The sequence below is a fragment of the Luteococcus sp. H91 genome (assembly GCF_038433135.1).
GTDB lineage: Bacteria > Actinomycetota > Actinomycetes > Propionibacteriales > Propionibacteriaceae > Luteococcus.
This window is the reverse complement of the sequence record NZ_JBCDMV010000022.1, coordinates 1-56,479: the sequence shown is the minus strand read 5'-3', so window position 1 is coordinate 56,479 and position 56,479 is coordinate 1. Positions and strand designations below refer to the sequence as shown.

Genomic DNA, 56,479 nt, shown 5'->3' with positions numbered 1-56,479 from the left:
CCCATCGAGCGCAAGTACGGGCTGGCGACCGTCACGCTGGAGACCGCGTCGGCCGGCACCGACGCCACCATCCCCGGCCTGCCCGCCGACCGGGCCGACGCGCTGCGCGAACGGCTCAGCGAGCTGGGCGAGCAGCAGGCGGTCGGGCTGTGACGGTGGATCCCGCTCACGCCGAACCCATGATGGAGCGGCCGCACCCGGCCACCCCGATCATCAAGGGCTGGATGGCGCTGGTGGGCATGGTGGTCATCTTCGGCCGGGACTTCCTGGAGAACCTGGGCAAGAGCGAGCACGCGTTTGGCTGGGGCAGCCTGCGCTTCATCGGCATCATGCTGGGCGGCTATGTGCTGGTCACCGGCATCACCGGCTACTTCAGTTGGCGCTTCACGCGCTTCGTGATCGATGATCGTCAGGTACGGATCGAACACAACTTCATCCAGCACAATTCCGACAAGGTGCCCTTCACCAAGATCCAGTCCGTCGACGTGGTGCAACCCTTCGCGGCTCGGCTGATCGGGCTGGCCCAGCTGCGGATCGACGTCGGCTCCGGTTCCGGCAAGACCATCGAATACCTCACCCGGGCCCGCGCCTACCAGATGCGCGACTACCTGGTGGCCCGCGCGCACGGGCAGCAGATCACCGTCGAGCAGTCCGCCGCCAGCCGCGCCGGGGCCGGTGCCCTAACCGACCGGGCGTGCGACGAGCGGGTGCTGCTGCGGGTACCGCCGCAGCGGCTGGTGATCGCGGCGGTGCTGTCGTCGAGTTTCCTGGTCACCCTGGTGCTCAGCGTCCTGACGATCGCCGGCGTCACCTGGAGTGGCGAATTCGGCGCGGCGGTGGGCATCATCCCGCTTCTGACCGGTCTGGCCGGGATCATCGGCAACGCCGTGGTCAAGCAGTGGAACTTCTCCCTGATCCGCTCCGGGCAGGCGCTGAAGGTCAGCCGCGGCATGACCAGCCTGGTCAGCCAGACGCTGCCCACCAACCGGATCCAGGGCCTGCAGATCGTCCAGCACCAGCTGTGGCGGCCCTTCGGCCTCTACCGGGTGAAGATGGACGTGCTGGGCTATGGCGGTGGCGACGAGGATGAGGGCGCCAGTGACGTGTTGCTGCCCGCCGGCAGCTGGCCGGAGGTGGAGCTGGCGATCGACGCGGTCTGGCCCGGCTTCCGGCTGGCCGACATCGAACTGCACGGCGTGGACCGCAGGGTGCGCAAGCTGCACCCCTTCATCTGGAAGAGCTACCGCTGGGGCCGCAATGACGACGTCGTCGTGGCGATGAACGGTGGCTTCGTGCACGAAACCAAGATCGTGCACCACGCCCGGGTGCAGTCGGTGCACCTGATGGCCGGGCCGATCCAGCGTCGGATGAACCTGGCCGACGTGAAGATCGACACCACCGCCGGGCTCCTGAGCACCTGCCACTTGTTCGAGCTGGACGCCGAACTGGCCCGCCGGCTGGTGCTGGAGGAGATGGACCTGTGCCGCCAGGCCAGGCGTCGCGACGCGGAACGCTTCGCGCTGGACGCGCTGCCGACGCCCAGGGCGTCCTGGGTGTCCGATGCCAACACCGGGCACCGGCCGCTGCCGGGCTAGCCTCGACGCTGCTCCACCAGCTGCACCAGCTGCTCCGCCCGCGCCTGCCAGGAGTGCTGGTCGGCGAAGTCTCGACGGCGGCGCTCCAGCCCGGCATCCCGCGGCTCGTCGGCCCGGCGTCGGACCGCCGCGGCGAAGTCCTGCGGGGTGGCGGCCACGTCCACCAGATCGGTCTCCAGCCAGTCCAGCGCCTCCAGCGGGGTGGAGACCACCGGCAGGCCGATCGCCAGGTATTCCAGTGTCTTGAGCGGGAAACTCGCCCGGTTGAAGTCATTGATCGCATAGGGCGTGATGCCCACGGCGGCGCTGGCCAGCAGCCCCACCACCTGATCATGCGGCACCGGGCCGCGCCAGTCCACCTGTGGGCGGGCCAACAGCGCATCCAGCCGTCGCTCCTGCTCCGGCTCGCGGTCGCTGCGCGGGCCCAGGATCCGCAGCGGCACCCCGGCATCGACGATGGCCTCCATCAGGGCGACGTCGAGGCGCTCGTTGAGCTGCCCCACCAGCACCGCGGTGCGCTCGCGCTCCAGTTCCGGGATCACCTGCGCAATGGTGGCTCCATTGGGCACCACCTCCACGGGGTGTCGCGGCTCCAGCCGCTGCAACACCGCCGCGAGGTCAACCGAGACGGCGCTGACGACGTCGGCGGTGCGCACATTGCGGGTCAGGACCCGCTGGAGCCAGTCGCCGTCCAGCCCCATCATCGGCGCCCCGGCGATCCAGTCGTCGGTGACGTGCAGCACCGTCGTCCCCGCCCCGCTGGCGGGCAGCGAGACCCGTGGCGACGCGGAGATGCTGGCCCAGGGACGCTGACCCCGGGCCGTGAACCAGGCCAGCGCGACGCGCTGGTGCCCCTCGGCCAGCTGACGAAGTCCTGAGCGCGAGGCGCCCGGCACGGTGCCCACCCGAAGCACCCGGATGCCCTCCGAGACCGCCTCGATCTGTGGGAGAAGCTTGCGGCTGTGGAGAACCGAAACCGGCGGATCCACCCAGCAGACATCCACCAGTTCCGCGAGCGCCCTGACCAGATGGTGGTCGGTGGCCGGTAGCCCGTCCCACGCATTCCCGGCCCAGAAGACCACCAATTTCCTGTCTGACACGCCAATCCCCCAATTCGCCGTCAGGCACCCCGTGCGGGGCTCGCCCCATTCCCGCCCCACCCTATGCGAGCCCGGGCCAGCCCCTGATCCGGTTAGGGTGGGGCACAGACATTCGGGGGAAGGTCTGCCCGGCTGTCCCCGCACGCGAACGCAGGAGGACGACCGATGAACGATTCGATCGACGCGACGATGGTGGTCACCGCACTGGTGATCACCTACAACTCCGCTGGCGAGATCACCAACCTGCTGGATTCCCTACCCGCCGCAGCCGACGGGTTGGACCTGCGGGTGCTGGTGGTGGACAACTCGTCGAAGGATGACACCGTCGCCCTGGTCGAGGCCCGCGGCGATGCCCGCCTGGTGCACTCCGGCGGCAATGTCGGCTACGCGGCCGGGATCAATGTCGCCCGGGAACACCTTGATCCGGACACCGACGCGATCGCCATCCTCAACCCCGACCTGGTGATGGAACCGGGCAGCCTGCGTCGCCTGGCCGAGCCGCTGGCGCTCGACCCGACGATCGGGGTCACGGTGCCGCACGTCGCGAATTCCGACGGCACCCCCTTCCACTCGCTGCGCCGCGAGCCGAACCTGCTCTCCCAGCTCGGTGAGGCCGCCTTCGGCGCCAGCTGGGCCACCCGTCCGGTGGTCCTCGGCGACACCCTGCGCACCCCGCAGCACTATGCGGCGCCCCGCGATGTCGACTGGGCCAGCGGGGCTGCGCTGATGATCAGCCGGGCCTGTGATGCCGCGGTCGGCGAGTGGCGGGAGGACTTCTTCCTGTACTCGGAGGAGACCGACTTCGCCCGTCGGGCCCGAGCGGCCGGCTTCCGGATCCGGTACCTGCCCGAGGCGCGCTGTGAGCACATCGGCGGTGCGTCGGGCTCGTCCCCGCAGCTCGAGGCCCTGATGGAGGTCAACAAGCTGCGCGACTACGAGGGCCACCATGGCAGGCTCAGCTCGCTGGCCTTCCGCGGCATCCTGACCGCCCAGCACGCGGTGCGGGCGCCCAAGCGCCCCGGTTCCAGGGCTGCGCTGCGCCACCTGCTGCGACGCACATCCTGGAGCCACCTGCCGAAGGGCGACCCGCGGCCGCGCCGCACCTCGACGGAGGACTGAGCGATGCCTTGCATCATCATCCCGGCCCACAACGAGGCGAAGGTGATTGGCCGCACCCTGAGTGCGCTGGCCGACGGGCTGCGGCCCGATGCCCACGTGGTGGTGGCCTGCAATGGCTGCGTCGACGGCACGGAGGAGATCGCCCGCGGCTTCGCAGGACGGCTACGACTGACGGTGCTGGACCTGCCGGCCGCCTCCAAGCAGAGCGCGCTGAACGGGGCGGAGCGCCACCTGGCCGAGGTTGGGGAGGCCGACAACTTCCCCCGGATCTACCTGGATGCCGACATCGCCGCGCCGGCTCCCTCGCTGAACGAGGTCTTCCGGGTGCTGGAGGCCGATCACGTGCTGGCCGCTCGCCCGCCGCTGGTCTATCGCACCGAGGGCGCACAGCCCCCCGTGCGGGCCTACTACGACGCCCGCTCCCGCACTCCGCAGGTCCTCGAGGCGCTGTGGGGTGCCGGGGTCTTCGCGGTCTCCGCCCGTGGCCGCGGCCGGTGGGCCGAGTTCCCGACCGATGCACCCGACGACCTGTTCGTCGACGCGCTCTTCGCGGCCGACGAGAAGTGCGTCGTCGACGCAGCACCGGTGCCGGTGGAGGTGCCGCGGACCACCGTCGCCCTGGTCCGCACCCTGAAGCGCGTCTACCGCCCCTCCGAGAAGGTCCAAGCACTGGGTCAGTCGACGACTGTTTCCTCAGGAAACACGCTGAAAGCCTTGCTCCGGGCCAACTCAGGACACCCGCGCCACCTACTGGATGCCTGCTGTTACCTGGGCCTGGCAGTGGCTGCTCGCGTCGGAATCCGGCTGGATTCACGCGGGAACGATGTTTCCGGGGAAACCTGGGAGCGCGACGACACAACACGTTGAAGCTTCTATGGCCAACCCCATAGCGCTCTGATTCACTGAGTGTGAATAGGCCCCGCTGGCCTGACCCGCCGGCCCCGGCCGTCCGGGTCAGCGCTGACGCAGCCTTTTGGCCTTCTCAGCCGCGCCCCGGGCGGCCTTGCCGCCGTGATACTTCACGGCGTCGAAACGCTCCTTGCCGAGCACCTTGACCAGCGTGGCCCGGGCCTGACCACGGGCCGAATCCCGCAGCCAGCGAGTCGGAGCCTCCACCAGCCTGTCCTTGGCCAGCTCCACCGGTGTCGGGGCCTGCAGCTCGTCCAGCATCCCGGGGAAGCGTTCCCGGTGCGGTGCGGGATCGGTCATGGTGCCCCGCACCCGGTTGCTGACATTCGCGCCGTGGATCACCTGCAACCAGCCTGGCTCGCCGTCGACCTCCACGACATCCATGTGTTGGCCGAGCCGGTTGTGCCAGTCCGCCCAGCAGGTCATCGGATCCGACAGGTCCTCCCGGACCGCGCAGAAGGCATTGGTGCGGTCCTCCCGCAGGAAGCACCGCGTGCCATTGCTGATCAGGCCATGGGACAGGTACAGCGCGGTCCGTTCGGCGGTGACCGGGGCCGCGCGCAGTTGCTGGACGAAGTCGATGGCCAGGCCGTCGTCATTGTCCAGGTTGGAGGTGATCACGGGGCCCTGGTCGCGGCCTACCACGGCGTGGATGTCCGCGGTGCGGTCCTCCTGCGTCACGCTGGTGCGCAGCAGGGGGGTCAGCAGACCCTCGTCGCGCCAGGCGTACATCTTGTCCAGCAGCCACTGGGGGCTCTCCGTGTCCAGGTAGACCAGCCAATGGACGTCATCGCCCAGCTGGGCGCGCACCGAGGGGACGGTGTATCGCTCGAACAGGGCGATCCGCTCCACCAACCAGCCCTCCTTGGCGCGGATCAGGCTCTCGACGCCCTGGCTGGGCAGGTTGAAACGGGTCAGGAAGACGTGGGCGATGCTCATGCGTTCTGCTCCTCACGATCGATGGCGACGGGGGCGGGATGACGACGTCGGGAGGCGACTGCCCGATCGAAGGCCCAGGCTGCCCACAGGCTGAGGGCCAGGCCCCCCAGTCCATAGCCGGCCTGGGCCCGGCTCCGCGGGGTGACGATCTCGTGGATCACCGGGTGCTCCGGATTCATCTGCAGTTCGATGTTCTCCCCATCGGGAACCTTCAGCTGCTTCTCAACGGCGGTCAGCTCCGCCTGCAGATTGGCCACCTGCTCGCCCAGGTTCTTCTCGACCATCGAGCGATCGGGATCCACCACCTGGACGTCGACCACGGGCTCCTCCACCTGACTCAGCCACTGCCCACCGATATTTCGCACCTGGGCATGCGTTCCCCGACGAATACCCAGGGAATAGAGCGTGGCATCGGGATCCGACGCCAAAGGCGTGTGCACACCGTTATTCACCCGCGCCGCAAGCAGATGTGCGATGGCAATTGAGTCAGCGGAATGAAAACCGACAATTCGCACCTTGCCACGGTCCGGAGCCAGCACGTTCACCGTAGTCCGGGTGTAATAGACGGTATTGGGCCCCGTGGCCAACAGGGTCACGGCGGCCGTTATCGCGAGCCCCAGCGCCAGCACATACCAGCGCCGTACGCAGAGCTTCAGAAATTCGACAGAAGTCATCTGGATCCCCAAGTAGCGTGTTCGTTTAGGTCAGTTGTACAGCACCAACCGGGCCACCCCCGCGGCCCCATGAACACTCAACGATTATGGCATGCCCCTCTCATAAGTCATGATTGAAGGACTCGGGGGAGCAGGCTCGGCCGTGCCCCCGTTCTCGGGGAAGAACAACGTGAAAGGCACGTCTCGATGGACCTGCGCGACTTTGGAACGACGCTCGCTCGCTGGTGGTACCTGGCCTTGGCCACACTGCTGCTGGCCATTGCCGCGGGGGTGGGCCTGTACAAGGCCGTTGGGCCCAGCTACACCGCGAATAGCTCCGTATTGCTGCTGCCCCCCAAGGCCGTGCTGCTGGAGGCCCAGCAGGACAAGCGCAACTACGCTCCCAACAATCCACTGCTGTACCTGGCCTCGCTGAGCGATGCCCGCGACGTGCTGGTGCGCCACCTGAGCAGCACCGATGTCACCAAGCAGCTGGAGGCCAAGGCCGCCGGTGCCACCGTCACCGTCGAGGGCGACGCCACCTCCGGCTCGCCGCTGATCCTGGTGGAATCCGAGGGCGCCACCGAGGCCGAGGCCGTGGCCGGCATGAAGGCCATCGACGCCATGGTGCCGGGCACCCTGAAGACCCTGCAGGACGAGATGAAGATCGCCGACCTGCAGCGGATCACCTCCATCAACGTGACGGAGGACACCGAGCCCGAGGTGGACCACAAGAACCAGTTGCTGGCCGCCGCGGTGGGCTTCGCGGGCGTCAGCGCCCTGGGGCTGGCCGCCATTGCCCTGCTCGACCAGCGCCGCACCCGTCGGCAGCGGGCCGGCGCCACCGCCGTTCCTGCGCGCAGCGCCGAGCCGGCCAACGCCAAGGTCAAGCCGGCGACGTCGAAGGCTGGCACGCGGGCGTGAGCAGCGCAGTCGAGCATTCCCGAGCCCGGTCAACGGGCTGGGGTAGCCGCGCCGGCCTCGACGTGACGGCCATCTTCACCGGCTACGTGGTCCTCCTGTTCGCCATTCCGGCGACGATGATCGTCGCGTCACTGGGTACGCTCGGCGCCCCGGCCACCATCCTCTCGCTGTTCGCGCTGGGCTGGTACGCCTGGCACCACCTGCACCGCGCGGACCCCTTGCAGGGTGGCCCCTCGCCCGTCCGTCGGGCCGGGCTGGCGCTGGCGGTGGTGATGCTGGTGGTCTACGGCCACGCGATGACCACCTTCATCCCCGGTTTCGAGCTGACCAATGCGGACTCCTCGCTGTTGCGCATCCTGGGCCTGATCGGTCTGATGCTGGTGCTGAACGACGGCATCAACTCCGTCGATCGCTGGCGCACCATGCTGCACCGGCTGTCGATCGCCGGGGCCGCCGTGGCCCTGCTGGCGATCGCGCAGTTCTTCACGCATGACCTGCTGATCGACCGGATGAGCATTCCCGGCCTCACCCCGCCCGTCGACGCCCAGGTGGGCACCCGAGGGATGTTCACCCGTCCCAGCGCGAGCGCCACCAATGCGATCGAGTTCGGCGCGGTGATCGCCATGTTCCTGCCGATCGCCTTCACCAATGCGCAGACCGCCGTGCGGCATCGACTGTGGCACTGGGTGCCGGTGGCGCTGATGAGCTTCGCCGCCCTGGTCTCGCTGTCCCGCACCGCCATCATCTGCGTCGCCATCGGGATGGCCGTGCTGGTTCCGGCCTGGAGCCGCCGCGCCCAGCTCCAGGTGCTGTTCGCCGCACCCATCGGTCTGGCCGCCGCCGGCGTCGCCGTCCCCGGCCTGCTGGGCACGCTGCGGGGCCTCTTCCTGGGCGCCGGCGAGGATTCCAGCGTCGCCTCCCGCACCCAGAGCTATGGCGTCGCCTGGAGCTACATCGTGCGGCACCCGTGGCTCGGGCGCGGTTACAACACCTTCCTGCCGCGGTACTGGATTCTGGACAATGCCTATCTGCAGATCCTGATCGGCACCGGCATCATCGGCATCGGTGCGCTGTTCTACCTGATCCTCTCCGCGGCCCGCAGCGCCCGGCAGGCCCAATCGCTGTTCCGGGACCCCACCGATGCGCTGGCGGCGCGTTCGCTGCTGGCCGCGGTGGTGGCCGGTTCGGTGTCGCTGTTCTTCTTCGACGCCTTCAGCTTCCCGCAGTCCGCGGGCTGCGTGATGCTGGTCTACGGGCTGGCGGGGGCCTCCCTGCGACTGGCCCGCACGGAGGCCGCATAGTGGTCCCGGGGGTTGATCTGGTGACCGTCGCCGAGGTCGCCGATTCCTTGGATCGCTTCGGCGATCGCTACCTGCGTCGCGTCTACCGCCCCGCCGAGCACAGCGGAAATCCTGCTGAGCTGGCGGGGCGTTTCGCCGCCAAGGAGGCTGTCTTCAAGGCGCTGCGCGCCGACCCGCGACTGCCGATACCGTGGACTGAGATCGAGATCACCACGACGGGGAGCCGTCCGGGCGTCGTGCTGCACGGCCGGGCCCGGAGCTGGGCCGTCGGTCAGGGCATCTCCCGGATCGAGCTGTCCATCTGCCACGACCACCAGCGGGCGATGGCCTTTGCCGTCGCCCTGTGAAGGAGGAGTACATGACCGAACAGACCGTGCGCCAGGTGCTGGGCGAGCACGCCAGGCTGAACCGGGATGCCGGGGCACTGGGCCCGGACGACGACCTCTATGCGTCGGGCATGACCTCCCACGCCAGCGTCAACGTGATGCTGGCGCTGGAGGACGAGCTCGACATCGAATTCCCCGACGAACTGCTCAATCGGGAGACCTTCAGCACCATCGGCCGGATGGTCGCGGCCGTCGCGAGCATCCAGGAGTGAGGCGCGGATGAGCATCGGCAGCGGTGAGCAGGCCCGGATCGAGCTGGCGCGACGGTTGGAGGCTGCGGGGCACCAGAGCCCCAGCGGCAGCCTGGGCATCTACGGCCGGGGGGCCGACTTCGAGGCCGTCGTCGACGGCCTGACCCGTGCCCTGGTGGCGATGGAGGCGCCGGGCGAGACCGTCGAGCGGATCTTCTTCCCCCCGTTGGAACCTCGCGCGGCCTATCTGAGGACGGACTACCTGGCCAGCTTCCCGCAGCTGACCGGCGCCGTGGACACCTTCATGGGCACCGACAAGGATCACAAGGCGCTGCTGAAGGTCTATGAGGAGGGCGGCGACTGGGCGGACAGCCTGGTGCCCTCGGGCCTGATGATGGTGCCGGCCACCTGCCACAATGTCTACCCGCGCCATGCCGGCCGGTTGGAGGGGCCCGTGCGGGTGGATGCCCGCAGCTGGTGCTTCCGGCATGAGCCCGAGGTGGATCCGATGCGGATGGTCTGCTTCCGAATCCACGAGCAGGTCTACATCGGCACCGCCGAGGGTGCGCAGGAGCATCGCGACGTCTGGATGCGCAACTACGTCCAGCTCTTCGGCGACCTGGGCCTGGAGGTGACCACCGACGTCGCCAATGACCCCTTCTTCGGGCGGGCCGGGCGCATCCTGGCCGTCGGCCAGAAGAGCGAGGCGCTGAAGTTCGAGGTGCTGACCAGCATCTATGACGACAAGCAGACCGCCATCGCGTCGGGAAATGCGCACCGCACGCACTTCGGCGAGAACTTCGGCATCACCCTGCCCGATGGCTCTGTCGCGCACTCGGCCTGCGCCGGGGTGGGGATGGAGCGGGCCACGATCGCCCTGCTGGTGCGGCATGGGATGGACGTGGCGTCATGGCCCGCCGAGGTGCGTCAGCGACTGGGCCTGTGAACACCGGGGCTCCTCCCACCATGGCGGTGGAAGGAGCCCCGGCTGCGCGTCACCCCGGAATCACTCCCTGATGGCGTCCTTGTTCTCGCGGTACCACTGGATGGCATTCTCCAGGCCGGAGCGCAGGTCGTAGCGTGGCTCCCAGCCCTCCCCCTTGAGCTTGCTGACGTCGAGCAGCTTCTGCGGGGTGCCGTCGGGCTTGGTGGTGTCCCACTCGACCCGACCGGTGTAGCCGACGATCTCGGCGATGGTCTCGGCCACCTCCTTGATGGTGCAGTCGGTACCGGTGCCCACATTGACCTGCTCCGGGCCGTCGTAGTGCTCCATCAGGTGCAGGCAGGCCGAGGCCATGTCGTCCACATGCAGGAATTCCCGACGGGGAGACCCGGTGCCCCAGTTGGTCACCACCTCCGTGCCATTGGCGGCTGCCTCGTCGTAACGACGAATCAGCGCCGGCAGCACGTGCGAGCCCTTGGGCGAGAAGTTGTCCCCGGGGCCGTAGAGGTTGGTGGGCATCGCACTGATCCAGTGCACTCCGTGCTGGCGACGCGCGGCCTGGGTCTGGATGATGCCCGCGATCTTGGCGATGGCGTAGGCGTCGTTGGTCTCCTCCAGGTACCCGGTGAGCAGGGCGTCCTCACCGATCGGCTGGCTGGCCAACTTCGGGTAGATGCAGGAACTGCCCAGGAAGAGCAGCCTGTCCACCCCGGCCTGGAGCGCCGCATCCATCACATTCACCTGGATCTGCAGGTTCACGCTGATGAAGTCATACGGGTAGGTGTTGTTGGCCAGGATGCCGCCCACCTTGGCCGCGGCCAGGAAGACGTAGACCGGCTTCGTCTCGGCGAAGAAGTCGCTGACGGCCTGGCGGTCGGTCAGGTCCAGCTCGGCATGCGTCCGGGTGACGATGTTGGTGAAGCCCTCGGCCTGCAGCTTGCGCAGGATCGCCCCACCCACCAGGCCCCGGTGGCCCGCCACGTAGACCGTGGCGGACCGGTCCAGCGGACCCGGCGTGAAGTCGGTGTCAACCATCCGGGTCACTTCCAGGTCTTGAAGCCGGGCAGCGGCTCGCCCGCACCGTTCACGGCGGCGTCGATCCAGAGCTTGCCGCCCACCTCGGCCTGCTTCAGGTCGTTCTCCACCATGATCCTGGCCAACTGCGGGGTGAAGACCGTGGCCTCCCAGCCCAGCTTCTCCCGGGCCTTGGACGGGTCGCCGATCAGGGCGTCGACCTCGGTGGGGCGCAGGTAGCGCTCGTCGAACTCGACGTACTTCTCCCACTCCAGGTCGACGGCCTCGAAGGCGAACTGCAGGAAGTCGCGCACGGTGTAGCCCTTGCCGGTGGCCAGCACGAAGTCCTCCGGCTCGTCGGTCTGCAGCATCCGCCACATGCCCTCGACGTACTCGGGCGCGTAGCCCCAGTCACGGATCGAGTCGATGTTGCCCATGTACAGCTTGTCCTGCTTGCCGGCCTTGATCGCGGCCACGGCGCGGGTGATCTTGCGGGTCACGAAGGTCTCGCCACGACGGGGAGACTCGTGGTTGAACAGGATGCCGTTGACCGCGTGCAGGTTGTAGGCCTCACGGTAGTTCTTGGTGATCCAGTAGGAGTACATCTTCGCGGCGCCGTAGGGCGAGCGCGGGTACATCGGGGTGTCCTCGGCCTGCGGGGGCGGGGTGGCGCCGAACAGCTCGGAGGTGGAGGCCTGGTAGAAGCGCGGTTGGATGCCGGCCTGACGCACGGCCTCCAGCAGGCGCACGGTACCGACGCCGGTGGTGTCCGCGGTGTGCTCCGGCTCGTCGAAGGAGACCCGCACATGGCTCTGTGCGGCCAGGTTGTAGACCTCATCGGGACGGATGCTGTCCATCAGGGTCACCAGACGTGCACCGTCGGACAGGTCACCGTAGTGCAGGGTGAGCTTCACGTCCTCCTCGTGCGGATCCTCGTACAGATGGTCGATCCGGTGCGTGTTGAAGGTGGACGCGCGACGGATCAGACCGTGCACCTCGTAGCCCTTGCCCAGCAGCAGCTCCGCCAGGTAGGAACCGTCCTGACCGGTGATACCGGTGATGAAGGCCTTCTTGGCCATGGGTTACTCCGTTTCCTCGATGTTGTCGCCTGCATGCACAAGCGGTGGACGCGCCGGCCGAGCCTGCGCACTGCGGGGGAACTGTGAGAGCCAGCCGGAGACGCGGGCCACGGCCTTGGCGGCCAGGAAGTTCTCCTCGGCAAAGCGCCGCGCATTGGCGCCATAGCGGCTGGCTCGACGGACCGATCCAGCCATGTCCTCGACGATGTCCAGGAGGCTGGCGGGGTCACCGGGGGCAATGATCGGGCCGGCCTCGGCCACCCGGACCTCGTCGGCGGTGGCACTGTCGGCTTCGGTGGCGGCGACCACCGGCTTGCCCTGGATGAAGTAGCTGGTCAGTTTGCTGGGGACTGCGGACTCCCGCAGGCCGGGCTTCTCGTTGACGATCAGGACGTCGGCGCACTGCAGCATCGCAGCATATTCCGCGTCGCCCAGCGACGGCACGAAGACCAGGTGCTTGACGCCCGCACCAGCCGCCACCAGCGCGTCGTGCCGCGAGCCGTTCCCCACCAGACCGAAGACCACGCTTGAGCCCCGTTGATCCGCCAGACGGGCTGCCTCGACGATGTTCTCCAGGCCCTGCTTGGCCCCCATGTTCCCGGTGTGGATGGCCACCATCTTCGCGTCACCGAAGTACTTGCGTCGCACCTCGGCGGGATCGGCCGACAACGAGATGTCGATGTGGCTCCAGTTCCTGGAGACACAGACCTTGGCGTCATCCACCCCAAGATCATCGACAACGTGGCGCCGGAAGCGCTCATGGATCACCAGCACCCCATCGGCCGCCCGGAGGATCGCGGACTCGACCGATTCCAGCACGTGGCCGACGCGGTTGTTGCCGCCGATCTCACGGGCACCGTTGCTGTACAGGTCCTGCACCCAGACGGTCACCGGCGGTTGGCCGGGCAGCTTGCTCCGCAGCACCTGCAGGCCCGTGCTGATCAGGGCCGGGCTGACGCACAGCACCACGTCGGGCCGGTGCCACGGGCTGAGTGCCGCAGCCAGTCCGAATGTGACCTCCTGCATGATTCGGCTGACCCCCATGCCGCCCGAGCCGATCACGTGTCGTACCCGGCGTACCCGTACCCCGGTGATCCGGCTGGTACGCGTGAGGCCAGTGAAGCCGGTGTAGTTGGTCCACTGCGGATAGTGCGGGATCCCTGTGATCACGTTCACCTGGTGCCCCGCCGCCTGCAGTCCTTCGGCCATGGCCGACGTATACGGCGCAATGCCCGAGATCTCGGGTGCATAGTTCACACCGATGATCAGGATCTTCATCAACAACTCCCCCGTAGCGCAGCACCTGCCGCGGCCAGCAGACATCCTACCTTCAGGGCCGCGGTCGCGCGGCCTTCAAAGCTGCCCCTCAGCCCTGTCTCGGCGGCTGGGCATAGGCCGCCACCAACTGCTGGACGATGGGCTGCATCGAGAACTCGTCGGCGATCAACCGCGCGGCCCGTTCACCCGTCAGGCGACGCAGCTCGGGATCGATCAGATACCTGCGGATCGCGGGGGCGATCTCGGTCGGATCATGGCTGGTCACCGTGCCGGCCTCGGCCCCGGCGACGGCCGGAGCCAACCCACAGGTGTCGGTGAGCACCACCGGCAGCCTGGCCGCCAGCGCCTCGAGCACGGACATCGGGTACGGCTCGTCCACCGACGGCAGTACGTAGACATCCGCCTCGCTCATCGCCCGCTGGCAACCCTCGCGGTCCGCCGATCCGCTCCACACCAGTCGGTCCCCGAGCCCGGCCGCAGCGATGGCGGCCGACACGGCCGGCCCCTCCCCCTCGTCGGGGCCAACCATCCGGAAGACGACATCCGGGAATTCGGGGGCCAGCTGCCGGGCAGCCTCGACGAAGACCAAGGGGCGTTTGCGGGCCTGGAGGCGGGCCAGGTACAGCACCGTCGTGCCCTCATGGGGCAGCGGCCTGGGCATCGAGTCGGCATCCAGACCATTGTGCAGTTCCTCGACCCGCAGCGTGGGGCCGGCGACGGCCAGCACCCCTTCACGCTCCACCCCCGTGAGATGGAATACGCGTGCGGCCGCCCGCAGCACCCGTCGGGTGAACACCGCGTCAAGCGGCTTGGCCAGCAGCTTGTCCGACGGGTCGATCATGCCGTGCGTCTGCACGCAGGTCCGCACGCCCAGGTTCTGCACCAGCGACGCGGCCGGCAAGGAGACGAAGTCGCGAGCCAGGTGCACGTGCACCGCATCGGCCTGCTTTGCGTGTCGTGCCAGCCACCGCAGCATGCCCGGGCAGGCCATGCCCGCAAAACCGGCCCCCGGAATGGCCTGGGCCACCGGGAAGAGCTTGACCGGGACGTCCTGGTAGGTCTCGGGCAGCGGGCCGTCGAAGCCCTGGGCTCCTGCCACCAGCGTGACGTCGTGGCCAGCGGCGATCAGCGCCCGGCAGTGGTTGAATGCGACCGTGGTGGGCCCCCCATAGGCATTCTCCGGGGTGATGACGGTGGCCACTTGGATGATCTTCACAGCTGCCTCTCCCTGACCTCGTTCTGTGGCGCCAACACCCGAGCGCCCGCGGGCACATCCTTGAAGACCAGTGCGGTGGCACCCACGACGGCATCCCGGCCCACCGTCACGCCGCGCAGCACCGTCGCCCGGGCAGCCACCCAGGCGCCGTCCTCGACGGTGATCGGACCATTGTCGAACTCAAAGGCTCGGTCGTCGGCGCGATGGCTTCCGGTGCACAGAAAGGTCTGCTGGGAGATGCACACGTCGCTGCCAATGGTGATCGGTTCCAGGTTGAGCAGGTAGCTTCCCACCCCGATCCAGCTGTTGTCCCCGACGGTGAGCTTCCACGGCCAGTGGATCCGCACGTCATTGCGGATGTTCACGTTCTGGCCGATCTTGGCGCCGAAGGCGCGCAACACCCGAGCGCGGGCCGCGGGTGGGCACAGCACCGAGCGGGTCAGGGGTTCGGCAGCCAACGCCCAGGCGGCGCAGACCAGCGGGGAACGTCCCTTGTCATACCCCTTCCCGGTGAACTCGGCCAGCCGACGGAAGTGCCCCCGTCCAGCAACCGTAGCGTCAGTCATCTCGTCCACCTCGGCTGGCGATGGCAGCCCGGAGCGCCTCCTCGAAGACCCCCGCGAAACGCTCGGGGGTGTACTTCCTGATGGGCGGGTCCACGATCCGTCCCTGCCAGTCGGCACGGGCCTTTCGCATCACGTCGGCCAGGTCGCTGGCGTCGGCGCTGGCCAGATGCACGCCCGGCATCCCGGCAACCGACGGCGCCACCCCACAGTTGGCGGTGACCACCACCTGCATGCCGGATTCCAGCGCCTCGTTCACCACCAGGCCCCAGACCTCAACGTGGGAGGCCAGCACCAGACAGTCCTGCTCGGCCATCAGCCCCGGGAGCTCGTTGTTGGGCAGGTATTCGACGAAGTGCACCCGCTCCCCGACGCCGGAGTCCGCGGCCCGTTGCTGGATGGTCGCGCGCAGTTCACCCTGCCCCACCAGCGTCAACCTGTCCTGCTCGTCGGCCATCTCGGCGAAGGCATCGACGATGGCCTCCAGATTCTTGCGGGCGATGAACTGCCCGACGTAGAGGAATCGGTGGCCGGTGTGCGGCTGGGCGGCCGGCGTCTGCCGGAAGACCGCAGAGTCAACGGCGTTGAAGCCCATCAGCACCCGCGACGGGTCCACCCCCATGTCCAGGACCGCATCGCGCGCGGCCGGCCCCGGCACCACCACCCGATCCAGCGCGTGGAAGTAGCGACGCCGAGCGGCGGCCAGAGCACCCGTGTGCCGCGAGCGACTGGCCAGGGTGCTCTCGTAGAAGCCCACCGCCGGCTTGCGGGTGAGGCGGGCCTGCGCCAGCAGCTGCCAATAGGCGGGCGAGTCCCAGCCGCCCAGCAACACCACATCGGCTCGGGCCAGGTCCCTGGCCGCGTCGGGCAGCGGCAACCCGAAGTAGGTGTCCTCACCACGCTTGACCCGAACGGTGCGGTACTCCACCACCTTGGCACCCGGCACCTGCCGCGCCACCCAGTCATCGCCGCGGTTGAGCTCCTTGCGCTGCAACCGCGCCGTGGTCTCCAGCAGACCGATCCGCAGATCGAAGCGTCTGGCCAGTTCGGCCCAAATCGGAATGCGGTAGGGGGCAGCCGCATTGGTCACCCACAGCGCCCGGATTGGTGATGTTGACAAGTGGTCCTCCCCCGAATCGGCACATTGTGCTGGCGCAATCCTAGGCCAGCTGCCATCGTCCGGTGGCGGAAGAACTGTGGAGCGGCTGTGTTTGCAGACTCGGGGAGTTTGTTACCACCCGTCGCACCGATAATCTCGACGGACCAGACCGGTTCTCCGGCTGGAAGTGATTTCGGGGGAGATGCAGTGCGGCATGAGCTGATCCTGCTCTGTGAGGACAATTTCCAGGGCCATCGGTGGAACTACGTGGAATTGCTGGCGCGTCGCGCCCGCGAATGGGGCGCGGACGTCCGTCTGGTCACCACCGCTCCCGCGCTGGAGGAGTTGGCGGGCATCGCCGAACCGCCCGCAGACCTACCGGTGGACGTGTTGGCCGACGCGTCGCTGTCCAACCTTGCCGACCATGCCACCACACTGGGCGCGTCCCGCGTGGTGATCCCCGATGGTGACCACCATGCCCTGCGGCTGGCCCGCCCAGGCAGTTGGCCCGCCCCCTGCGAGGTGCGGCTGCTGGTGATGCGGGAGCACGCCCAGCCACGTTCCAGCCGAGTGCTCACCGCCGCCATCGAGTACATCCGACGCGCCCTGTTCCGGTTGGCGAGCCGCCAGGCGAGGGTGCAACTGCGCTACCTGTCCAGCGCATTGGCCACGCCCGATGCGTCGCACGTGCCGGATCCGGTGACCCTGGCCCCGGATGCGCAGCCACCGGTTCCCCTCACCGGGGACCGCTTCTGGTTCGGCGTGCTGGGCGCCCTGGACGAACGCAAGAATGTGCCGGTCGTCCAGCAGGCACTGGACATGTTGGACCCACAGCAAGTGGGACTTGTGCTGGCCGGCCGGCTCGCTCCCGAGATCGCCGACCAGGTGACCTCCCACCACAGCGAGGCGCCGGTGCACATCCTGGATGCCCGGCTCAGCGACGGGGAACTGGATTCCTTGGTGGCCAACCTGGACTGTCTGGTGCTGCTCTACTCCAACCAGGCGCCGTCCGGGATGGTGGCCAAGGCTGCCGCCGCCGGCACCCGGGTGATCCTGCCCGGGACCCCCGCCTATGAGGCGGATTGTCGCCGCCTGGGTGCCGGGGCTGCCCAGTGTGAGATCACACCCGAAGGCGCCGCGGCCGCCATGCGCGACATGATGGATCGCCCCTCTCCGGCGGCGTTGGAGCTGGGAGCCGATGACTTCGTACGAGGGTTGATGTTCTGATGCCGCTGGACATCGGCCGGTTCCGGGGCCGCCCGGGCTTCCAGGCAATCGTGCTGGCCGGCGCGACGGGCTTTTCCCAGATCTTGATGGCCGGTACCTTCGCCATCGTTGCCCGGCAGAGCCACCCCAGCGCCTTCGGTCTGGCCACCTTGGGCCTGGCGATCGCCGGGATAGGCGTCGGCCTGATCGACTTCGGTTCCAATGAGTACTGGCTGCGGGAACTGGCCAGAGATCGCGGCCGCACCACCGAGATGTTCAACCGACTGGGCACCAAGATGTTGATGAACACGGTGCTCAGCCTGGTAATCCTGCTGGCACTGCTGCTGATGCCGGGGTGGCGGATCTGGTGGGCTGCCTCCTTGGTGCTGCTGGGCATGCAGTTGGAACAGACGGTGCAGGTACCGCTGCGGGCCGCCGCCCACGTGTCGGTGGTCTCGTTGTCCATGCTGGTGAACCGGGTCAGCATGCTGGTGGCGGTCCTGGCGATGGGCCTGGTCAGCCTGGATCCGATGCGCCTGCTGGTGGCCACCAGCATCGGCAGTCTGTGCGCGAGCCTGTTCATGTGGTGGCGAGGCGCGCGCGCCCTGGTCTCCAGCCGCGGCGCCTTCCGCCCCATGAACCCTTGGGCGGGTGCCACCCGCTACGGGATCATCAGTCTCAGCGGTAGCCTGCAGTCGCTCGATGCCCCCTTGCTGACCCGGCTGGCCGGCGCGGCACAGAACGGCCTCTACGGAGCGGTGAACCGCTGGACCCAGCCGATCGCCCTGTTGATCGGTGCCTTCAGCACGGCCTCCATCCCGCACGTCGCCGCGGCCCGGACCATCCGGGGCGGCTGGCGGGCGATCCGAAAGAGTTCTGTGCTGCTGCTGGGTGCGTTGGCGACGGCCCTGCTGGTGGTCGTCTTCGCCCGCCCCGTCATCCTGTTGCTGCTCGGCCCGGCCTATGTCGGTTCGGTTGAGGTACTGCGGATCCTTGCGATCTCCACCGCCATCGTGATCTTCAACCAGCCGGTGGCCATGATCCTGCAGGCCACCGGCCACGACGGCCTGGTGAGCATCTGCCTGCCCGTGGGCGTGCTGGTGCAGATGCTGGCGATCGTGCTGCTCGCTCCCGCGCACGGCGCCACCGGTGCGGCCATCGCGGCCGCGGTGGCACAAGTTGCCATGGCCCTGATGCTGGCCGCTTCACTGTTCCTGGCCCTCGCCCGTGAGGACAAGGACAGCCGCGATGGTGAGGAACCGAAGGGAAGTAGATCATGACCCGTATTGCCCAGGTGCTCGTCAAGCCGCAGCTCGGCGGAGCCGAGACGCTGGTGTCCAGTCTGGAGGCGGAGTTCACCGCCCGCGGCATCGAGACCCGCACCGTCTACCTCGACCCGGAGGGCCCGGCCCAGGGACCCGCCGGCCGGATCCGAACCCTGCGCCGCCAACTGCGCGACTTCCACCCGACACACATCCTGGCGCACTCTGCCCTGCCGAATGTCTACGCCCGGCTGGCGGCAGCACCCCGCACCCCCGTCACCTGCGTGCTGCACAGCGCGTCGGACGACTTCGCCGATCCGATGCTGCGCTGTGCCGAATGGGTGCTGCTGCCACGCACCGCCGCAGTGATCGCCGTCAGCCAGGTGGCGCACCAGCAGTACACCAGCCGCTTCCCGAACCGGGACCGGGTTGTCCTGGTGAACAACGGCGCCGCCGCGGACTTCCATCCCGAGGGCCCCCGGGCCCGGACCCCCACCCGCTTCGTCTCGGTGGCCAGGGTGGCCGACCAGAAGAACCCGCAGGTATGGATCGACGCCGTGACCGCGGCCGGACGGGAATTGCCGCAGGCCCGCTTCACCTGGTGGGGCCCCGCCGGATCCGAGGACTACCAGCGGGTGATGGACGAGTTCAATGCCGCCCAGCCCCATGCCCACTTCGAGGGAGCGACCTCCCAGGCCGCGCAGCGCATGCGAGAAGCCGACGTCTTCCTGCACACCGCAGATGCGGAGGCCAACAGCATCGTGCTGTTGGAGGCCGCAGCCAGCGGCCTGCCGATCATCTGCAGCGAGGCCGTCGCCGCCACCCTGCCCGAGGACTTCCATGCCACCGCCTTCCGCACCGGCGATGCCGCCGATTGCCTGCGGGCCATCCGGGAGGTCGGCGAGCGCTGGGAAGACAGCTGTGCCCAGGCAGACCGGAACGAAGCCCTTGTCAACGAGCGCTTCCGAATGGGACCGGTGACTGATCGGTACCTGAGGACCATGGGAATCAACTGAGAGGAAACAGGTTTGGTCATTCGACCAAAACTGTGCTGGGATAACTGCGACTTGAACTCGGGATTTGATCGGGGAGATGGCGAGACGAACCGTCGTGATCAGCGTCCTGGGCGCAGTGGCTCTTACGGCCACCAGCGTCGCAGTTTTCCAACCACCTCAGCAGGCTCCCACCACCACGGTGCGTGTCACTGCGGGCACCTCCCCCAGTGACAATGCCGTGCGGATCGAACGAGCCATGCGTCAGGTGTCACAGCGTGGCGGCGGCACCGTGGTGCTGCCCGATTCCCGCGTGCTGGTGAAGCCGTCGCAGCGCACCAACCGCATCGACGTACCCGCGGGCGTCCACATCGTCGGCTCCGGCAAGCGCTCGGAACTGGCGCTGGTACCCAATGTGCCGTGGACCGAGCTCTTCCACTTCTCGAAGGGCAATGGCAGTGTCTCTCGGCTCAAGCTGACCCGCACCGACGTGGCCTACGGCCGGATGCTCACCTTCGAGAACGGTCACGGCTACCGCCTGGACCGGCTCGTCATCGACACCGGCTACTCCCGGTGGCCCACCAATGACTTCTCCGCCATCCAGCTGGACCCGGATGACCGTCACGACAAGGTCTCCGGCCTGAGCATCACGAACAGCACCATCCAGAACACCCAGTACGGCCTGATGGAACCCAGCGACGCCAAGGGCACCGTCAGCGGCGTCACCGTGGACCGCAGCGTCTTCCAGAACAACCACAGCGATGACCTGGAGTTCAACGCCCCCTCTGGCGTGGGGCGCGACGTGGTGGTGAAGAACTCCACCTTCCGCAACAACACCGCCCCCGGCCCCGGCGCCGGCTTCGCGGTGGGTGTGGCCAATTACCAGAATGTCCAGATCCTGAACAACTCGTTCAGCAACCATCCGATGAACACGGTCCACCTGGAGGACCGGACGGCCCGCGTCACGATCAAGGGCAATTCCTTCGTCAAGGCCTCCACCGTGGACACCGGCTTTGCCTCGGCCATCGTCGTGCTGTCCGGCACGCACGACGTCACGATCACCAACAACCGGATCAACCTCACCCGGCAAAGGAATGTGGCCGTCCCGGTGGTGATCGGCCCCGGCGGCGCCAAGGCACGAAACCCGTGGAACATCCGGATGACCAACAACTACGCCCTCGTCAAGCACACAGCCGCCTTCCACACGGACTACGGCTCGGCCAATACGGTGGCCCAGCGCAACCTGCGCCGGGTGGGCTGATCCGACTCAGTCCTCGAGTTGCGCCTTGCGGGCCATCACTGGCGCCGGGCTGAGGGCATGCATCAGCAGGGCAGCCAGACAGCCCAGCACCAGGCCGGCGGCAAGCCCCAGGGCCACCGGGACCACCCGCGGCAGCGCACCGGGCGCCTGGGCGGCGGAGGCGGGCGAGACCACCCGGGCATGGACGGTGGGTTCGTTCTGGTCCGTGCGCGGGGTCACCTCAGCCAGCGTCTTGGCGGTCTGGTTGCCGACGGCAGTGGCCAGCGCCATCGCCTCGTCGGCGGTGGGCTGGCTGACCACGATCTCCAGGATCGCCGTCTCCGCCGCGGCCGTGGCATTGACATTGGCGGCCACACTGGCCGCGTCGGCGTCCAGGTGCAGTGTGTCGATCACGGGCTCCAGCACGACTGGGGAGGACACCAGTTCCTGGTAGCTGGCCATCTGGTTCTGGACATAGGCAGCGCCCTCGTTGAGGTCACCGGCACTGTTCGCCTTGGCCGCGCTCACATAGAGCGTGACCGTCGAGCTGTAGCTGATCGGTGTGCGCAACACCTGGACCAGGCCCAACAGCCCACCCACCAGCGTGCAGGCGATGACGACGGACAGGCGCCGACGTATGGCCCGGAGGTAGCCCTGGACATCCATTAGAGAGACTCCTTGCGTTTGACGGCTGTGGTTGGAGTGAGTGACGTGAGAAGAAGCAGGGTGATGAAGGGGCCGGGTGGGAAGGCGAAACGGTAGGGCATGATCGGCGCCTCGGTCATGCCGCTGCTCAGCACGGCGATCAACAGCGCGCTGGCGGCGGCCCGGTTGCGGGGGCTCTGCCGAGAGATCGCCAAACCCACCCCCACGACCACCAGGACGGTGTAGAACAATCCGCCGGTGACCATCATCTCCAGCCAGACGTTGTGGGGCGCGTAGTTGGGACCGAACAGGTTGGTCTCGGTCTGCCGAACCCAGTAGGAGGGGCCATGTCCCAGCCAGGGGTGGCTGGCAATGAGTTCCTTGGCCCGCACCCACAGGATGCCGCGCCAGGTGAAACCGTCGTCGGGGAAGGTGCGCAGCACCGGCACGAGCGTCGCACCCACCACGGCCACGATCAGCGTGGCAAAGCCCCAGTCGCGGGGGCGGCGCGGCAGGGTGAACAGCAGCGAGGTGATCACACCGAGACAGGCCATGATCAGGCTGGAGCGACTGCCACTGAGATTGACCATCAGCACCACCGGAATGCTCACCCGCAGGATCTTGCCGCGGGAGGCTCCGAACAGTGCCAAGGGCAGCAATGGCGCCAGGATCATGCCCAGCTCGTTGTTCAGCTCACCGCCGGGGGTGAGGAATTTCCCGAAGATGCTGCACTTGTCAGCCCGGCATTCGCTGACATTGCGCGCCGGATCCACCAGCATCACCAACAACATGCCCAGCCAGACCGCAAGCAGGCTCTGGGCGCCGGCCCGGCGCACCGATTCCAACGTCCCCCAGCCGCAGAACAGGGCGGGCAGGGTGCTGACCATCCACATCAGCCCCCAGACCAGGGACTGGTGGGTCAGGGCAGCGTGCAGGACGATGAATGCCACGGCCAGCCAGACCATCACCACACCGGGGTTGAGGACCCGTCGCTCCCGCAGGAGCCGGTAACCCAGCACGGCGCCGAAGATGAGCCCTGGCAGGAAACCCAGCAACATCATGGGGGTGGCCTGCAGGGTCGAGAACTGGCTGCGCAGCACGGCGAGCACCGTGGGCCAGCCCAGCAGCGTCAGGGCACCCACCTGCATGGCGTCCAATCGGCCGCGCATCAAAGGCCGCGTCTCGATCGTCAACCAGAGGCCCAGCAGCGCGAACAAGGGCACGATGGCAGCGGCTGGAAACATGTGCCCTCCCCCGTTCACTTCCCAGACAGATGTCCGACTCACAATCTAGGGCTTCCACGTGTCAGCGTTCTGCCTCACCACAGCGAAGTCTCAGCGTCAGCGGCGCCACCAGTGCGGCCAGGTTGAGGCAGATGGCGTTGACCAGGTAGCCGACTGCCACCGAGTAACCCAGTAGTGGGAAGAGCCGGTAGAAGTTCACGAAGGGGAACAGCAACAGGCCCAACAGAAGCAGCCGTAGCACGACCGGCGCCCTCCACCGGCCGTCACTGCCCCGGTCCCGCAGGCCGGCTCCGACCTCCGCCACCAGCCCCGCGATGGCCGGCACCAGGACCAGCGCCGTGTAGAGCAGATTGGGAAGGGCCAGCAGCACGAACAGTCCAAGGCCCAGCGCCTGCCCGGCCGACCCCGGGGCACGTCGGCCGGCCCACAACCCGAGGAGCCCGACCGCCAGGGCCACCACGAGTCCCCCCGCCAGCACCAGCGGGCCCGGAGCCCCCAGCTGACCCAGGAGGTGTGCCGTGTCCACCTGGGGCAGGGCATTGCTGCTCAGTTCCTGGTCTGCCGCCTGCAGGTTACGGCCCAGCATGTCGATGAAGGGGCCCACGCCCCCGGCGCGCCTCACGGCCACGCCCATCACCGGCAGCACCAGCAGCAGGCTGGCACCAGCCGCCATCAGCACACCCTTCCATCGGCCCCACCCCAGCGCCATGAGGCTGGCCGGCACACCCACCTGTGGTTTGACCACAGACAGGAAGAGCGCCCCGGCCACGGACCACGGGCGGCGCACCAGCACCAGTGCGGCAGCCGCCGGGGCGCAGACGGTGACCCAGTTGCCGGTGAACAGACCGTACTTGCCGGGTGGGGTGAGGGCGAAGAAGCATGACAGCGGCAGCACCACCCAGGGTGCGCGCCGCGCCACCCCGGGGAGCCAACGCCACATGCTGGCAGTCACCAGCATCGCCACGCTCGCGGTCGTCAGCCCGATCCACAGGCCCACGGCAGCCGGGTAGGGCAACATCAACAGCAGGAATCCCAGCGCGAAGTAGTGCGGAACGTAGAGCAGGAAGGGCTGCGCATTGGGGTGCCGGAGCTGATAGTCCGCGGTCTCCCACGGCAGTTGCCCGCGCAGGAAGTCCTGCAAGGGGGTCCACGTGGTGTCGCGGAAGTCGGCATAGTCGTACCGCAGGCCCACCGCATCCGTCGGCGACGCCAGGTTGCGCAGCACCATCCCCGCCACGATGGCCCACAGCAGCAGCCAAGCGGCGGCTCCCCAGAGGATCGGACGCCTGGCCGGTTCCTGCACTGCCACCACCCCCCTTCCCCACGAATTGCCCGTTCCTGCCCGATGCTACAAGGCACTAGTCTCGGAGCCATGGCTGAGAACTGGATTGTGATCGGCGGCGGGGCCACCGGCGCTGCCCTCGCCCTCGCCGGCTGCCGAGCCAGCCACCGGGTGACGCTCGTGGACAGGTTCCCGGCGCTGGGCGGGCTCACCGCAACCGAGCGCTTCACGGTGAACGGCTCCAGCTTCGACGTGGACCGCTTCTACCACGTGATCCTCGAATCCGACGAGCGGGTCCTGGCCCTGCTCGACGAGCTCGGGCTGAAGGACAGCGTCCGCTGGACCTCCGCCCCCGCGGAGATCATTGCCGGCGGTACCCGCTACCCCGCCAGCAGCCTGGTGGACATGGCGAAGCTCCCGATGCTCAAGTTTGCGGACCGGGCACGCATCGGGGCGTCCATCGCCGCGTCGCTGGCGCTCCCGATGAGACTCGCCAACCGGATGACCGCCGTGAGCTGGCTGGGCCGGACCGCGGGGCGATCCGCCCTCGATGCCTTCTGGTGGCCCATCCTGCGGGCCAAGCTGGGCACCCAGGCGGATCAGGTCTCGGCCACCTTCATGGTCAGCACCTTCCGTCGGCTGGTGCAGGCGCGGTTGAAGGGTGCCGGGGATCGTTTCGGCGTCCTGCCGCACGGCTATGGCCCCGTCTTCGCCGCGATGCAGCAACGGGTGCAGGAGCTGGGCGGGGAGATCCGCACCGGCGTCGGGGTCGCCGCGATCGAGTCCCTCCCGGAGGGTGGCCTGCGCGTCGCCCTGGACGACGGCAACTCCTTGCAGGCTGACCGCGTCTTCGTCACCACCCCCGGCCCGGTCACCAGCACCCTGCTGCCCCAGCTGACCGATGCCGAACGCTCCCAACTGACGTCGGCGCCCTATCTGGGCGTGGTCTGCGGCAGTTTCCTGCTGGAGAGCCCGCCGAACGACTGCTACATCACCTATCTGGTGGACGACGTGGAACTCACGGGCGTGATCGGGATGCACGCCCTGCTCCCGGCGGAACAGACCGGCGGCGCCAGTCTGGTCTACCTGCCGCACTACTGCGCGCCCAACGACGAGTGGTTCAATCTCTCCGACGACCAGGTGCGCGAGCGGATGCTCGCCGGCCTGCGCAAGGCCTTCCCCGATTTCGAACCACGAATCCTGGCCAGCAGCATCAACCGGGCGCCGCACGTGGTGCCGCTGCCGGTGCCGGGCGCCAGCGCACCGATGCCCTTCCAGACGTCGATTCCCGGGGTCCACGTGGTGGGCACCGTGCAGAACACCACCGGCACCCTGAACGTCGAGGCCTCGCTGGACCTGGTGGAACGAGCCCTTGCGAGTCTGCCGGACTGATGATCGGCTTTGACGGAGGGGGACGAAGATGAGCAATTCACGAGGAATGAGCGATTCACAGCGCAACAAGCCGCTGGCCAGCATCGGGCTCGATGCGGACAACTTCTGGAGCTACAAGCGCACCCACGGCGACGCCGACTGGGTGGAACGGCCCAGCTACCTGCCGATCCTGGGCGACCGGATGGTGGAGGCCTTCGGCGCGCACCGGATCAAGCCGTCGGTGATGGTGGTGGGTGCCGACGCCGCCGCCGCGGACGGCCCGGACTTCGTCACCCGGCTGGTGGAATTCGGCTGCGAGATCGGCAGCCACTCCTACGAGCACGAGCCGTGGTTGCACCTGTACTCGCCACAGCAACTGCGTGACGAGCTGAGGCGTACCGAGGACGCCATCATGGCGGCCGGCGCCCCCAAGCCCCGCGGCTTCCGGGCCCCCGGCTTCGCGATGAGCCCCGACCTGATGCGCGCCCTGGTGGAACTGGACTACGACTACGACTGTTCAGTGCTGGCCACCTGGATCGGTCCGGTCGCGCGGCAGTACTACCTGCGCACCAACAAGACCCTGACCAAGCAGGAGCGAGAGGACCGCAAGGCGCTGTTCGGCTCGCTGTGGGATGCCGGCCTGCCCAACAAGCCCTTCACCTGGAAGGCACCCTGCTGCGAGGTGGACGGCAGGACGTCCCCGGCCGTGCAGCTAACCGAGGTGCCCGTGACGGTCTTCCCGATGGCCCGGGTACCGATCCACGCCTCCTACGTGATCTACCTGTCCGGCTACTCGGTACCCGTCGCCAAGGCCTACATCAAGGCCGCCCTGGCCTTCTGCAAGGCGACCGGAACGCAGCCGTCGTTGCTGCTGCACCCGCTGGACCTGCTGGACGGCAAGGATGCCCCCGGCCTGGAGTTCTTCCCCGGGATGACCATGGCGCTGGGCAAGAAGCGCGAGATGCTGGACTTCATCCTGGAGGCCTTCGCCAAGCAGTACCGACTGGTGAACCTGGCCGAGCATGCCGAATCCATCAAGGGGATCCCCGTCCGGGAACGGGGGATCGACGTGCTCTCCCGCGGCCGTGAGGTTGCCGCGCAGTGACCCCGACAGTGACCTCCGAGGGGAGCGACGCCGACGTCCTGCTGGTGATCGGCACCCGCCCCGAGGCAATCAAGCTGGCCGGAATCGCCCGGGCGCTGGGCCCGCGCAGCCGGGTGCTGCACACCGGTCAGCACTATGACGAGGCGATGTGGCACAACGTGCTGGATGACCTGGCCGGCGTCGACGTGACCGACCACATCCACATCGGTGGCCAGACCCGGGGGGAGCAGATCGGGCAGGCCACCAGCGAGCTGACCCGCTACCTGATCGACAAGCCGGTCCGCGCCGCGGTGGTGCAGGGCGACACCAACTCGACCCTGGCGGGCGCTCTGGCGGCCAGCACCACCGGCACGCCGCTGGTGCACGTCGAGGCCGGGCTGCGCAGCCATGACCGTGGCATGCCGGAGGAGATCAACCGGATCCTGGTGGACCAGGTGGCCGACCTGTGCTGCACCCCCTTGGACGTCAACGCGGAACAGTTGCGACGCGAAGGCGTCGAGGAGCACCGGCTCAAGGTCACCGGCAACACGCTGCTGGACGCGATGTCCGTGATCGCCCCCGGGCCGCAGGAACGAGACCGGATCCTGGCCGATCTGGGCCTTGCCGAGGGGCAGTACGTGCTGAGCACCGTGCACCGCGCGGGCACCGTCGACGACCGGGAGAAGTTGACCCGGCTGGTGACCGCGCTGGCTGCCCTGGCCGAGCAGACCACCGTCGTGGTTCCGTTGCACCCGCACACCGCCAAGAACATCGAGCGCTGGGACCTGTCGGATCGCCTGGGCGCGGTGCGCGTGATCGAACCACAACCACCCCGCACCTTCGTCGGGTTGGAATCGGCAGCCGGGTTGCTGGTCAGCGACTCCGGCGGTGTCCAGGAGGAGGCCTGCCTCTTCCGGCGCCCGCTGCTGGTGGTGCGCGACTCCACGGAACGCCCCGAGCTGCTCGACGGCTGGTGTCGGCTGCTGGGCGATGACGACCCGGTGGACGCCATGCTGCAGGCCTGGGCGGATGCCCCGGACTGGCGCGACCAGCTGGAAGACCGTGACCTGCCCTATCCGCAACACAGCGCCAGCCAGCTGATCGTCGACGAGATCGACGCCCGCTGGCCGGCAGCACGATGATCTGGAGCGCGCTGCTCCTGCTGCTGGGCGTCCTCGCCTATGGCGCCGCTGGAGCCCGACTGCACGAGGGTTCCCAGCACGCCGATGGAGCCCTCAAGTCCCGCTCCTGGTGGATCGGCACCGTGCTGCAGGCCGCCGGTTTCGGCTTCACGCTGCTGGCCCGACGCACCCTGCCCCTGCTGATCGTGCAGGCCTGTTCCGCCGCCGGGCTGGGCGTGACCGCGGTGCTGCAACATGTCAGCGGAGCGCGCCGGCTGGGTCGCCGCGAGGCCTTGGCACTGGTGGCACTGCTGGTGGGGCTCGCCCTGCTGGGCACCGCGACCATCCCCGGCCCCGCCGTCGCGATCCGCCCCGCCCACCTGTGGCTGCTGGCTGGCTGCGTCGCCGTGACCACCGCCGCCCTCGCCGTCCGCCTGCCACCCGTTGTACTGGGGATGGCTTCGGGGCTGGGCTTCAGCTTCGGCGCGATCGGTGCCCGACTGGTGATCGGCGACGCCGCGCACCCGCTGTGGATCTTCTGGCAGTTGCCACTGAACACCTGGATCGCGGGCGGGTTCACGGGGCTGGGGATCGTGCTCGGTCAGGTGCACCTCACCCGCGGGCTGGCTCGCAGCGAGGCCACACCGGTGCTGGCCCCGATGTACCTGATGGAGACGGTCGTGCCGACCATCGTCGGGCTCGCCCTGCTGCAGGAACTGCCCCGGCCGCACACCGAACTGCTGGCCGCCCTCGGATTGGCCATCACCGTGGCGGGTGCCATCCAGCTCCTGCACACTCGGCAGGGGGGCCGCCCGACGCCTGCCCCCTCGCAAGTGATTAGGTAGTTCAGTGGCTGCACATCATTTGGGGGGAAAGATCATGACCCCCGTCCAGGGCACCGGAGCGACGACGCACCCTCGTCCGACCGGATCCTTCATCATTCCGGCCTTCCGGGAAGAGACCACCGTGGCCCGCACCCTGCGGGCGATCGACGAGTTGGCCCAGGCGAAGAACGCCATCGACTGGGAGATCATCGTCGTCAACGACGGCTCCGATGATGACACCCTCGGCGAGGCCGCCCGCGCGGCCCAGACGCTGAGCACCCCGGCACGCGTCCTCTCCCACCGCCGCAATGCCGGGCTGGGTGCGGGGATGCGCACCGGCATCCAGGCCTCGCACGGCGACGTGGTGGTGGCCGTCGACTGCGACCTGAGTTACTCGATCGACGACATCGGCCGGCTGGTGGACACCTGGCTGGAGACCCGACCCCACGTGGTGATCGCCTCCCCCTACATGGAGGGTGGGCAGTCGGTGCAGGTGCCCAAGCCGCTGGCGGTGCGCAGCCAGGCCGCCAACAAATTCCTCAACTTCACGGCCTACCACGACGTGAAGACCCTGACCGGCATGGTGCGCGCCTACGACGGCCCCTTCATCCGCTCGCTCTCGCTGAAGGCCGAGGGGCCGGACGTGATGGTGGAGATCATCTACAAGGCGCAGATCCTGCGCGCCCGGATCGTGGAGATTCCGGCGACACTGAGCTGGGCCGGTCTGGAGCAGCGGGTCAGCCGCTCCGCCCTGACCAGCACCACCAGCCGCCTGACCACCTACCGGCAGCTGATCAACGGCTACCTCTGGCGGCCCTTCTGGGTGCCGCTGATCCCCGCCCTGGTCTTCGGCCTGGTGGCCGTGGTGCTCACCCTGGCGGGCAAGCTCGGTTGGCAGGGGCTGACCATCGCGTTGGCGATCCTCTCCACCCAGCTGATGGTGGCAGCCCTGATGAGCCTGCAGTCCAAGCGCTACTTCGAGGAGTTGTACAACCTGGGCTTCTCGTTGCGGGCGGTGCACGACGTGGAGCCGATCCGCACCCCGACGGTGGAGATCGTGCCTGACCACCAGCAGCCCAGTACGCTGGAGCAATGAACACAGTTCTGGGCATTGACATCGGCGGCTCGGGCGTCAAGGGCGCACCGGTCGACCTGACCAAGGGCGATTTCGCCGCGGACCGTTTCCGGATCGACACGCCGCAGCCGTCCACCCCGGAGGCCGTCGTCGGCGTCGTGGGCCAGATCGTCGAGCACTTCGCCGCCGAGATCGGCGACTCTCCGATCGGCATCACCATCCCGGCACCCGTGCGGCATGGCAAGGTGCCGATGATCGCCAACCTCGACCAGACCTGGAAGGGTCTGGAGGCCGAGAAGTTCTTCGAGGACAAGCTGGGCCGCGGCGTCACCATCGTGAACGACGCGGACGCCGCTGGGCTGGCCGAGGTGCAGTACGGCGCCGCGAAGGGCACCGAGGGCGTGGTGATCCTCACCACCCTGGGCACCGGGATCGGTACCGCCGTGATCAACGACGGCGTGCTGCTGCCCAATACCGAGCTGGGTCACATCGAACTGGACGGCCACGACGCCGAGAGCCGGGCGGCGATGAGCGCCAAGGAGCGGGAGGACCTCTCCTGGAGCGACTGGGCCGAGCGGCTGCAGCGCTACTACGAGACGATGGAGATGCTCCTGTGGCCCGACCTGTTCGTCGTCGGCGGTGGGGTCAGCAAGAAGCACGAGAAGTACCTGCCGCTGTTGAAGCTGAGCACGCCGATCATCCCCGCCGAGCTGAAGAACAAGGCCGGCATCATCGGTGCGGCCTGGCTGGCCGCCCAGCGCAAGGGCTGACGCCGGGACCGCTCAGGCTGGGCAGCGCCCCAGCCTGAGCTCCTTGGCGTACGCGCCCAGCTGATAGGCCACCTGGTCGTCCGCGGCAGGAATGTGGCGCCCCACCACCGTCACATCGGTGCCCAGGCAGCGCTCGAAGATGAAGCGGCTGCGGGAGGTGTGGAAGTCGATGGTGAGCACCGCGAAGGTGCTCCAGCCATGCTGTGCGGCCAGTTGCTTGAGACCGATCGCCTCACCTCGGGTGGTGGACGGCTGCGGCGGGAAGCAGTAGGCCGTCCAGTCATGCTCCCGGTCGCAGTACATCGCATCCCACGGCATGTTCGGGGTGGAGAGCACCAGGTTCCTGGCCTTGCCCTGCCGCATCAGGTCCTCGGCCATCTCCAGCCGCCAGGCAAAGGCCGAGACCAGCACCAGGGCCAGCACCGTCAGGAAGGAGACCAACCAGGCGGCGCGGTGGATCAGTGGCAGCCAGGCCCACCGGCGGGTGGCCATGTCACATCCGCTCGGGCGCGTCGATCCCCAGCAGGTACAGGCCGCGGGCCAGAACGGTGCGGGTGGCGACGCACAGCGCCAGTCGGCTGCCGCGCACCTCCCCCTCGGACTTCATCACCGGGCACTGCTCGTAGAACGTGGAGTAGGCGCCGGCCAGCTCGTACAGGTAGCCGCACAGCTTGTGCGGCTGGAGGGTCTCGGCGACGTCGTCGACGATCTCCCCGAAGCGGCTCAGCAACAGCGCCAGCTGTTGCTCGGCGGGCTCGTCCAGCACGGTGATCCGCTCCGGGACGGTGACCTGCTCCGCCTCGGCCTTACGCATGATCTGGCAGATCCGGGCGTGCGCGTACTGCAGGTAGGGGCCGGTGTCGCCGGTGGTGGCGGTCATCCGCTCCGCGTCGAAGGTGTAGTCCTTCTGCAGCCCGGAGCTGAGATCGGCGTACTTGATGGCGGCCAGGGCGATGTTCGGCGCGGCCTGCTGCTCGGCCTCGTCCAACAGGTCGTCCAGGTGGACGGCCGTGCCCTCCCGGGTGGAGAACTTCTTGCCGTCGGTGCCCAGCACCATGCCGTAGCCGACGTGCTCGGCACGCACCGCGTCGGGCAGGTAGCCGGCCTTGCGGCAGACGCCGAAGATCAGCTTGAAGTGGTGGGTCTGCTCGGAGCCCACGACGTAGACCAGCCGGTTGGCCTTCAGCTCGTCCACCCGGTAGCGCACCGCGGCGACGTCGGTGACGTCATAGCCGTAGCCACCCTGGGAATTGCGCATGATGGCCGGCGCCTCGTAGCCGTCCACGAAGACCGCCAGCGCGCCCTGGTCAACCTTCGCGATCCCGCGGCTCTCCAGGTCTTCGCAGACCTCGGGCAGCACCGCGTTGTAGATGCTCTCACCGGCGTAGTCCTTGGGCTGCAGCAGCACCCCGAGCCGGGCATAGGTGCTCTCGAAACCGGCCTTGGAGATGCTGATCAGCTTCTCCCACATGGCGATCGTCTCGGGGTCACCGGCCTGCAGTTTGACGACGCGATCCCGGGAGCGGGTGGCGAAGGCCTCGTCGCTCTTCAGGTGGGCATTGGCGCGCATGTACAGCGCCTCGGCACCGGCCAGGTCCAGCGTGTTGAGATCCAGCCCCTCGTCGATGGTCTGCTCCACCAGCATGCCGAACTGCCGGCCCCAGTCACCGATGTGGTTCTGCGGGATGACGGTATGCCCTTGGGCGCTCAGCACCCGGTTGAAGCAGTCACCGATGATGGTGGAGCGCAGGTGGCCGACGTGCATCTGCTTGGCGGCATTTGGGGCGGAGTAGTCGATCACGACGCGCTGCGGCTCGTCGACCTGCGCGATGCCCGCGTGCTCGTCGGCCAGCAGTTCGCTGGCGGTGGCGGCCAGCACCGAGGACTTGATCCGGAAGTTGATGAAGCCGGGGCCGGCGATCTCCAACGGCTCGCACAGATCGGCCAGATCGAGCTTCTCGACGATGGCTGCGGCCACCTCCCGCGGCGGCTTGCCCTCGGTCTTGGCCAGGCGCAGTGCAACATTCGACTGGAAGTGGCCGAACTGCGGCTTGGTGGCGGGACGCATCTCCGGATCGATGCCGGTGACGGCCTGGACCCGATCGGTGAGCTGTGAGGGCAGAGAAGACATGTCGCACATTCTCTCACGCGCCCAGCGGACACCTCGCCTCAGCCACCGCTGGGCGACTGCCCCTGACCGAACGCCTCGGTGGCCCAGCGCCGCATCGCCAGGCGTCCCCGTCGGGACAACAGCGAGTGATCCATTTCCGGACAGGTCAGCACCTCGATCCGGTACCCCCGCGCACCGAGCCGCGCGGCGCAGCGGGGCCCATGTACGCCCTCCCACTTCGGCTGGTCGGCTTCCCCCAGCAACAGCGTGAGCCGGGTGCCAGGCGGCACCAGGCAGAGCAGGGGCTCCGGATCCATCACGATGCCCATCCGGGACAACAGCACCCACAGCGGACGCGGAAGGCGCGCCATAGTTCCATCGCGGAACGTCTTGAGGGCCCCTCTGAGGGTTCGCTTCCACGCCGACGGCGGGGCCGCAGTCACCTCGTCACCGGTGGGAATCCCGCTGCCCAGCAGCCGTTCCAGCCGGGTCTGCTGGAAGATGTTGCGGTAGCGCGATTCGTCGCGATGCCAGCCCACATTGTTGATCATCACGATCCGATCCGGCGGCTCGATCGCGGCGGCGTGGCAGAAGCTCCAGCCCGCCGAGGACAGCCCCATCGTGTTGATGTCGTCGAAGCCCATGCTGCGCAAGTGGCCAATCCCCTCCGCAAGATCCTCCGCGCAGGTCACGCGGTAGGGATTGGGCTCCTGGTCCTGCGTCTCGTCGAGCACCTCACCGACGCCGCGACGATCCACTCGCAAAGAGCTCACCCCCACCAAGGCCAGGTCCCGCGCGGTCCGGGTCCACAGCCCGGTGGGGCCGTCCATCGGCTCGGAACCCGCCGCGCAGAAGAGCACCGCACGCGTGCCTTGGGCCTGGCTGCCCTCGGTGAAGATCCCGGGCAGCTGGTGTGGCCCCACCACGACGCGATGCTCCCGGACCGCTCCCGACGCAACCGGGTGTGTCGCGATCGCCTTCGGGGCCCAGCGCTCGAGCGCTCGCGGGCGAACCCGCGGCAGCGAGGCACAGATCTCCGCGATGGCCCCCCGCGGTACCCGCGCATCGCGGGTGATGCACGCATGGAGCCGAGCCGCCACCTCCCGGTCCGTTTCGCGACGGATGTTGGCCCCGTCGCCCGGGGCCTTCAGCCGACCGATGCTGGCGGCCTGCTCCGCCGTGTACGACTCCCCCGCCAGTTCGACAGCATCATCCACGGTGGGCTCGGCCACGGTGATCGACCGCAGCGCTTGCTGGGCGCGAAGATAGCGACGCCCCGACACCGGTTCCCAGAGCAAGCGGTGTCCGATCCGGGGATCCTCGATCGCCGCCGCGAGGCTCGCTCCCACGCGAAGACCCACCAACGTGACGGCTACCCCGGGCAACAGGGCCTCTGCCAGGTCGATCGCGGATCGCACATCCTGCTGCCAGGCCGCGAGCACGTCTGCGTCCGGTAGGTCGCTGGAATCCCCGTCGCCGCGCAGCGAGAACCGAACGACCGCGTGGCCGGATCGCGCCAGCTCACGCCCCAGGATGTTCCAGGATCGGGCTGCGATCACGGATTCCCGGTCGATTGCCGGCACCAGGACGACGATTCCCACGGCCTCGCCTCCCTCGGGCAGGTGCACCTGGGCCGACAATTCCCCCGCTCCCGCTGGAATCCACGTGGGTATTCCTCGTACCGTGTTGCTCACGCTCGCCCCCGCAAGTGTCTTGGCCGAAACCTGTGCGCAGAGATTATCCGCTGACGCGGCTCAGGCGCTCCCACTCAGGAATTTCTGTCGGTGGCACCGCGTTGAATGGAGAGCACGTGCTCACCAGGAAGGGAGCAGCATGGGGATCGAGTTCGACGGCGTCACCAAGCGCTATCCGGACGGCACCATGGCCGTCGACGACTTCAGTCTGGTGGTTCCCACCGGCCGCACCACGGTGCTGGTCGGTTCTTCCGGGTGCGGCAAGACCACGCTGCTGCGGATGGTGAACCGGATGGTCGCACCCACCGAGGGCCGGGTGCTGATCGACGACGAGGACATCGCCGGCACCGATGCGGTGAAGCTGCGTCGCCGGATCGGTTACGTGATGCAGAATTCCGGACTGTTGCCGCACCGACGGGTGATCGACAACATCGCCACGGTGCCCCGGCTGAACGGCGTCGGCAAGAAGCAGGCGCACCAGCGGGCCATGGAACTGATGGACCTGGTGGGGCTGGACCAGGCGATGGCGCGGCGCTGGCCGGCCCAGCTCTCCGGTGGCCAGCAGCAGCGGGTGGGCGTGGCCCGCGCACTGGCCAGCGAGCCCAACATCCTGTTGATGGATGAGCCCTTCGGCGCCGTCGACCCGCTGGTGCGGGCCGAATTGCAGGCATGGATGCGCCGGATCCAGGACGACCTGCACAAGACGGTGCTCTTCGTCACCCACGACATCGCCGAGGCGATCGCCCTGGGCGACCAGATCGTGCTGCTGAAGAAGGGCGGTCAGGTGGCCCAGACCGGCACCCCCGCCGAGCTGGTGTCCGCCCCGGCAGATGACTTCGTCGCCTCCTTCCTCGGGCTGGACCGGGGCGAGCTGGACCTGCACCTGCAGGAGGGGCCCAACGGCACCCTGGTGGTGGATTCGCTGGGCCGCCCGGCGGGAAGGCTCGCATGAGGTGGGTGCTGGACAACCTGCCGATGATTGGCCAGCAGGCGTGGTCGCACCTGCTGATGGCCCTGCCCGCCGTGGTGCTGAGCTTCCTGCTGGCGCTTCCGGTCGCGTGGGTCGCGCACCGCTTCCGCCCCGGCCGGGCCGCGTTGGTGGCCATCTCCGGCCTGGTCTACGCCATCCCGTCCCTGCCGCTGTTCGTGCTGCTACCGATGCTGATCGGCACCACCGTGCGGGACCGGTGGAATGTGATCGCCGCCATGACCCTCTACGGTTTCGGACTGATGGTGCGCTCGGCCACCGACGGCCTGGATGCCGTGGGTGAAGGGCCCAATCTGTCCGCCACCGCGATGGGCTACGGCGCGCTGCGGCGTTTCTTCGCCGTGCAGCTGCCGCTGGCCGGCCCGTCGATGCTGGCCGGATTGCGGGTGGTGGCGGTCAGCACCGTCAGCCTGGTCACGGTCAGCGCCCTGCTGGGGGTGCCCAGCCTGGGTCAGCTGTTCACCGACGGCTTCCAGCGCGGCATCCTGGCCGAGGTCCTCACCGGCATCGTGGTGACGGTCGCCCTGGCCTGGCTGCTGGACGCCGTCCTGGTGGGCCTGGGCTGGCTCCTGCTGCCGTGGAACCGTTCGGCCAAGCCGGCCCCGGCGCGGGAGGTGGACCGATGAACTTCGTCCGCGAAGCCCTGGCCTGGCTGGCCGACCCCGCCAATCTGCACGGCCCGGCCGGCTGGCCCACCCACCTGCTGGAGCACCTGCTCTACACCGTCGCCACCGTGCTGCTGGCCTCACTGGTAGCCGTTCCGCTGGGTTATCTGGTGGGGCACACCGGCCGGGGCCGCAACCTGGCCGTCGGCAGCTCCGGCGCCGCCCGCGCCCTGCCCAGCCTGGGTCTGGTCACGCTGCTGGGGCTGTGGCTGGGCGTCGGGCTGAGGGCCCCGATGATCGCGCTGGTTCTGCTGGCCATCCCGTCGGTGCTGGCAGGCGCCTATGCCGGCGTCGAGGCAGTCAACCCCACCACCGTCGACGCGGCCCGGGCGCAGGGCATGACCGAATGGCAAGTGCTGCGCCACGTCGAGATCCCGCTGGGCCTGCCGCTGCTGGTGGGCGGGCTGCGCTCCGCCACCCTGCAGGTGGTCTCCACCGGCACCCTGGCCGCCTATGTCGGCGCCGGTGGCCTGGGCCGGGATCTCTTCCTGGGCCTCAAGACGCAGGACTATCCGATGATGCTGGCCGCCTCGATCCTGGTGATGGCGCTGGCCATCGCCCTGGAGCTCTGCTTCGAGACCGCCGAACGGCTGCTCCGTCGAGCCCACCCCACCCCGAACCCCCGGGAGATGACATGAGACGCACCCTTGCCGCCCTGCTCGCCGCGCTGCTCCTGCTCAGCGGCTGCGCCAGCAGTGATCCGCTGGGCACCAAGCAGTCCGGCGATGCCGGTCCGGCGTCGAAGAACCTGACGATCGGATCGCAGCAGTACTACTCCAACGAGATCATCGCCGAGCTCTTTGCCCAGGCGCTGGAATCGCGCGGGTGGACGATCAAGCGCAGCTACCAGATCGGCCAGCGGGAGATCTACCTGCCCGAGCTGGCGAGCGGACGGATCGACCTGATGCCCGAATATGCCGGCAACCTGCTGCAGTACTACGACAAGGGCTCGACGGCGAAGACCACGCCGCAGATCGTCACCGCGCTGCGGCAGAAGGCCCCGACGGGGTTGATGGTGCTGGAACCGGCCGCCGCCAGCGACCAGGACTCCTTCAATGTGACCGCCGAGACCGCCCGCAAGCACGGCCTGAAGACCGTCGCCGATCTGGCCAAGCTGGGTCCGGTGAAGCTTGCCGGCAATTCGGAGCTGACCAAGCGCCCCTATGGCCCGGCCGGACTGAAATCCGCCTACGGTGTGCAGGCGACCGTGCTGCCGGTGGAGGATTCGGGTGGTCCGCTGACGGTCAAGGCCCTGACCGACGGCAAGGTGCAGGTGGCCGACATCTACTCCGCCGATCCGTCGATCAAGGCCAAGGGCCTGGTCACGCTGGAGGACCCGAAGAACCTGGTGCTGCCGCAGAATGTGGTTCCGGTGGCCTCCTCCCGGGTCGGCGCCGATGCGGCCTCGGTGATCGCCCTGGTCACCAGCCGGCTCACCACCGACGAGCTGGTGGAACTGAATACCCTGAGTGTCGGCAAGCAACAGAGCTCCGCGGTGATCGCGAAGCAGTGGCTGGCCGCCCAAGGCATCGTCGACTGACCCTGCCCTGGACTCCACCCCAACCCAAGGAGAACCATGAACGTCCCCTTCACCCCCCTGCATGACGGAAAGCAGATCCCCCAGCTGGGCTTCGGCGTCTGGCAGGTGGAGAACGACCAGGCCACCCCCGCCGTCGCCAAGGCCCTCGAGGTGGGTTACCGGCACATCGACACCGCCGCCATCTACGGCAACGAGGAGGGCGTCGGCAAGGCCATTGCCGAATCCGGCATCCCCCGTGAGGAGCTGTTCATCACCACCAAGCTGTGGAATGACAAGCACCACGCCGCCGACGCCCGGGAGGCGATCGAGACCAGCCTGACCAAGCTCGGCCTGGACCACGTCGACCTCTACCTGATCCACTGGCCCGCCAACGTGAAGTTCGGCGACGCCTACATCGAGGCCTGGGATGCCATGCAGCAGTTCAAGGCCGAGGGCCTGGCGACCAGCATCGGCGTCAGCAACTTCAACGTCGAGCACCTGGATGCGCTCAACGGTGAGACCCCGGTGATCAACCAGGTGGAGCTGCACCCGACCTGGCAGCAGGCCGAGCTGCGCGCCACCCACGCCGAACGCGGCATCATCACCGAGGCGTGGAGCCCACTGGGCCAGAGCAAGGACCTCACCCACGACGTGATCGGCACCATCGCGGAGAAGCACCTGGCCACGACGGCCCAGGTGATCATCCGCTGGCACCTGCAGCTGGGCAATGTGGTGATCCCCAAGTCGGTCACCCCCGAGCGGATCGCCGCCAACTTCGACGCCTTCGGTTTCGAGCTGGACGACGCCGACATGCAGGCCATCTCCGCCATCGCCTCGGACAACCGGATGGGGGCCAACCCGGCCGAGGCCGACTTCTGAGAGACATCCCTGCGAGCCCGGGGAGACTTGTTCACCCGCAAGAAACCCGGGATCGCTAGGGTGTCATCATGCGTCTGTCCACAATTGGTTGCGGGTATCTGGGCGCCGTGCACGCTGCGTGCATGGCCGAGTTGGGCCACGAGGTGATCGGCCTTGATGTCGACCAGGCCAAGGTGGACAAACTCGCCCGCGGTGAGAGCCCCTTCCACGAGCCGGGTTTCCCTGAGGTCCTGAAGCGCAATGTGGACTCCGGCCGGCTGCGCTTCACCACCGATCCGGCGGAGATCGCGGACTGCCAGATCCACTTCATCGGTGTCGGCACCCCGCAGATGCAGGGCCGCTATGCCGCCGACCTGAGCTATGTGGAGGCCGCGGTGGAGAGCGTGCTGACCCATGCCCAGCCGCAGGATGACCGCCCCGTGCTGATCGCCGGGAAGTCGACCGTGCCGGTGGGCACCGCGGAGCAGATCGAACAGCGCTGCGCCGCCTCGGGCAAGAACATCGCCGTGGTGTGGAATCCGGAATTCCTGCGGGAAGGCTTTGCGGTGCAGGACACGCTGCACCCCGATCGGATCGTCTACGGCCTGCCGGAGGACCGGGAGCAGGGCGAGCAGCTGAAGGACCTGTTGGACGAGTGCTATGCGCAGCTGCTGGCCGAGCAGATCCCGCGGCTGGTGACCAACTACCCCACCGCCGAGCTGGTGAAGGTGGCGGCAAACTCCTTCCTGGCCACCAAGATCAGCTTCATCAACGCGATGGCGGAGCTGTGTGACGCCACGGGTGCAGATGTCACCAAGCTGGCGGAGGCGATCGGCTACGACGACCGGATCGGCAAGAAGTTCCTGCGCGCCGGGATCGGTTTCGGCGGCGGCTGCCTGCCCAAGGACATCCGGGCCTTCATGGCCCGGGCCGGCGAGCTGGGCGTGGACCAGGCGTTGACCTTCCTGCGAGAGGTGGATGCGATCAACCTGCGACGCCGGGAGACGGCGGTGGAGATGGCCGCGGACCTGTTCGGTGGCCGCCTGGTGGGCCGCAAGGTGGCGGTGCTGGGGGCTGCGTTCAAGCCGGACAGCGACGACCTGCGCGACTCGCCGGCACTGGACATTGCGACCCGACTGTGGGCGCGCGGCGCCGACGTGGTGATCACCGACCCGGCCGCGGGGGATGCCCTGCGTCGAGCCCGACCGGATCTGCACGTCGTCGACACCGTGGAGCAGGCCGTGAAGAATGCCGACGTGGTGATGGTGCTCACCGAATGGAAGGATTTCACCGAGCTCGATCCCGAGGAGATGCGTCCGCGGGTGCGCGAGGCGCACATCATCGACGGCCGCAATGTGCTCGACCCGCGGCAGTGGACTGCGGCCGGCTGGCACTACCAGGGAATGGGCCGCGGCGTCTCCACCTGGTGAGCTGAAAGCCTGCTGAGTACCGACACTCATTTACTGCCTGCATTGGCATTCACCCCAAACACCGCAAGTCAACTCTGGCAAGCGGTTGCGAGCCGGAAGACGGGCATTGTCCGGTGGTTCTGTTTGGTGCCCCCGCATTCCTGAGGGTGCCTCAGCGACACCCTCGACGGTAGAGTCCGGATCGTAGTTCGGGGGCAATGCGTATCGGGAGAATATGCGCTGAGCCAGCTACACCTGGCGTGGGCCCGCCCACGACAGAACTGTCTTAACTCGGGGGAGTCAAGAGTGCGGCACGAACCTGTGCATCCGCCCCTTGATGACCGCCCGTCTCCAGGGGTGGAGCACACAATGCTGTTGAAGAACAATGTCAGCCCGACCAGGCTGCGGATTCCGCGCCGGGTCACCCATCGTTCGCGCGCCTTCGCGCCGTGGATCCTGGTGGTCACCGACACGCTCACGATCCTGCTGTCGACGCTGATCGCGCTGGCCTTCCGGAATCTGGTGCCCGGTTTCCAGGACCTGTCCCAGGTGCACTACAGCGTCTCGACCATCTGGCCGCTGGCCGTGCTCATCTGGGTGGCCTGCCTGTTCAGCGTCGGGGCCTATTCCGACAAGAACCTCGGCACCGGCACCGACGAGTACGCCCGCACCATGCACTCGAGCCTGATGGCGGCCGCCTTCATCGGCATCGTCTGCTACCTGACCAAGTTCGACCTGTCCCGCGGCTTCTACATCCTGCTCTTCCTGATCGGGACGCCCATGCTGGTTCTGACCCGCTGGATGGTGCGCCGGGTGATCCACATCCTGCGCCGCAGGAGCTGGCTGACCCGCCGCGTCGTGCTGGCCGGCAACCCGGAGAACATCCAGGAGATCCTCACCGTCGCCCAGCGCGAGACCTGGCTGGGCTACTACGTCGTCGGTGCCCTGTTGCCCGAGGGCGTCGCCCGTGGAGACCTGGACCTGCCGGTGCTCGGCACCGTCGACGAGGCCCTGAACGTGGTGGACTCGCGGGACATCGACATCGTGATCTTCGCCAACGGCTCCTTCCCGTCGTCGCGCGGCTTCCGCCGGATGGCCTGGCAGCTGGAATCCCACCACTGCCAGATGGTGGTGGCCCCTGCCCTGACCGACATCGCCAGCCAGCGCATCCAGGTGCGGCCCGTCGCCGGCATCCCGCTGGTGTTGGTGGAGCCGCCCACCACCCAGCAGGCGGGCCGCTGGGGCAAGCGCCTGTTCGACATCGTCTTCGCATCCCTGATCCTGCTGGCGATCAGCCCGATCATGATCGCCACCGCGCTGGCCATCTGGCTCGACGACCACGGCCCGGTGATCTTCAAGCAGGTGCGGGTGGGCAAGAACGGCGAGCACTTCGAATGCCTCAAGTTCCGTTCGATGGTCACCAATGCCGAGGAGATCCTCAAGTCCCTGCAGAACCAGGGCCCCAATGCCGTGATGTTCAAGATGGAGAATGATCCGCGGATCACGAAGGTGGGCCACTTCATCAGGCGCTTCTCCATCGATGAACTGCCGCAGCTATGGAATGTGGTTCGCGGTGACATGTCGCTGATCGGCCCCCGCCCGGCGCTGCCCAAGGAGGTGGCCCTCTACGCGCCGCACGTCAACCGACGCCTCGAGGTGCGTCCCGGCCTGACCGGCCTGTGGCAGGTCTCCGGCCGCTCCAACCTGAGCTGGGACGACACGGTCCGGCTGGATCTCTACTACGTCGACAACTGGTCCATGACCCAGGACCTGTCGATCCTGGCGCAGACGGTCAAGGCCGTGCTCGCCTCCGACGGCGCCTACTGACAAGCCCGTCCCCCACAATCCAGCACCACCCACTGGACGCGCCGCCAGCCTCTCCCGGGCTGGCGGCGCGGTGCTGTCTAGCGACCCGCCACTGCGTCGCGGACGCCCGGCTCCGGGTCTCCCAGCGTCGGAGTACGACGCGATCCCACATCCCAGAGCATCTTGTAACTGGCGGGCAGCTCGCGCACCGCGAAGCGGGTCCAACCCAGTCGCCAGAGCACCGGCACATTCTGGAAGCGACCCGTGGCCTGCACGCTCCAGTCCCCCACCCCGTGCGCGTCGACGCCGACCAGCCGGCAGGTGGTGACGGCACGGGGCAGGTGATAGCCCTGACTGATCACCACCAGCCGGTCCACGCCGAAGATCTTCTTGGCCCGCACGCAGGAGTCGTAGGTGTCGAAACCGGCAAAGTCCATCACCACGGCGGCCGGCGGAATGCCCGCCTCCACCAGGTAACGCTTCATCCCCTCCGGCTCGTTGTAGTGCTCCTCGCCGTTGTCCCCGCTGACCAGCAGCACCTTCACCAGCCCGCGACGGTAGAGCTCGGCCGCCGTGTCCAGCCGCCCCTTCAGATAGCGCGATGGGCGGCCGTCCGGATTCACCTGGGCCCCCAGCACCAACGCGACATCGGCCCGCTGGCCGGAGTCCGCGTACTCCTCAACCGAGTCCGTCCGGCCAGCCGAGCCGGCGGTGAGGGCCAGCCAGGGGACGCCCAGCGTCACGGTGGCGACGGCGGCCACGGCCACCACCACCTTGCGCCGGCGTCCCCAGCGGGCCATCAGATGGCCTCGCCGTCAGCGGTGATGGTGAAGCTCTGGTCTGCCAGGTTGGCCACCAGCTCGGCGACGTGGTCACCCTTGCGCCAGGTGATCTGCAGCGTGTCGGCGGCGGTCTCGGCCACCGTGCACTCAGCATCCCAGCCGAAGGCGCCGAAGCTGTTGCGGAAGCGCAGCAACTCCATCTGGCGTTGCACCAGCGGGGCGGCCAGGAGCTCGCCGATCTGCTCGGCCGACAGGTTGGTGCGGTTGATCTCCTTGTGCCCGCCGGCCCCGGCCCGCTCGACGGCCGCATGATCATTGCGGCCGCCGAACAGGTCCAGGTACCAGACCTGGGGCTTGCCGGGCATGAAGAGCTGGATGGCGCGGGCCAGCAGCATCGCGTCGTCGCTCTCCCCCAGCGCCGAGTAGTAGGTGGCATTCACCTGGTAGTACATCTTCTTCTCGCCGTGCAGGTCCTTGACGTAGCCGCCGCGGCCCTTGACGGTGGCGATCAGCGCGTCGATCTCGTCGTCGGTCAGCAGGCCCTTGAGGTCCAGCAGCGGGATGCCGTCGTGGCAGCCCAGCATGTTCACCGTGCGCAGCTGCTTGGTCAGGATTTCTGCGATCCAGGCCTTCAGATGGCCGGCGTTCTTGCTCTCCAGGGCGTCGATCACCAGGCCGGGCAGGAAGAAGTCGTAGGTCAGGTAGCCCTTGCGGCTGATCAGCTCGTGGATCTTCTCCTCATAACGGGAATGGATCTCGGGCAGCAGCTTCAGGCCGCGCTCGGTGGCCAGCTGGTTGACCTGGTCCAGCAGTTGCCAGGTGCCGGGATCGTTGAGGAAGTTCTTCTCCCCCGGCTCCTTGGGGGCGTAGGCGAAGGCGTCCAGCCGGACGATCTCGGCGCCATAGCCCGCCAGCTTGTCCAGCACGTCGGCATAGAAGTCCCAGACCTTGGGGCTGTTGATGTTGAGGTCCATCTGGCCCAGGTAGCGCCGGCCAGCCTCCAGGTGCTCGACGACATCATTCCACTGTTCAAGATCAACATCGGCACCAAGATCAACTGCCATGTCCGACGGGGACATTCCCTCGTCGAGGGCTCCCTTGATGCTCTCGGCCAGCCGCACCGCGGTCTGGTACTGCAGCCCGGCCACCCCCATCAGCGTCTGCGCATCCGGAGCGGTGTAGCGAACCTCCTGGTAGAAGGTGTTCCAGTAGGGCTTCTCGGTGCCGTCGGGCATCCGCACCATCAGGATCGGCAGGCCCGGCTTGCGGAAGAACATGTCCTTGATCAGCTCGGCGTCGGGCTGGACGTACCCCTCGGGCGTCATCTCGCCATGGCCTTCCCAGAAGGCATTCCAGTCGATGAAGAAGTCGGCGTACTCGCTGCGTGCCCCCTTGGCCAGCAGGTCCTGGAACTGGGGACTCAGCACGGAGGCGTGGTTCAGGATGAAGTCGAACTTCAGCTTGATCCCGGCCGCGCGCAGGGCTTCCAGGTCACCGGGGCGGGTGTAGGTGGTGGACAGGTCGTAGTCGATCACCGAGAAGCCGCGGTCCAAGTCCGTGTTGAAGACGCTGGGCAGCACGTAGGCGCTGGTGAAGGCCCCGGCGACGGCGGGATCCGTGAGGAAGTCCACCTCGTCGCCCAGGGTTCCGCCCATGCTGTCCGGGTAGAAGTTGATCATGGCGCCGGGCTCGGGCAGGTCCGCGCCCATGCTCTTCAGGTAGTCCGCGTGGCTGATGATCTCGCCCGCCTTGTTGATGATGATCTTGGCATGTGGCGCCCGGGCATGCAGATGATCTTGCTCGATTTCCAGCACCATCGTGGTGAAGGGGCTGTCGGTGGCACCGTCGCGGGCCCGGGAACGACGATGCGCCAGGGTTTCTTCCGGGGTGGAGTTCAGCAGGATCGCGAGGTCGACGCCATGCAGGTTGGCCGAATTGCCGTGGGTCCACTCGATCACCAGCACCTGGGTTTCGCGCACGTCGACGTCGTCATACCAGAGCTGGTCCAGCTCGCGACCCATCCGCTTGAGGTGCAGGCTCTCGGCGCCGCCGTGGAAGGCGGCCAGAATGCCGCTGACCTCGGCGAAGTCGATCTCCTGCTCGCTGCCCAGGTAGCGCTCCAGCGCCGCGGCTCCGCCACCCTGGTAGGCCGCCAACCAGGGGTTCTCGGCGCGCCGCGCCGGGTCGGCGTCGCGGTCATTCGCCTGCAGCTGCGCGAGCGTCTGCTTGGCCTGCTCGTCGTAGCCGCCAGAGGCCACCAGGGCCTTGAGGCCCTCGCTGCGGAAGACCCGCAGCCGCTCCGCGTCGTTGTCCCGCGGAATCCGACGGGGGTAGTTGTCCCCGCTGAGCACATAGCTGCCCAGACCGTTGTGGCGCAGGAATTCGGCCAGCACCGAGGCGGTCTCCGACTTGCCGACACCGGAGCCGCCGTGCACCGAGATCACCGCGCGCCGGTGCGGGGAGTCGGCCAGGATCTGCTGCAGCTGCGGCCACAGCTCGCCGAAGATGGTGGTGGCCTTGGCCACATGGTCCTCGCCGATCTGCACCTTGTCACCGGGCATGTCCCCGGTGGGGATGGCGGCGGTGTCGGTGATGGTGGGCAGGCTGAAGTCAGCGTCGCTCATGAGGTGTCCCCATTCTGTGGTGCGTGCACCCAGCCTAGCCAGCGTCACTGACTCCCGGCAGTGATCACGGCCGCTGCGTGCCCCGTCAGCGCTGGGCGCGCAGGAGCCGGGCCAGCAGCCAGCCGCCGACGACGCCGAGCACGATGAACACGACGATCTTCGTCACGACCTGCGCCACGCCGAGTTCCCGGTAGACCGGCCAGAGCAGGACTGCTCCGCCGATGCTCTGGACGGCAACAGCGACGCACACGACCAAGACGCTCGCACCCAGGACGAGCCCCAGGCCGGTGCGTCGGCGCAGTTCGACGGCCGTGACGAGGATCATCGGGCCGACGATGCCCATGTCCAGGGCGTAGGTGATCTCCGTCGAATAGACCTCGGCCATGGAGAGGGTTGCGTGGTTGCCCCACGACGCGACGATGTCGGGCAGCCACGCGACGACGAGTGCCACGCCGCCGAGCGCGAGAAAGACCGTCAACGCTCGCCACGGCAGCTGCCACGAGTTGTGGGCGGCGAGGTCATCGCGATCGGTGGCGAGCAGGACCCCGACGAAGGCGAACGTCGTCGTGCCGAGCATGGCGTACTGCAGCAGGGCTCCGTAGTAGTAGGTGGAGCCGGCGGCGAGGCTGAGCGTGTAGTACGTCGACCCCGCCAGCAGGGCGATCAGCACGAGTCGCCACGCGCGGCGGTCGGCCCGACGCAGGGCAAGGAGAACCAGGGGGCAGGCGAGCAGGTTGACCGCGTCCACGCCGGTGAAGATCCCCGCCCTGAGCACGGATTCGCGGGCGTAGAGGCCGGCGCCGAAGATCTCGACGCTCTGCCCGTAGCGGTTGACGAGCGTGCTTTCGTGGCCAGGGCGGTAGGTGGCGACGGCGATCAGGCACCAGATGGCCGTCAGGGCGGTGGAGGCCCAGACCAGGCGGCGGGTCGCGCCGGGAATCTCACGCATGGCGGGTCGCCAGCATCTCGTCGGCCTGGGTGACGCCGCGTTCCAGCGTCGCCAGCGTGGTGGCCAGATCCGCGAGGGAGAGGCCGTCGAACAGTTCTCGCAGCAGGCTCTCGCCCAGTTCAGCATGCTCGGCGAGCCAGGTCTCGGCGCGCGGCGTGACGATGAGTTCCCACTTGCGCCGGTCGCTGGAGCGTCGTCGCTCGACCCAGCCGGCGTCCGCCAGCGTCGCGACCATCTTGGTGACGTTCTGGTGGCTGGTGCCCATGATGTCGGCGACCTGCCGGACCGACGTCACCGGCTGCTCCAGGCTGCGCAGGACGATCAGCGTCAGCCACTGCTTGCCCGTGAGATCAGGGCCGACGGTCACATCCGTCAGCCGCTGGATCCGGTTGCTCAGAAGGATGGTGTGGCCAAAGACCTGTTCGGCAGTGGAGTTCCACGTCATGGCCCCAGTGTACAACTAGTTGTATAACACTTCCCGAGTGCCAGCCAACGACGGCGCCCCGCCCTCCGATGCGAGGACGGGGCGCCTCTGGCGTCGAACCGGAGGTTAGCTCACTTGGAACGCTGCGCCAGGTAGTAGTCGATCAGCGCCCGGGTGGAGGAATCCTGCTGCTTCTTGGCTTCCTCGTCGCCCTGGACGGCGGGGGCGATCTTCATGGCGAGCTGCTTGCCCAGCTCCACGCCCCACTGGTCGAAGGAGTCGATGCCCCAGACGATGCCCTGCACGAAGGTGATGTGCTCGTAGAGGGCGATCAGCTGGCCGACCACGGCCGGGGTCAGGGCCGGGGCCATGATCGAGGTGGTGGGCTTGTTGCCGGCGAAGACTCGGGCCGGGACGATGTGCTCCGCGGTGCCCTCGGCGCGCACCTCGTCGGCGGTCTTGCCGAAGGCCAGCGCCGCGGTCTGCGCGAAGAAGTTCGACAGGAAGAGCTCGTGCACGTCCACGTCGCCATCCTTCGTCGCGTGCGCCGGGTTGGCGACGGCGATGAAGTCGGCCGGGATCAGCTTGGTGCCCTGGTGGATGAGCTGGTAGAAGGCGTGCTGGCCATTGGTGCCGGGCTCTCCCCAGAAGATCTCGCCGGTGCCGGTGGTGACCGGCGTGCCGTCCCAGCGGACGCTCTTGCCATTGGACTCCATGGTGAGCTGCTGCAGGTAGGCGGCGAAGCGGTGCAGGTACTGCGCATAGGGCAGCACGGCGTGGCTCTCGGCGCCGAAGAAGTTGGTGTACCAGACATTCAGCAGACCCATGATCAGCGGGACGTTCTTGGCTGCCTCGGTCTCGCGGAAGTGCACGTCCATGGCGTGCATGCCGGCCAGGAAGTCCTGCCAGTTCTCCTTGCCGATGGCGACGATCACCGAGGTGCCGACGGCGGAATCCACCGAGTAACGGCCGCCCACCCAGTTCCAGAAGCCGAAGGCATTGGTCGGATCGATGCCGAAGGCCTCCACCTTGTCCAGCGCGGTGGAGACGGCGACGAAGTGCTTGGCGATGGCGCCCTTGGCCTGCTCCTCGGAACCGTCGATGGCCCCGGATTCCTGCAGCTTGGCCAGCAGCCAGTCACGCGCCATCCGGGCATTGGTGAGGGTCTCAAGGGTGGTGAAGGTCTTGGAGGCGACGATGAACAGCGTCTGCTCCGGATCCAGGTCGGCAACCTTCTCCGCGCAGTCATTGGGGTCGATGTTCGAGACGAAGCGGGCGTCGGGGCCGGTCTTGTAGGGCTTGAGCGCCTCGTAGACCATCACGGGGCCAAGATCGGAGCCACCGATGCCGATGTTCACCACCGTGGTGATCGGCTTGCCGGTGACGCCCTTCCACTCGCCGCTGCGGACCTTGTCGGCCCAGACGTAGATCTTGTCCAACACCTCGTGCACGTCGGCCACCACGTCCTGACCGTCAACGGTCAGCTCGGCGTCCTTGGGCAGGCGCAGCGCGGTGTGCAGCACCGCGCGATCCTCGGTGACGTTGATGTGCTCGCCGGTGTACATCGCCTCGCGACGGCCGGGCAGGTCAACCTCGTCGGCCAGCTTCAGCAGCGCGGCCAGGACGTCATCGTCGAGGAAGTTCTTGGAGAGGTCGACGTGCAGGTCTGCCGCGTCGAAGGTGTAGCGCTGGGCTCGCTCGGGATCGCTGGCGAAGGCACCCTTGAGATCGGGGGTGAACGCGTCGTGCAGCGTGGTCAGGTCCGTCCAGGCGGACGTGGTGGTGGCATCAACCGGAGTCGTCATGGCCACCAGCCTACCGACGAGGATCAGCCGACGGTGATGTGAACGTGGTCGAAGTGATTTGCCGTGGCCGAGCCGCGGTCACCCATGGAACGCCAGCCCTCGCCAGCGCGCTGGGTGGTCCAGATCTGCTGGGAGTAGATCACCTCGGTGATGCCCAGGCTGGAGGCATTGGCGCGGGCCCAGCGGGCCACCTGCCAGCCGGCGTCGCCGCTGACCATCACGTCGAGGGCCCGGCCGCTGCCATGGGCATCGCCGGAGCCGCGGGAACCGCCGAAATTGGTGATCGACGGGAAGGTGGAGCACACGGCCCGGTGCACGGAGACGGCGGCGCCGGTCAGGCCGGACTCCACGGAGCTGGAAGCACAGGCGGCGGAGCCGGTCTTCTTGACGGCACGCGCGGCGGTGGACTGGTCACTGGACCCCGAAACCCTGGCCCGGCTCTCGCGCCGCGGGGAGCTGTCATCCGACTCCTCGTCGCTGGCAGCCAGCGTGGTGCGGCTCGGCGTGGCCACAGCCTGCGCCTCATCCTTGGGCTTGGCCAAGCTGAGGTAGCTGGAACGCACCCACCCGGGCGCGCCATCGAAGGAAACCTGACGCCAGCCGTCCCGACGCAGGTCGGTGACGCTGACCTCGTCGCCCAGGCCGATCGTGCCGATCTTCTTGGACTCGATGCTCGGCTGACGGCGCACGTTGAGCACCTCGGTGGCGTAGCGCGTGCCCACGACGTCGCTCAGCGGAATGACGGTCTCCGTGCTGGCGCTCGGCGTCGAACGGACCGTCGGGGTAGCCGTCGCACTCGGCGTGGCGCTGGCGGAGGTCCTGACCGAGGAGGCCACCTTGGAGGTGGCGGTGCGGGTCGGGGACGGAGTGCGGGTCGCCGACGGAGTCCGGGTCGCCGTGGGCGTCGCGCTGGGGGTCGCCGATGCACTCGGCGTCGCAGACAGCGTGGGGCGAGCCGTCGACCGGGTCAGCGGCTGCGGCTGGGCCGTGGTGGCGCGAGGACCGGAGGATTCCGCCATGTCCTCACTCGCGGAGCTGGGAAGCAGCACGGCGCCGCCGATGGCAATGGCCAGTCCGGCGACGAGGGCAAGGGGCGCGATCAACTGTCGGACGCGACGGGGTTCATCCTGGAAGCCGTCCTCGCCATCAGGGATCGCCTCGGCGCTGGTGTCGTCGGGGTTCTCGAGCTGGGCGCGGTCCGGGTCGGTCACGTCGTGTCCTTCGTTATGGGAGCTTTTCCTGAGACAATTGTAAAGAAAGTCTGAGAGATTCCCAAAACTGTCTCAGGCGACGTTCACGCCAGCACTGCTTGGCGTAGCCAGGCCCCCATTGCCCGCCGCGTCCCCTGCTCATCGTCGGTGCTCAGGTAGCGCATCGTGACCCCGTCGACCACCATCAGCAGGGCATCGGCGAGCCGTGCCCCATCACCGGGCTCGGCGCCGCCGTGGATGGCGTCGATCTTGTCAGCCAGCAGGGTCACCCGCGCGGCGCGCCACTCGGCCGGCAGGGAACGCAGCTCCGGCGACCGCAATGCCTGGTCCACCAACTCGAGCAGTCCCAGATGCACATCCCGTCGGGCCACGACGTCGGCCAGGTGCTGCTCCAGTACGCCGTTGCACAGGGCCTCCAGCGAGTCCCCGTGGATCTCGAGCCCCTCCAGCCGCTCCCGTTCCGACTCCTGGAGCGTGGTCATCGCCTCCCGCAGCAGTGCCTGGTGGGACTCGAAGGCGTAGTGGAAACTTGCCAACGGCATCCCGGCCTCGGCCGCAATCGCCCGGGTGGTGGCCGAGGCCAACCCCTGTTCCCGAATCACCGTGAGGGCCGCAGCGATCAGCTTGTGCCGACGCTCCGCCAAACTCATTCTGGTCATGCCGGTACCTCCAACTCGCAGCCCCCGTGGACCCGACGCCCCCGCGCCGGGCTGCTGCGGTCGCTCCAGTCTTGCATCGCAAAGCCGCTTGTCGCGACTTCCGGCGGGCGATACCCGGGGTGAGCTCAGACCTTTGCCCAAGTCATCCGTCCACCTGGCCCTGGCCGCGACCCGGATAGGGTTGGGCCATGGCCCAGCAACCCGTGAGCGACCCCACCCCCCAGCCGAACTCCGGCTGGCAGCACGGCTCCAGCTCCACCCCGTCGCCCCAGACCTCATCCAACCGCCTGCCGTGGGTGTTGGTGGCAATGCTCACCGCCCTCAGCGTCGTGCTGGCGGCCATGCTCGCCACCCAGAGCAGCGAACTGAAGAGTCTGCGCGCCCAGCAGCCCGCCTCCGCCCAACCCGTCGCCTCCGGCTCCGCCGAGCCAGCGGCCGAGGCACAACCGTCGCAGAATCCCGAGGCGATCGCCGCCATGAAGAAGCTGCCGCGTCGTGCCCCGGAGGATCCCACCGCCAAGGGCAAGGTGGACGCGCCGGTGGTGATGATCGAGTGGTCGGACTTCCGCTGCCCCTTCTGCTCCGTCTGGTCCCGCGAGACCGCGCCCAAGCTGCAGCCCTACATCGATTCCGGCAGCCTGCGGATCGAGCACCGGGATCTGGTGCTCTTCGGCGTCGAGTCACTGAACACCGCCATGGCCGCCCGGGCGGCCGGCAACCAGGGCAAGTTCTGGGAGTTCTACGACGCGGTGCACGCCAAGGCGCCCACCAGCGGTCACCCCACCATCAAGCAGGCCGATCTGTTGGCCTTCGCCAAGACCGCGGGAGTCCCCGATCTGGCCAGGTTCACCAAGGAGTCCACCAGCGCCGAGACCCGGGCCGCCGTCGCCAAGGACGACGCCGAGGCCCGCAAGCTGGGTCTGAACGGCACCCCGGCCTTCGTGATCAACACCACCTACCTGTCCGGCGCGCAGCCTCTGGAGGTCTTCAGCCAGGTGATCGAACAGAACGGTGGCAAGAAGTAGTTCAGTCGTCGACGGCGGTGCGGAAGGTCTGGCAGCGCTCGCGCAGGCCTCCCAGGGATCCGCTGGTGAAGGCGTCGCCGATCAGCGCTTCGTCCAGCCACAGCGCCACCGCGCCGGCTTCGGCCCAGCGTCGGGCGGAGTAGGCGCCCAGGCCGCCGCGGGCGCAGATCGTCGCCTCGGGGGCCAGTGCCACCAGGGCCTCGGGGTAGCCGGAGCCCATCACCTCGGCCGGCACCACCACGACGCCGGAGACCCCGAGCTGCCACGCGGCGCGCACCTCGGTAGGGGTGAGGGCGGCGACCAGCACCGGGCAGCCGGCCCCCTTGGCGCGGGCCACCAGCTCCCCGTCCGGGCCGCACAGGCTGACGAAGTCGGCACCAGCGTCCAGTGCCCCCGCCAGGTCATCCGGACCGGCCACATCGTGCACACCGACGCTGGCCCTGGGCCCGAAGATGCCGCGCAGCCGGGAGACTTGCTCGACGTGGGAGACGGGCAGGCTGAGCGCCTGGATTCCCTCCTGCACCATCACTTCGACGGCGGCCACCAGCGACGGCATCGCCCGGTCGGGCAGGGTGGCAACCAGCTTGCCGCGCAGCAGCAGATCGGGCAGCGGGGCGGGCTGGGCGACGTCGTGGTTGGTGCTCATGACAGCCATCTTGCCGCACCGGTGTTCACCGCTGCCGGTCGCGTTCACCCAGCCAGAGCCAGGTCAGCCCGCCGACCAGCGCAATCAGCCCGATGGCCAGCGGCAGGTCGCCAATGCTGCGCCCCCAGGTGGCAAGCCGGTTCTCCAGGTGGAACTGGCTGGTGGCATCCAGCAGTCCACCGGACTGCCCGCCGGTGACCAGCAGGAAGATGCCCAGCGCGACGAAGACCAGGCCGGTGACCAGCTGGCTGACGGTGGTGTGCACGGGCCCCAGACCGAGCGGACGGGGTCTCAACCAGGCCCGCTCCCCCAGCCGGAAGCGGTCCCAGAGCAGGCTGATCAGCATCAGTGGCAGCGCCATCCCCAGCGCGTAGACGGCCATCATCAGCCCCGCCAACAGCGGTTTGCCGCCCATCGCGGCCAGGGTCAGCACCGATCCCAGGATCGGCCCGGTACAGCCGCTGGCCAGGCCGTAGCTGGCGCCCAGGGCCAGGATCGCCAGCGGGGTGGCCGGATCCGTGCGTCGGCCACGTGCCAGACCGGGCATCGGGAGACTGAGTCCGGCCGCGGTGACCAGGCCGAGCACCACCAGCACGACGCCTCCGATCCGCAGCAGCGTGCCGGCGTCGCGCGCCAGCACCTGCCCCAGCGAACCGGCGGCCAGCCCCAGCGGCACCATCACCGCCAGCAGGCCGGTCAGGAAGAGCAGCAGCCGCCCCACCATGGTGCCCGTGCGGTTGAAGGCGAAGGCGAAGAAGCTGGGCAGCAGCATCGCGGCACACGGGCTGAAGAGCGCGGCGAGGCCGCCCAGGAAGGCGACGGCGAAACTGGTCTGGCCCATGCGGCCAAGGCTAGCTGGCGTCGGACATGGGACGATGGAGCCAACATGCGCCTCATCGACCAGCTCCCCGCCCTGGGCTCCAATCCCGGACCCGACGCCATCTACGAAGCCTTCACCACCTGGGCCAGCAGCACCGGCATCACGCTGTACCCGCACCAGGAGGAGGCGATCCTGGAGATCCTCAGCGGCAACAATGCCATCGTCATGACGCCGACGGGCTCCGGCAAGAGCCTGATCGCGCTGGCCGCACACTTCTCCGCCCTGGCCACCGACGGGGTCAGCTTCTACACCGCGCCGATCAAGGCCCTGGTCAGCGAGAAGTTCTTCGCCCTGTGCGACGTCTTCGGCGCGACGAATGTCGGAATGGTCACCGGCGACGCCTCGGTGAATGCGGATGCGCCGATCATCTGCTGCACCGCGGAGATCCTGGCCAACATCGCGCTGCGCGAGGGGCGGACCGCCGACGTCACCCAGGTGGTGATGGACGAGTACCACTTCGTCGCCGACCCGGATCGTGGCTGGGCTTGGCAGGTGGGCGTGACGGAACTGCCGCAGGCGCAGCAGATCCTGATGAGCGCCACCCTGGGCGATGTCTCGCAGCTGAGCAAGGACCTCACCCGTCGCTCCGGCCGACAGACCGCGGTGATCGCCGATGCCGTGCGCCCCGTGCCGCTGGTCTACCGCTGGGCGCTCACCCCGATCCACGAGACGGTGGAGGAGATCGTCCGCAGCGGCGAGGCGCCGGTCTACATCGTGCACTCCACCCAGGCCGCGGCGCTGGAGCGGGCGCAGGCACTGCTCAGCGTGAAGCTGGTCAGCACCGAGGAGCGGCATGCGATCGTCGAAGCGATGGGCCACTTCCGCTTTGCGGGCGGCTTCGGGCAGACCCTGAGCAAGCTGGTCCGTGCCGGGATCGGCGTGCACCACGCCGGGATGCTGCCGCGCTACCGACGTCTGGTGGAAACCCTTGCCCAGCAGGGTCTGCTGAAGGTGATCTGCGGCACCGACACCCTGGGCGTCGGGATCAATGTGCCGATCCGCACCGTGCTGTTCACCGCCCTGACCAAGTTCGACGGCCGCCGGATGCGCACCCTGCGCAGCCGGGAATTCCACCAGATCGCCGGGCGGGCCGGTCGGGCCGGATTCGACACCGTCGGCTATGTGGTGGCGCAGGCCCCGGAGCACGTCGTCGAGAACACCAAGTCGCTGGCCAAGGCCGGCGATGATCCCAAGAAGCAGCGCAAGGTGCAGCGCAAGAAGCCGCCGGAGGGCTTCGTGAACTACACCGAGGAGGGCTTTGCCAAGCTCATCGACTCGGTGCCCGAGACTCTGCACGCCCGGATGAAGATCAGCAATGCGATGCTGCTGAACCTGGTGGAGCGCGACGAGGACACGGCCCAAGCCGTGGTGCACCTGATCGAGGAGTCGGTGGCCGACGAGCGCACCCAGCGCCAGCTGAAGCGACGCGCGGTGGCGCTGGGCAGGTCACTGATCCAGGCCGAGGTGGTCGCCCGGCTGGACCCGCCGGATCCGTCGGGCCGTCGCTACGAACTGGCGGAGAGCCTGCAGGACAATTTCGCGCTGAACCAGCCGCTCAGCGCCTTCGCGATGGCGGCCTTCGACCTGCTGGACGCCGAATCGCCGGACTACGCGCTGGATCTGGTCAGCATCATCGAGGCGACGCTGGAAGACCCGATGTTCGTGCTGATCCAGCAGCAGTACAAGGCCCGTGGTGAGGCTGTCGCCGAGATGAAGGCCGACGGCTACGACTACGAGGAGCGGATGGAGGCGCTGGAGGACGTCGAGTGGCCCAAGCCGCTGGCCGACGTGCTGGAGCACGCCTATGAGGCCTACCGCCCCAGCCACCCGTGGATCACCGAGAACCAGCTCAGCCCCAAGAGCATCGTGCGCGACATGTTCGAGCGGGCGATGACCTTCGGTGAGTACGTCGCGCACTACAAGATCCAGCGCAGCGAGGGCCTGCTGCTGCGCTACCTGTCCGACGCCTACCGGGCGCTGCGGCAGAGCGTCCCGGAGCGCTTCGTCACCGAGGACCTGACCGATCTGGTGGAGTGGCTGGGCGAAGTGATCCGGCTGACCGACTCCTCCCTGCTGGACGAGTGGGAGGCGCTGACCGATCCCGACTCCGACCCCGAGGGCCGGCTCAAGGCCCTCACCCACCCCGCCGAGAAGCGGCACCCGGTGACCGGCAATGAGCGGGCCTTCACCGTGCTGGTGCGCAATGCGCTGTGGCGACGCGTCGAGCTGATGGCCTATGACAAGGTGGACGAGCTGGCCGAGCTGGAGGCCCGCGATCCCGACGTCGTGATGGACGCCGACGCCTGGGATGCCGCGCTGGGCGCCTACTGGGACCAGCACGACGACATGGGGCTCGATGGCGATGCCCGCGGCCCGAAGATGCTGCGGATCGAGAAGTTCGGCGGTTCGGGTGGCCAGCCGCGGACCTGGCGGGTGGCGCAGATCATCGACGACCCGGAGCACGACCACGACTGGCAGCTGCAGGCCTCGATCGACCTGGATGCCTGCGACGAGGCCGGGGAACTGGTGCTGCATGTGCTGGGTTTCAGCCGGATCGACTGACTAGGCTCTGGTCATGGAAATCACCAGCACGTCCATCACCGAAGGCGCCGACATCGCCCTGACGTATGCCGAGCAGGGTGCAGGCGGCCAGAATGTCAGCCCGGAGCTCAGCTGGAGCGGTGCCCCGGAGGGCACCCAGAGCTTCGCGATCACCATCTACGATCCCGATGCCCCCACCGGTTCCGGCTGGTGGCACTGGGTGGCCGTCGACCTGCCCGGCGACGTCACCTCGGTTCCCGAGGGCGGTCCGCTGCCCGACGGTGTGCGGGAATGGGTCACCGACTACGGCTACGAGGGCTACGGCGGCCCCTGCCCGCCGCCCGGGCCGGCGCACCGCTACATCCACACGGTGCACGCCCTGCCCTTCGACAAGCTGCCGGTGCCCGACGAGGCCACCAGCGCGCAGGTGCGCTTCACCATCCTGGCCAACGAGCTGGCCAGCGCCAGCATCACCGGGATGTTCGCGATCGCGGAGAGCTGAGTCAGGCCGAGCTGTCAGGCCGCGGCCTTGCGGGCCTGGGCCAGCGCAGCGTCGAGCCGATCCACCTGGGCCTGCCGCCAAGCGGCCGGGTAGCGCTCGCGCTGCGCCAGTGGCTGCTTCGATTCGGGTAGCGCGAGTTCGTCGCGCAGTGCCTGGCTGGCGGGGATCTCCTGCAGCAGGTGGCTGCGCTCGGCGGGGAGCTTGAGCGCGTCAATCCGGGTGGTGACCCGACCGGCCACGGTGCAGCCGATCGCCGGATCGTAGAGCCCTCGCCCGGCGGCCATCGCCTCGGCCTGTGCCTTGGCGACGGGGGCATGCCAGGCATCCGCCCGGCGCACCACGATCGCGGCGGTGTAACCCTGCCGGGCCAGTTCGGCGCCCGCCAGCCGACCGTCACTCAGCCGCACCGCAGCCAGGGTGCGGCCGTAGCGGTCGGTGCGAGGGCCGTCGTAGAGCAGCTCCACCTGACTACCGCGCGGCAGCAGCTTTGTCAGCGCCTGCCGGGCCTCTGGCCCCAGGCATTCCGCGGCGACGCCGGGCTTGTGGATCTCCGGGGTGTCCACATTGAGTAGTCGCACCGTGGTGGGGCGGCCGGCCAGTTTGACCTGCAGGGTGTCGCCGTCGCTGACCCGCAGGACGCCGGCGCGCACCACGGCCTCCGATGCCGAGGGGCTGACTGGGGCGGTGGAGGCGGGCGCGGTGGTCAGGTTCCCGTCGCGCCAGCGCCGCCACCAGACCGGCCCGACGATGGCGCAGAAGAGCGCCACCACCAGCAGCGCGGCGATGACCTCTCCCCTGGCCCGTGAGTGCATCCCCCGATGGTGCCAGTCGCCGCCGTGCTTTCCCAACCGCGACGTGGCGCGGGGGGGGGGGGGGGGGGGGGGGGGGGGGGGGGGGGGGGGGGGGGGGGGGGGGGGGGGGGGGGGGGGGGGGGGGGGGGGGGGGGGGGGGGGGGGG

54 protein-coding genes (1 of these 54 cut by a window edge) are annotated in these 56,479 nt (G+C 68.3%); 29 read left to right on the top strand and 25 right to left on the bottom strand.

All coding sequences use genetic code 11. The features are described 5' to 3' along the window. Positions 1-153, top strand: the 3' portion of a protein-coding gene (locus tag AAEX57_RS12130; protein ID WP_342092397.1) for a PH domain-containing protein. It extends 333 nt beyond the left edge of the window; the window shows 153 of its 486 coding nt (coding positions 334-486); the start codon falls outside the window, past its left edge; the stop codon is at positions 151-153. A 2-nt stretch (positions 154-155) separates the two neighbouring features. Then, the gene (locus AAEX57_RS12125) at positions 156-1,595 is read left to right on the top strand and encodes a PH domain-containing protein (RefSeq protein ID WP_342092396.1); all 1,440 of its coding nucleotides are present in this window, start codon (positions 156-158) and stop codon (positions 1,593-1,595) included. On the opposite strand, the gene AAEX57_RS12120 is transcribed toward AAEX57_RS12125, so the two are convergent. Next, complete coding sequence (locus AAEX57_RS12120; protein ID WP_342092395.1) at positions 1,592-2,695, bottom strand: glycosyltransferase family protein; 1,104 nt, start codon at positions 2,693-2,695, stop codon at positions 1,592-1,594. The genes AAEX57_RS12125 and AAEX57_RS12120 overlap by 4 nt on opposite strands. Positions 2,696-2,860: 165 nt before the next feature. On the opposite strand from AAEX57_RS12120, the gene AAEX57_RS12115 reads away from it, so the two are divergent. Both AAEX57_RS12115 and AAEX57_RS12110 read left to right on the top strand, forming a co-directional pair. After that, the gene (locus AAEX57_RS12115) at positions 2,861-3,814 is read left to right on the top strand and encodes a glycosyltransferase family 2 protein (protein WP_342092394.1); all 954 of its coding nucleotides are present in this window, start codon (positions 2,861-2,863) and stop codon (positions 3,812-3,814) included. Between the two features lie 3 nt (positions 3,815-3,817). Further along, on the top strand, positions 3,818-4,681 hold the full coding sequence (locus AAEX57_RS12110; protein ID WP_342092393.1) for a glycosyltransferase: 864 nt from the start codon (positions 3,818-3,820) through the stop codon (positions 4,679-4,681). 87 nt (positions 4,682-4,768) lie between these two features. On the opposite strand, the gene AAEX57_RS12105 is transcribed toward AAEX57_RS12110, so the two are convergent. Further along, positions 4,769-5,662 carry a glycosyltransferase gene (locus AAEX57_RS12105; protein WP_342092392.1) on the bottom strand — a complete coding sequence of 298 codons (894 nt, stop codon included), beginning with the start codon at positions 5,660-5,662 and terminating at the stop codon, positions 4,769-4,771. After that, positions 5,659-6,336: a hypothetical protein gene (locus AAEX57_RS12100; RefSeq protein ID WP_342092391.1), complete on the bottom strand. Its 678-nt coding sequence runs from the start codon at positions 6,334-6,336 to the stop codon at positions 5,659-5,661. The genes AAEX57_RS12105 and AAEX57_RS12100 overlap by 4 nt, the downstream gene beginning before the upstream one ends. Positions 6,337-6,522: 186 nt before the next feature. On the opposite strand from AAEX57_RS12100, the gene AAEX57_RS12095 reads away from it, so the two are divergent. Genes AAEX57_RS12095 through AAEX57_RS12075 form a run of 5 tightly spaced genes read left to right on the top strand, consistent with a single transcriptional unit; the run spans position 6,523 to position 10,063 of the window. Next, positions 6,523-7,239, top strand: a complete 717-nt coding sequence (locus AAEX57_RS12095; RefSeq protein WP_342092390.1) for a hypothetical protein — start codon at positions 6,523-6,525, stop codon at positions 7,237-7,239. Continuing rightward, complete coding sequence (locus AAEX57_RS12090) at positions 7,236-8,540, top strand: O-antigen ligase family protein (RefSeq protein WP_342092389.1); 1,305 nt, start codon at positions 7,236-7,238, stop codon at positions 8,538-8,540. Before AAEX57_RS12095 ends, AAEX57_RS12090 begins: the two co-directional genes overlap by 4 nt. Positions 8,541-8,560: 20 nt before the next feature. Further along, positions 8,561-8,887: a holo-ACP synthase gene (locus AAEX57_RS12085; RefSeq protein WP_342092388.1), complete on the top strand. Its 327-nt coding sequence runs from the start codon at positions 8,561-8,563 to the stop codon at positions 8,885-8,887. 11 nt (positions 8,888-8,898) lie between these two features. After that, on the top strand, positions 8,899-9,138 hold the full coding sequence (locus tag AAEX57_RS12080; RefSeq protein ID WP_342092387.1) for an acyl carrier protein: 240 nt from the start codon (positions 8,899-8,901) through the stop codon (positions 9,136-9,138). 7 nt (positions 9,139-9,145) lie between these two features. Then, on the top strand, positions 9,146-10,063 hold the full coding sequence (locus tag AAEX57_RS12075; protein WP_342092386.1) for a hypothetical protein: 918 nt from the start codon (positions 9,146-9,148) through the stop codon (positions 10,061-10,063). 60 nt (positions 10,064-10,123) lie between these two features. Here the strand turns inward: AAEX57_RS12075 and AAEX57_RS12070 are convergent, their stop codons facing one another. From AAEX57_RS12070 to AAEX57_RS12045, 6 genes are all read right to left on the bottom strand, one after another. Continuing rightward, positions 10,124-11,095 (bottom strand): GDP-L-fucose synthase family protein, encoded by a 972-nt coding sequence (locus AAEX57_RS12070; RefSeq protein WP_342092385.1) that lies wholly within the window; start codon positions 11,093-11,095, stop codon positions 10,124-10,126. 5 nt (positions 11,096-11,100) lie between these two features. Beyond that, on the bottom strand, positions 11,101-12,153 hold the full coding sequence (gene gmd, locus AAEX57_RS12065) for a GDP-mannose 4,6-dehydratase (protein WP_342092384.1): 1,053 nt from the start codon (positions 12,151-12,153) through the stop codon (positions 11,101-11,103). 3 nt (positions 12,154-12,156) lie between these two features. Further along, entirely contained in the window at positions 12,157-13,431 is a 1,275-nt protein-coding gene (locus AAEX57_RS12060) for a glycosyltransferase family 4 protein (protein WP_342092383.1), read from the bottom strand. Positions 13,432-13,519: 88 nt separating this feature from the next. Beyond that, complete coding sequence (locus tag AAEX57_RS12055) at positions 13,520-14,647, bottom strand: glycosyltransferase (RefSeq protein ID WP_342092382.1); 1,128 nt, start codon at positions 14,645-14,647, stop codon at positions 13,520-13,522. Next, positions 14,644-15,213, bottom strand: a complete 570-nt coding sequence (locus tag AAEX57_RS12050; RefSeq protein ID WP_342092381.1) for a DapH/DapD/GlmU-related protein — start codon at positions 15,211-15,213, stop codon at positions 14,644-14,646. Before AAEX57_RS12050 ends, AAEX57_RS12055 begins: the two co-directional genes overlap by 4 nt. Then, positions 15,206-16,330 (bottom strand): glycosyltransferase family 4 protein, encoded by a 1,125-nt coding sequence (locus AAEX57_RS12045; protein WP_342092380.1) that lies wholly within the window; start codon positions 16,328-16,330, stop codon positions 15,206-15,208. The genes AAEX57_RS12050 and AAEX57_RS12045 overlap by 8 nt, the downstream gene beginning before the upstream one ends. A 186-nt stretch (positions 16,331-16,516) precedes the next feature. Between AAEX57_RS12045 and AAEX57_RS12040 the strand changes: the two genes are divergently transcribed. The 4 genes from AAEX57_RS12040 to AAEX57_RS12025 all read left to right on the top strand — a co-directional run bounded on the left by AAEX57_RS12040 (position 16,517) and on the right by AAEX57_RS12025 (position 21,030). Beyond that, complete coding sequence (locus tag AAEX57_RS12040) at positions 16,517-17,536, top strand: hypothetical protein (protein ID WP_342092379.1); 1,020 nt, start codon at positions 16,517-16,519, stop codon at positions 17,534-17,536. Continuing rightward, positions 17,536-18,795 (top strand): lipopolysaccharide biosynthesis protein, encoded by a 1,260-nt coding sequence (locus AAEX57_RS12035; RefSeq protein WP_342092378.1) that lies wholly within the window; start codon positions 17,536-17,538, stop codon positions 18,793-18,795. Before AAEX57_RS12040 ends, AAEX57_RS12035 begins: the two co-directional genes overlap by 1 nt. Beyond that, complete coding sequence (locus AAEX57_RS12030; RefSeq protein WP_342092377.1) at positions 18,792-19,793, top strand: glycosyltransferase family 4 protein; 1,002 nt, start codon at positions 18,792-18,794, stop codon at positions 19,791-19,793. The genes AAEX57_RS12035 and AAEX57_RS12030 overlap by 4 nt, the downstream gene beginning before the upstream one ends. A 76-nt stretch (positions 19,794-19,869) precedes the next feature. Beyond that, a complete protein-coding gene (locus tag AAEX57_RS12025; protein ID WP_342097787.1) occupies positions 19,870-21,030 on the top strand; it encodes a right-handed parallel beta-helix repeat-containing protein in 1,161 nt (386 codons plus the stop codon). Between the two features lie 6 nt (positions 21,031-21,036). On the opposite strand, the gene AAEX57_RS12020 is transcribed toward AAEX57_RS12025, so the two are convergent. The 3 genes from AAEX57_RS12020 to AAEX57_RS12010 form a co-directional block, all read right to left on the bottom strand. Beyond that, entirely contained in the window at positions 21,037-21,675 is a 639-nt protein-coding gene (locus AAEX57_RS12020; RefSeq protein WP_342092375.1) for a YveK family protein, read from the bottom strand. Beyond that, entirely contained in the window at positions 21,675-22,898 is a 1,224-nt protein-coding gene (locus AAEX57_RS12015) for an O-antigen ligase family protein (RefSeq protein WP_342092374.1), read from the bottom strand. Before AAEX57_RS12015 ends, AAEX57_RS12020 begins: the two co-directional genes overlap by 1 nt. A gap of 61 nt (positions 22,899-22,959) precedes the next feature. After that, positions 22,960-24,207: a glycosyltransferase family 87 protein gene (locus tag AAEX57_RS12010; RefSeq protein WP_342092373.1), complete on the bottom strand. Its 1,248-nt coding sequence runs from the start codon at positions 24,205-24,207 to the stop codon at positions 22,960-22,962. 63 nt (positions 24,208-24,270) lie between these two features. On the opposite strand from AAEX57_RS12010, the gene AAEX57_RS12005 reads away from it, so the two are divergent. Genes AAEX57_RS12005 through ppgK form a run of 6 tightly spaced genes read left to right on the top strand, consistent with a single transcriptional unit; the run spans position 24,271 to position 30,425 of the window. Continuing rightward, positions 24,271-25,572, top strand: coding sequence for an FAD-dependent oxidoreductase (locus AAEX57_RS12005; protein WP_342092372.1), 1,302 nt, complete (start codon positions 24,271-24,273; stop codon positions 25,570-25,572). A 28-nt stretch (positions 25,573-25,600) separates the two neighbouring features. After that, complete coding sequence (locus AAEX57_RS12000; RefSeq protein WP_342092371.1) at positions 25,601-26,656, top strand: polysaccharide deacetylase family protein; 1,056 nt, start codon at positions 25,601-25,603, stop codon at positions 26,654-26,656. Next, complete coding sequence (wecB, locus tag AAEX57_RS11995) at positions 26,653-27,777, top strand: non-hydrolyzing UDP-N-acetylglucosamine 2-epimerase (protein WP_342092370.1); 1,125 nt, start codon at positions 26,653-26,655, stop codon at positions 27,775-27,777. The genes AAEX57_RS12000 and wecB overlap by 4 nt, the downstream gene beginning before the upstream one ends. After that, entirely contained in the window at positions 27,774-28,601 is an 828-nt protein-coding gene (locus AAEX57_RS11990) for a hypothetical protein (RefSeq protein ID WP_342092369.1), read from the top strand. Before wecB ends, AAEX57_RS11990 begins: the two co-directional genes overlap by 4 nt. 34 nt (positions 28,602-28,635) lie before the next feature. Next, a complete protein-coding gene (locus tag AAEX57_RS11985; protein WP_342092368.1) occupies positions 28,636-29,676 on the top strand; it encodes a glycosyltransferase family 2 protein in 1,041 nt (346 codons plus the stop codon). Beyond that, a complete protein-coding gene (ppgK, locus tag AAEX57_RS11980) occupies positions 29,673-30,425 on the top strand; it encodes a polyphosphate--glucose phosphotransferase (protein ID WP_342092367.1) in 753 nt (250 codons plus the stop codon). Before AAEX57_RS11985 ends, ppgK begins: the two co-directional genes overlap by 4 nt. A 12-nt stretch (positions 30,426-30,437) precedes the next feature. On the opposite strand, the gene AAEX57_RS11975 is transcribed toward ppgK, so the two are convergent. The 3 genes from AAEX57_RS11975 to AAEX57_RS11965 are packed head-to-tail and all read right to left on the bottom strand — an operon-like array spanning position 30,438 to position 34,136. After that, positions 30,438-30,917, bottom strand: a complete 480-nt coding sequence (locus AAEX57_RS11975) for a hypothetical protein (RefSeq protein WP_342092366.1) — start codon at positions 30,915-30,917, stop codon at positions 30,438-30,440. Position 30,918: 1 nt separating this feature from the next. After that, positions 30,919-32,556: an arginine--tRNA ligase gene (argS, locus tag AAEX57_RS11970; RefSeq protein WP_342092365.1), complete on the bottom strand. Its 1,638-nt coding sequence runs from the start codon at positions 32,554-32,556 to the stop codon at positions 30,919-30,921. A gap of 38 nt (positions 32,557-32,594) precedes the next feature. Further along, positions 32,595-34,136 (bottom strand): hypothetical protein, encoded by a 1,542-nt coding sequence (locus AAEX57_RS11965; RefSeq protein WP_342092364.1) that lies wholly within the window; start codon positions 34,134-34,136, stop codon positions 32,595-32,597. Between the two features lie 232 nt (positions 34,137-34,368). On the opposite strand from AAEX57_RS11965, the gene AAEX57_RS11960 reads away from it, so the two are divergent. From AAEX57_RS11960 to AAEX57_RS11930, 7 genes are all read left to right on the top strand, one after another. Beyond that, complete coding sequence (locus AAEX57_RS11960; RefSeq protein ID WP_342092363.1) at positions 34,369-35,181, top strand: ABC transporter ATP-binding protein; 813 nt, start codon at positions 34,369-34,371, stop codon at positions 35,179-35,181. Then, positions 35,178-35,843, top strand: coding sequence for an ABC transporter permease (locus AAEX57_RS11955; protein WP_342092362.1), 666 nt, complete (start codon positions 35,178-35,180; stop codon positions 35,841-35,843). Before AAEX57_RS11960 ends, AAEX57_RS11955 begins: the two co-directional genes overlap by 4 nt. Then, complete coding sequence (locus tag AAEX57_RS11950; RefSeq protein WP_342092361.1) at positions 35,840-36,520, top strand: ABC transporter permease; 681 nt, start codon at positions 35,840-35,842, stop codon at positions 36,518-36,520. The genes AAEX57_RS11955 and AAEX57_RS11950 overlap by 4 nt, the downstream gene beginning before the upstream one ends. After that, positions 36,517-37,422, top strand: coding sequence for an ABC transporter substrate-binding protein (locus AAEX57_RS11945; protein WP_342092360.1), 906 nt, complete (start codon positions 36,517-36,519; stop codon positions 37,420-37,422). The genes AAEX57_RS11950 and AAEX57_RS11945 overlap by 4 nt, the downstream gene beginning before the upstream one ends. A 36-nt stretch (positions 37,423-37,458) precedes the next feature. Next, positions 37,459-38,280 carry an aldo/keto reductase gene (locus AAEX57_RS11940; RefSeq protein ID WP_342092359.1) on the top strand — a complete coding sequence of 274 codons (822 nt, stop codon included), beginning with the start codon at positions 37,459-37,461 and terminating at the stop codon, positions 38,278-38,280. 68 nt (positions 38,281-38,348) lie between these two features. Continuing rightward, positions 38,349-39,689, top strand: a complete 1,341-nt coding sequence (locus AAEX57_RS11935; protein WP_342092358.1) for a UDP-glucose dehydrogenase family protein — start codon at positions 38,349-38,351, stop codon at positions 39,687-39,689. Between the two features lie 348 nt (positions 39,690-40,037). Further along, complete coding sequence (locus AAEX57_RS11930) at positions 40,038-41,495, top strand: sugar transferase (protein WP_342092357.1); 1,458 nt, start codon at positions 40,038-40,040, stop codon at positions 41,493-41,495. A 77-nt stretch (positions 41,496-41,572) separates the two neighbouring features. Here AAEX57_RS11930 and AAEX57_RS11925 read toward each other — a convergent pair whose 3' ends face one another. The 7 genes from AAEX57_RS11925 to AAEX57_RS11895 all read right to left on the bottom strand — a co-directional run bounded on the left by AAEX57_RS11925 (position 41,573) and on the right by AAEX57_RS11895 (position 49,928). Continuing rightward, a complete protein-coding gene (locus AAEX57_RS11925; protein WP_446721143.1) occupies positions 41,573-42,247 on the bottom strand; it encodes a SanA/YdcF family protein in 675 nt (224 codons plus the stop codon). Between the two features lie 26 nt (positions 42,248-42,273). Then, positions 42,274-44,880: a sucrose phosphorylase gene (locus tag AAEX57_RS11920; protein ID WP_342092355.1), complete on the bottom strand. Its 2,607-nt coding sequence runs from the start codon at positions 44,878-44,880 to the stop codon at positions 42,274-42,276. 85 nt (positions 44,881-44,965) lie between these two features. Continuing rightward, positions 44,966-45,829, bottom strand: coding sequence for a hypothetical protein (locus tag AAEX57_RS11915; RefSeq protein ID WP_342092354.1), 864 nt, complete (start codon positions 45,827-45,829; stop codon positions 44,966-44,968). Beyond that, the gene (locus AAEX57_RS11910) at positions 45,822-46,274 is read right to left on the bottom strand and encodes a MarR family winged helix-turn-helix transcriptional regulator (RefSeq protein ID WP_342092353.1); all 453 of its coding nucleotides are present in this window, start codon (positions 46,272-46,274) and stop codon (positions 45,822-45,824) included. Before AAEX57_RS11910 ends, AAEX57_RS11915 begins: the two co-directional genes overlap by 8 nt. Before the next feature lie 110 nt (positions 46,275-46,384). Beyond that, entirely contained in the window at positions 46,385-48,058 is a 1,674-nt protein-coding gene (gene pgi / locus AAEX57_RS11905) for a glucose-6-phosphate isomerase (protein WP_342092352.1), read from the bottom strand. 23 nt (positions 48,059-48,081) lie between these two features. After that, positions 48,082-49,269, bottom strand: coding sequence for an SH3 domain-containing protein (locus AAEX57_RS11900; RefSeq protein WP_342092351.1), 1,188 nt, complete (start codon positions 49,267-49,269; stop codon positions 48,082-48,084). Positions 49,270-49,352: 83 nt separating this feature from the next. Then, entirely contained in the window at positions 49,353-49,928 is a 576-nt protein-coding gene (locus AAEX57_RS11895; RefSeq protein WP_342092350.1) for a TetR/AcrR family transcriptional regulator, read from the bottom strand. Positions 49,929-50,116: 188 nt separating this feature from the next. On the opposite strand from AAEX57_RS11895, the gene AAEX57_RS11890 reads away from it, so the two are divergent. Then, positions 50,117-50,953 carry a DsbA family protein gene (locus AAEX57_RS11890; RefSeq protein ID WP_342092349.1) on the top strand — a complete coding sequence of 279 codons (837 nt, stop codon included), beginning with the start codon at positions 50,117-50,119 and terminating at the stop codon, positions 50,951-50,953. Between the two features lies 1 nt (position 50,954). On the opposite strand, the gene AAEX57_RS11885 is transcribed toward AAEX57_RS11890, so the two are convergent. Continuing rightward, positions 50,955-51,599, bottom strand: coding sequence for a bifunctional 4-hydroxy-2-oxoglutarate aldolase/2-dehydro-3-deoxy-phosphogluconate aldolase (locus tag AAEX57_RS11885; RefSeq protein ID WP_342092348.1), 645 nt, complete (start codon positions 51,597-51,599; stop codon positions 50,955-50,957). 25 nt (positions 51,600-51,624) lie between these two features. Continuing rightward, on the bottom strand, positions 51,625-52,440 hold the full coding sequence (locus tag AAEX57_RS11880) for a cytochrome c biogenesis CcdA family protein (protein WP_342092347.1): 816 nt from the start codon (positions 52,438-52,440) through the stop codon (positions 51,625-51,627). A gap of 45 nt (positions 52,441-52,485) precedes the next feature. Here AAEX57_RS11880 and AAEX57_RS11875 point away from each other — a divergent pair, with 45 nt between their 5' ends. Together AAEX57_RS11875 and AAEX57_RS11870 are read left to right on the top strand one after the other, a co-directional pair. Further along, positions 52,486-55,041, top strand: coding sequence for a DEAD/DEAH box helicase (locus AAEX57_RS11875; protein ID WP_342092346.1), 2,556 nt, complete (start codon positions 52,486-52,488; stop codon positions 55,039-55,041). Positions 55,042-55,054: 13 nt separating this feature from the next. Then, a complete protein-coding gene (locus AAEX57_RS11870) occupies positions 55,055-55,522 on the top strand; it encodes a YbhB/YbcL family Raf kinase inhibitor-like protein (protein WP_342092345.1) in 468 nt (155 codons plus the stop codon). Positions 55,523-55,536: 14 nt separating this feature from the next. On the opposite strand, the gene AAEX57_RS11865 is transcribed toward AAEX57_RS11870, so the two are convergent. Then, positions 55,537-56,334: a thermonuclease family protein gene (locus AAEX57_RS11865; protein WP_342092344.1), complete on the bottom strand. Its 798-nt coding sequence runs from the start codon at positions 56,332-56,334 to the stop codon at positions 55,537-55,539. Positions 56,335-56,479 lie beyond the last annotated feature (145 nt).

Excerpts from the sequence above, each read along its gene's own strand:
- AAEX57_RS12115 (WP_342092394.1), top strand. The coding sequence starts at position 2,861 with ATGAACGATTCGATCGACGCGACGATGGTGGTCACCGCACTGGTGATC.
- AAEX57_RS12110 (WP_342092393.1), top strand. The coding sequence starts at position 3,818 with ATGCCTTGCATCATCATCCCGGCCCACAACGAGGCGAAGGTGATTGGC.
- AAEX57_RS12105 (WP_342092392.1), bottom strand. The coding sequence starts at position 5,662 with ATGAGCATCGCCCACGTCTTCCTGACCCGTTTCAACCTGCCCAGCCAG.
- AAEX57_RS12100 (WP_342092391.1), bottom strand. The coding sequence starts at position 6,336 with ATGACTTCTGTCGAATTTCTGAAGCTCTGCGTACGGCGCTGGTATGTG.
- AAEX57_RS12095 (WP_342092390.1), top strand. The coding sequence starts at position 6,523 with ATGGACCTGCGCGACTTTGGAACGACGCTCGCTCGCTGGTGGTACCTG.
- AAEX57_RS12080 (WP_342092387.1), top strand. The coding sequence starts at position 8,899 with ATGACCGAACAGACCGTGCGCCAGGTGCTGGGCGAGCACGCCAGGCTG.
- AAEX57_RS12075 (WP_342092386.1), top strand. The coding sequence starts at position 9,146 with ATGAGCATCGGCAGCGGTGAGCAGGCCCGGATCGAGCTGGCGCGACGG.
- AAEX57_RS12070 (WP_342092385.1), bottom strand. The coding sequence starts at position 11,095 with ATGGTTGACACCGACTTCACGCCGGGTCCGCTGGACCGGTCCGCCACG.
- gmd (WP_342092384.1), bottom strand. The coding sequence starts at position 12,153 with ATGGCCAAGAAGGCCTTCATCACCGGTATCACCGGTCAGGACGGTTCC.
- AAEX57_RS12060 (WP_342092383.1), bottom strand. The coding sequence starts at position 13,431 with ATGAAGATCCTGATCATCGGTGTGAACTATGCACCCGAGATCTCGGGC.
- AAEX57_RS12050 (WP_342092381.1), bottom strand. The coding sequence starts at position 15,213 with ATGACTGACGCTACGGTTGCTGGACGGGGGCACTTCCGTCGGCTGGCC.
- AAEX57_RS12035 (WP_342092378.1), top strand. The coding sequence starts at position 17,536 with ATGCCGCTGGACATCGGCCGGTTCCGGGGCCGCCCGGGCTTCCAGGCA.
- AAEX57_RS12030 (WP_342092377.1), top strand. The coding sequence starts at position 18,792 with ATGACCCGTATTGCCCAGGTGCTCGTCAAGCCGCAGCTCGGCGGAGCC.
- AAEX57_RS12025 (WP_342097787.1), top strand. The coding sequence starts at position 19,870 with ATGGCGAGACGAACCGTCGTGATCAGCGTCCTGGGCGCAGTGGCTCTT.
- AAEX57_RS12020 (WP_342092375.1), bottom strand. The coding sequence starts at position 21,675 with ATGGATGTCCAGGGCTACCTCCGGGCCATACGTCGGCGCCTGTCCGTC.
- AAEX57_RS12015 (WP_342092374.1), bottom strand. The coding sequence starts at position 22,898 with ATGTTTCCAGCCGCTGCCATCGTGCCCTTGTTCGCGCTGCTGGGCCTC.
- AAEX57_RS12005 (WP_342092372.1), top strand. The coding sequence starts at position 24,271 with ATGGCTGAGAACTGGATTGTGATCGGCGGCGGGGCCACCGGCGCTGCC.
- AAEX57_RS12000 (WP_342092371.1), top strand. The coding sequence starts at position 25,601 with ATGAGCAATTCACGAGGAATGAGCGATTCACAGCGCAACAAGCCGCTG.
- AAEX57_RS11990 (WP_342092369.1), top strand. The coding sequence starts at position 27,774 with ATGATCTGGAGCGCGCTGCTCCTGCTGCTGGGCGTCCTCGCCTATGGC.
- AAEX57_RS11985 (WP_342092368.1), top strand. The coding sequence starts at position 28,636 with ATGACCCCCGTCCAGGGCACCGGAGCGACGACGCACCCTCGTCCGACC.
- ppgK (WP_342092367.1), top strand. The coding sequence starts at position 29,673 with ATGAACACAGTTCTGGGCATTGACATCGGCGGCTCGGGCGTCAAGGGC.
- AAEX57_RS11975 (WP_342092366.1), bottom strand. The coding sequence starts at position 30,917 with ATGGCCACCCGCCGGTGGGCCTGGCTGCCACTGATCCACCGCGCCGCC.
- argS (WP_342092365.1), bottom strand. The coding sequence starts at position 32,556 with ATGTCTTCTCTGCCCTCACAGCTCACCGATCGGGTCCAGGCCGTCACC.
- AAEX57_RS11960 (WP_342092363.1), top strand. The coding sequence starts at position 34,369 with ATGGGGATCGAGTTCGACGGCGTCACCAAGCGCTATCCGGACGGCACC.
- AAEX57_RS11955 (WP_342092362.1), top strand. The coding sequence starts at position 35,178 with ATGAGGTGGGTGCTGGACAACCTGCCGATGATTGGCCAGCAGGCGTGG.
- AAEX57_RS11950 (WP_342092361.1), top strand. The coding sequence starts at position 35,840 with ATGAACTTCGTCCGCGAAGCCCTGGCCTGGCTGGCCGACCCCGCCAAT.
- AAEX57_RS11945 (WP_342092360.1), top strand. The coding sequence starts at position 36,517 with ATGAGACGCACCCTTGCCGCCCTGCTCGCCGCGCTGCTCCTGCTCAGC.
- AAEX57_RS11940 (WP_342092359.1), top strand. The coding sequence starts at position 37,459 with ATGAACGTCCCCTTCACCCCCCTGCATGACGGAAAGCAGATCCCCCAG.
- AAEX57_RS11935 (WP_342092358.1), top strand. The coding sequence starts at position 38,349 with ATGCGTCTGTCCACAATTGGTTGCGGGTATCTGGGCGCCGTGCACGCT.
- AAEX57_RS11930 (WP_342092357.1), top strand. The coding sequence starts at position 40,038 with ATGCTGTTGAAGAACAATGTCAGCCCGACCAGGCTGCGGATTCCGCGC.
- AAEX57_RS11920 (WP_342092355.1), bottom strand. The coding sequence starts at position 44,880 with ATGAGCGACGCTGACTTCAGCCTGCCCACCATCACCGACACCGCCGCC.
- AAEX57_RS11915 (WP_342092354.1), bottom strand. The coding sequence starts at position 45,829 with ATGCGTGAGATTCCCGGCGCGACCCGCCGCCTGGTCTGGGCCTCCACC.
- AAEX57_RS11910 (WP_342092353.1), bottom strand. The coding sequence starts at position 46,274 with ATGACGTGGAACTCCACTGCCGAACAGGTCTTTGGCCACACCATCCTT.
- pgi (WP_342092352.1), bottom strand. The coding sequence starts at position 48,058 with ATGACGACTCCGGTTGATGCCACCACCACGTCCGCCTGGACGGACCTG.
- AAEX57_RS11895 (WP_342092350.1), bottom strand. The coding sequence starts at position 49,928 with ATGACCAGAATGAGTTTGGCGGAGCGTCGGCACAAGCTGATCGCTGCG.
- AAEX57_RS11890 (WP_342092349.1), top strand. The coding sequence starts at position 50,117 with ATGGCCCAGCAACCCGTGAGCGACCCCACCCCCCAGCCGAACTCCGGC.
- AAEX57_RS11885 (WP_342092348.1), bottom strand. The coding sequence starts at position 51,599 with ATGAGCACCAACCACGACGTCGCCCAGCCCGCCCCGCTGCCCGATCTG.
- AAEX57_RS11880 (WP_342092347.1), bottom strand. The coding sequence starts at position 52,440 with ATGGGCCAGACCAGTTTCGCCGTCGCCTTCCTGGGCGGCCTCGCCGCG.
- AAEX57_RS11875 (WP_342092346.1), top strand. The coding sequence starts at position 52,486 with ATGCGCCTCATCGACCAGCTCCCCGCCCTGGGCTCCAATCCCGGACCC.
- AAEX57_RS11870 (WP_342092345.1), top strand. The coding sequence starts at position 55,055 with ATGGAAATCACCAGCACGTCCATCACCGAAGGCGCCGACATCGCCCTG.
- AAEX57_RS11865 (WP_342092344.1), bottom strand. The coding sequence starts at position 56,334 with ATGCACTCACGGGCCAGGGGAGAGGTCATCGCCGCGCTGCTGGTGGTG.